This window comes from Pseudomonas sp. NPDC087612 (genome assembly GCF_044743505.1).
Classification (GTDB): domain Bacteria; phylum Pseudomonadota; class Gammaproteobacteria; order Pseudomonadales; family Pseudomonadaceae; genus Aquipseudomonas.
On sequence record NZ_JBIUWO010000001.1, the window covers coordinates 111,926 to 169,596 of the forward strand.

The 57,671-nt window shown below is 64.9% G+C and carries 43 protein-coding genes (2 of these 43 running past the window's edge); 10 read left to right on the forward strand and 33 right to left on the reverse strand.

What is annotated here, in order from left to right; translation table 11 throughout:
- On the forward strand, positions 1 to 1,031 hold the 3' portion of the coding sequence (gene ccoN, locus ACIOVF_RS00520) for a cytochrome-c oxidase, cbb3-type subunit I (protein WP_045198209.1). It extends 397 nt beyond the left edge of the window; the window shows 1,031 of its 1,428 coding nt (coding positions 398-1,428); the start codon falls outside the window, past its left edge; the stop codon is at positions 1,029 to 1,031.
- 11 nt (positions 1,032 to 1,042) lie between these two features.
- On the forward strand, positions 1,043 to 1,255 hold the full coding sequence (locus tag ACIOVF_RS00525; RefSeq protein WP_038994976.1) for a hypothetical protein: 213 nt from the start codon (positions 1,043 to 1,045) through the stop codon (positions 1,253 to 1,255).
- 12 nt (positions 1,256 to 1,267) lie between these two features.
- Here ACIOVF_RS00525 and cysC read toward each other — a convergent pair whose 3' ends face one another.
- The 11 genes from cysC to ACIOVF_RS00580 all read right to left on the reverse strand — a co-directional run bounded on the left by cysC (position 1,268) and on the right by ACIOVF_RS00580 (position 12,085).
- Entirely contained in the window at positions 1,268 to 1,879 is a 612-nt protein-coding gene (gene cysC, locus ACIOVF_RS00530) for an adenylyl-sulfate kinase (RefSeq protein ID WP_045198205.1), read from the reverse strand.
- Between the two features lie 67 nt (positions 1,880 to 1,946).
- Complete coding sequence (locus tag ACIOVF_RS00535; protein ID WP_045198203.1) at positions 1,947 to 2,744, reverse strand: SDR family oxidoreductase; 798 nt, start codon at positions 2,742 to 2,744, stop codon at positions 1,947 to 1,949.
- A gap of 5 nt (positions 2,745 to 2,749) precedes the next feature.
- Positions 2,750 to 4,108 carry a DUF1254 domain-containing protein gene (locus ACIOVF_RS00540; RefSeq protein ID WP_401286551.1) on the reverse strand — a complete coding sequence of 453 codons (1,359 nt, stop codon included), beginning with the start codon at positions 4,106 to 4,108 and terminating at the stop codon, positions 2,750 to 2,752.
- Positions 4,109 to 4,179: 71 nt separating this feature from the next.
- Entirely contained in the window at positions 4,180 to 5,343 is a 1,164-nt protein-coding gene (locus ACIOVF_RS00545; protein WP_052676523.1) for a sulfotransferase, read from the reverse strand.
- A gap of 38 nt (positions 5,344 to 5,381) precedes the next feature.
- Positions 5,382 to 6,593 (reverse strand): aminotransferase class I/II-fold pyridoxal phosphate-dependent enzyme, encoded by a 1,212-nt coding sequence (locus ACIOVF_RS00550; protein ID WP_052676522.1) that lies wholly within the window; start codon positions 6,591 to 6,593, stop codon positions 5,382 to 5,384.
- Positions 6,594 to 6,595: 2 nt separating this feature from the next.
- Positions 6,596 to 8,077: a coniferyl aldehyde dehydrogenase gene (locus ACIOVF_RS00555; RefSeq protein ID WP_082075446.1), complete on the reverse strand. Its 1,482-nt coding sequence runs from the start codon at positions 8,075 to 8,077 to the stop codon at positions 6,596 to 6,598.
- A gap of 19 nt (positions 8,078 to 8,096) precedes the next feature.
- On the reverse strand, positions 8,097 to 9,002 hold the full coding sequence (locus ACIOVF_RS00560) for a fatty acid desaturase (protein ID WP_401286554.1): 906 nt from the start codon (positions 9,000 to 9,002) through the stop codon (positions 8,097 to 8,099).
- Positions 8,999 to 9,247 (reverse strand): acyl carrier protein, encoded by a 249-nt coding sequence (locus tag ACIOVF_RS00565; protein WP_045198198.1) that lies wholly within the window; start codon positions 9,245 to 9,247, stop codon positions 8,999 to 9,001. The genes ACIOVF_RS00560 and ACIOVF_RS00565 overlap by 4 nt, the downstream gene beginning before the upstream one ends.
- A complete protein-coding gene (locus ACIOVF_RS00570; RefSeq protein ID WP_213604298.1) occupies positions 9,244 to 11,076 on the reverse strand; it encodes a fatty acyl-AMP ligase in 1,833 nt (610 codons plus the stop codon). Before ACIOVF_RS00570 ends, ACIOVF_RS00565 begins: the two co-directional genes overlap by 4 nt.
- A gap of 105 nt (positions 11,077 to 11,181) precedes the next feature.
- Positions 11,182 to 11,598 carry a hypothetical protein gene (locus tag ACIOVF_RS00575; protein ID WP_195884275.1) on the reverse strand — a complete coding sequence of 139 codons (417 nt, stop codon included), beginning with the start codon at positions 11,596 to 11,598 and terminating at the stop codon, positions 11,182 to 11,184.
- A gap of 67 nt (positions 11,599 to 11,665) precedes the next feature.
- Positions 11,666 to 12,085 carry an MAPEG family protein gene (locus tag ACIOVF_RS00580; protein WP_045198192.1) on the reverse strand — a complete coding sequence of 140 codons (420 nt, stop codon included), beginning with the start codon at positions 12,083 to 12,085 and terminating at the stop codon, positions 11,666 to 11,668.
- Between the two features lie 740 nt (positions 12,086 to 12,825).
- Here ACIOVF_RS00580 and ACIOVF_RS00585 point away from each other — a divergent pair.
- On the forward strand, positions 12,826 to 13,929 hold the full coding sequence (locus ACIOVF_RS00585; RefSeq protein ID WP_283817204.1) for an efflux RND transporter periplasmic adaptor subunit: 1,104 nt from the start codon (positions 12,826 to 12,828) through the stop codon (positions 13,927 to 13,929).
- A gap of 5 nt (positions 13,930 to 13,934) precedes the next feature.
- Positions 13,935 to 16,994 (forward strand): efflux RND transporter permease subunit, encoded by a 3,060-nt coding sequence (locus ACIOVF_RS00590; protein WP_093382103.1) that lies wholly within the window; start codon positions 13,935 to 13,937, stop codon positions 16,992 to 16,994.
- Here the strand turns inward: ACIOVF_RS00590 and ACIOVF_RS00595 are convergent.
- Positions 16,991 to 19,495: a UvrD-helicase domain-containing protein gene (locus ACIOVF_RS00595; RefSeq protein ID WP_401286558.1), complete on the reverse strand. Its 2,505-nt coding sequence runs from the start codon at positions 19,493 to 19,495 to the stop codon at positions 16,991 to 16,993. The two genes, ACIOVF_RS00590 and ACIOVF_RS00595, sit on opposite strands and share 4 nt — an antisense overlap.
- A gap of 189 nt (positions 19,496 to 19,684) precedes the next feature.
- Between ACIOVF_RS00595 and ACIOVF_RS00600 the strand changes: the two genes are divergently transcribed.
- Complete coding sequence (locus ACIOVF_RS00600; RefSeq protein WP_045198185.1) at positions 19,685 to 20,383, forward strand: pirin family protein; 699 nt, start codon at positions 19,685 to 19,687, stop codon at positions 20,381 to 20,383.
- A gap of 110 nt (positions 20,384 to 20,493) precedes the next feature.
- Here ACIOVF_RS00600 and pgm read toward each other — a convergent pair whose 3' ends face one another.
- The 9 genes from pgm to ACIOVF_RS00645 form a co-directional block, all read right to left on the reverse strand.
- A complete protein-coding gene (pgm, locus tag ACIOVF_RS00605) occupies positions 20,494 to 22,131 on the reverse strand; it encodes a phosphoglucomutase (alpha-D-glucose-1,6-bisphosphate-dependent) (RefSeq protein WP_401286561.1) in 1,638 nt (545 codons plus the stop codon).
- Positions 22,132 to 22,226: 95 nt separating this feature from the next.
- Complete coding sequence (locus ACIOVF_RS00610) at positions 22,227 to 24,488, reverse strand: ATP-dependent DNA helicase (RefSeq protein WP_401286564.1); 2,262 nt, start codon at positions 24,486 to 24,488, stop codon at positions 22,227 to 22,229.
- Positions 24,485 to 26,128, reverse strand: a complete 1,644-nt coding sequence (locus ACIOVF_RS00615) for a VRR-NUC domain-containing protein (RefSeq protein WP_401286567.1) — start codon at positions 26,126 to 26,128, stop codon at positions 24,485 to 24,487. The genes ACIOVF_RS00610 and ACIOVF_RS00615 overlap by 4 nt, the downstream gene beginning before the upstream one ends.
- 92 nt (positions 26,129 to 26,220) lie before the next feature.
- Positions 26,221 to 28,650: a TonB-dependent siderophore receptor gene (locus ACIOVF_RS00620; protein WP_401286570.1), complete on the reverse strand. Its 2,430-nt coding sequence runs from the start codon at positions 28,648 to 28,650 to the stop codon at positions 26,221 to 26,223.
- Between the two features lie 105 nt (positions 28,651 to 28,755).
- Positions 28,756 to 29,721, reverse strand: coding sequence for a FecR domain-containing protein (locus tag ACIOVF_RS00625; protein WP_401286573.1), 966 nt, complete (start codon positions 29,719 to 29,721; stop codon positions 28,756 to 28,758).
- On the reverse strand, positions 29,721 to 30,233 hold the full coding sequence (locus ACIOVF_RS00630) for a sigma-70 family RNA polymerase sigma factor (RefSeq protein ID WP_401286576.1): 513 nt from the start codon (positions 30,231 to 30,233) through the stop codon (positions 29,721 to 29,723). The genes ACIOVF_RS00625 and ACIOVF_RS00630 overlap by 1 nt, the downstream gene beginning before the upstream one ends.
- Positions 30,234 to 30,272: 39 nt before the next feature.
- A complete protein-coding gene (locus ACIOVF_RS00635; RefSeq protein ID WP_258593675.1) occupies positions 30,273 to 31,676 on the reverse strand; it encodes a PLP-dependent aminotransferase family protein in 1,404 nt (467 codons plus the stop codon).
- A complete protein-coding gene (locus tag ACIOVF_RS00640; protein WP_052676520.1) occupies positions 31,676 to 33,169 on the reverse strand; it encodes a hypothetical protein in 1,494 nt (497 codons plus the stop codon). Before ACIOVF_RS00640 ends, ACIOVF_RS00635 begins: the two co-directional genes overlap by 1 nt.
- A gap of 492 nt (positions 33,170 to 33,661) precedes the next feature.
- Entirely contained in the window at positions 33,662 to 34,687 is a 1,026-nt protein-coding gene (locus ACIOVF_RS00645) for a zinc-dependent alcohol dehydrogenase family protein (protein ID WP_093382068.1), read from the reverse strand.
- A 199-nt stretch (positions 34,688 to 34,886) separates the two neighbouring features.
- Between ACIOVF_RS00645 and ACIOVF_RS00650 the strand changes: the two genes are divergently transcribed.
- The 3 genes from ACIOVF_RS00650 (at position 34,887) to ACIOVF_RS00660 (ending at position 37,901) form a co-directional block, all read left to right on the forward strand.
- On the forward strand, positions 34,887 to 35,801 hold the full coding sequence (locus tag ACIOVF_RS00650; protein WP_093382064.1) for a LysR family transcriptional regulator: 915 nt from the start codon (positions 34,887 to 34,889) through the stop codon (positions 35,799 to 35,801).
- Between the two features lie 218 nt (positions 35,802 to 36,019).
- Positions 36,020 to 37,246 (forward strand): MFS transporter, encoded by a 1,227-nt coding sequence (locus ACIOVF_RS00655; RefSeq protein WP_093382059.1) that lies wholly within the window; start codon positions 36,020 to 36,022, stop codon positions 37,244 to 37,246.
- A 100-nt stretch (positions 37,247 to 37,346) separates the two neighbouring features.
- On the forward strand, positions 37,347 to 37,901 hold the full coding sequence (locus ACIOVF_RS00660; protein WP_401286582.1) for a YdeI/OmpD-associated family protein: 555 nt from the start codon (positions 37,347 to 37,349) through the stop codon (positions 37,899 to 37,901).
- Here ACIOVF_RS00660 and ACIOVF_RS00665 read toward each other — a convergent pair.
- Genes ACIOVF_RS00665 through ACIOVF_RS00675 form a run of 3 tightly spaced genes read right to left on the reverse strand, consistent with a single transcriptional unit; the run spans position 37,859 to position 41,974 of the window.
- The gene (locus ACIOVF_RS00665; protein WP_401286584.1) at positions 37,859 to 39,208 is read right to left on the reverse strand and encodes an MFS transporter; all 1,350 of its coding nucleotides are present in this window, start codon (positions 39,206 to 39,208) and stop codon (positions 37,859 to 37,861) included. The genes ACIOVF_RS00660 and ACIOVF_RS00665 overlap by 43 nt on opposite strands.
- 43 nt (positions 39,209 to 39,251) lie before the next feature.
- Complete coding sequence (locus ACIOVF_RS00670) at positions 39,252 to 40,793, reverse strand: class I adenylate-forming enzyme family protein (protein ID WP_401286587.1); 1,542 nt, start codon at positions 40,791 to 40,793, stop codon at positions 39,252 to 39,254.
- 2 nt (positions 40,794 to 40,795) lie between these two features.
- Positions 40,796 to 41,974 carry an acetyl-CoA acetyltransferase gene (locus ACIOVF_RS00675; RefSeq protein WP_195884287.1) on the reverse strand — a complete coding sequence of 393 codons (1,179 nt, stop codon included), beginning with the start codon at positions 41,972 to 41,974 and terminating at the stop codon, positions 40,796 to 40,798.
- Positions 41,975 to 42,117: 143 nt separating this feature from the next.
- On the opposite strand from ACIOVF_RS00675, the gene ACIOVF_RS00680 reads away from it, so the two are divergent.
- Positions 42,118 to 42,690, forward strand: a complete 573-nt coding sequence (locus ACIOVF_RS00680) for a LuxR C-terminal-related transcriptional regulator (RefSeq protein ID WP_401286590.1) — start codon at positions 42,118 to 42,120, stop codon at positions 42,688 to 42,690.
- A 6-nt stretch (positions 42,691 to 42,696) separates the two neighbouring features.
- Here ACIOVF_RS00680 and ACIOVF_RS00685 read toward each other — a convergent pair whose 3' ends face one another.
- On the reverse strand, positions 42,697 to 43,410 hold the full coding sequence (locus ACIOVF_RS00685) for a tellurite resistance TerB family protein (protein WP_258715107.1): 714 nt from the start codon (positions 43,408 to 43,410) through the stop codon (positions 42,697 to 42,699).
- A gap of 164 nt (positions 43,411 to 43,574) precedes the next feature.
- Here ACIOVF_RS00685 and ACIOVF_RS00690 point away from each other — a divergent pair, with 164 nt between their 5' ends.
- Positions 43,575 to 44,195 (forward strand): hypothetical protein, encoded by a 621-nt coding sequence (locus tag ACIOVF_RS00690; RefSeq protein WP_401286593.1) that lies wholly within the window; start codon positions 43,575 to 43,577, stop codon positions 44,193 to 44,195.
- Positions 44,196 to 44,591: 396 nt separating this feature from the next.
- On the opposite strand, the gene ACIOVF_RS00695 is transcribed toward ACIOVF_RS00690, so the two are convergent.
- From ACIOVF_RS00695 to ACIOVF_RS00730, 8 genes are all read right to left on the reverse strand, one after another.
- Entirely contained in the window at positions 44,592 to 45,809 is a 1,218-nt protein-coding gene (locus tag ACIOVF_RS00695) for a RhtX/FptX family siderophore transporter (protein ID WP_401286596.1), read from the reverse strand.
- A 12-nt stretch (positions 45,810 to 45,821) separates the two neighbouring features.
- Positions 45,822 to 47,324 carry a PepSY-associated TM helix domain-containing protein gene (locus ACIOVF_RS00700; protein ID WP_401286599.1) on the reverse strand — a complete coding sequence of 501 codons (1,503 nt, stop codon included), beginning with the start codon at positions 47,322 to 47,324 and terminating at the stop codon, positions 45,822 to 45,824.
- Positions 47,321 to 47,602: a hypothetical protein gene (locus ACIOVF_RS00705; protein ID WP_045198145.1), complete on the reverse strand. Its 282-nt coding sequence runs from the start codon at positions 47,600 to 47,602 to the stop codon at positions 47,321 to 47,323. Before ACIOVF_RS00705 ends, ACIOVF_RS00700 begins: the two co-directional genes overlap by 4 nt.
- Positions 47,602 to 49,695 carry a TonB-dependent siderophore receptor gene (locus tag ACIOVF_RS00710; RefSeq protein ID WP_401286602.1) on the reverse strand — a complete coding sequence of 698 codons (2,094 nt, stop codon included), beginning with the start codon at positions 49,693 to 49,695 and terminating at the stop codon, positions 47,602 to 47,604. The genes ACIOVF_RS00705 and ACIOVF_RS00710 overlap by 1 nt, the downstream gene beginning before the upstream one ends.
- 168 nt (positions 49,696 to 49,863) lie before the next feature.
- A complete protein-coding gene (locus ACIOVF_RS00715; RefSeq protein WP_401286605.1) occupies positions 49,864 to 51,561 on the reverse strand; it encodes an ABC transporter ATP-binding protein in 1,698 nt (565 codons plus the stop codon).
- Positions 51,558 to 53,297: an ABC transporter ATP-binding protein gene (locus ACIOVF_RS00720; protein WP_401286608.1), complete on the reverse strand. Its 1,740-nt coding sequence runs from the start codon at positions 53,295 to 53,297 to the stop codon at positions 51,558 to 51,560. The genes ACIOVF_RS00715 and ACIOVF_RS00720 overlap by 4 nt, the downstream gene beginning before the upstream one ends.
- The gene (locus tag ACIOVF_RS00725; RefSeq protein WP_045198137.1) at positions 53,294 to 54,331 is read right to left on the reverse strand and encodes a Gfo/Idh/MocA family oxidoreductase; all 1,038 of its coding nucleotides are present in this window, start codon (positions 54,329 to 54,331) and stop codon (positions 53,294 to 53,296) included. Before ACIOVF_RS00725 ends, ACIOVF_RS00720 begins: the two co-directional genes overlap by 4 nt.
- Positions 54,328 to 57,671: the 3' portion of an amino acid adenylation domain-containing protein gene (locus ACIOVF_RS00730; RefSeq protein WP_401286612.1), read on the reverse strand. The gene runs 2,062 nt beyond the window's last position; the window shows 3,344 of its 5,406 coding nt (coding positions 2,063-5,406); the start codon falls outside the window, past its right edge — the gene reads right to left on this strand; its stop codon occupies positions 54,328 to 54,330. The genes ACIOVF_RS00725 and ACIOVF_RS00730 overlap by 4 nt, the downstream gene beginning before the upstream one ends.

The window sequence follows — 57,671 nt, forward strand, 5'->3', positions numbered from 1 at the left end:
TGTGGATGGCCATCGTCTGGGTCGCCTACGGCATCGTCTTCTTCGCCACCCTGATGCGCCGCAAGGCCAAGCACATCTACGTCGGCAACTGGTTCTTCGGCGCCTTCATCGTGGTCATCGCCATGCTTCACGTGGTCAACCACCTGTCGATCCCGGTCAGCTGGTTCAAGTCGTACCCGGTGTACGCCGGGGCCACCGACGCCATGGTCCAGTGGTGGTACGGCCACAACGCCGTGGGCTTCTTCCTGACCACCGGCTTTCTCGGCATGATGTATTACTTCGTGCCCAAGCAGGTCGGCCGCCCGGTGTACAGCTATCGCCTGTCGATCGTGCATTTCTGGGCGCTGATCACCCTGTACATCTGGGCCGGCCCGCACCACTTGCACTACACCGCCCTGCCCGACTGGGCGCAATCGCTGGGCATGGCCATGTCGCTGATCCTCCTGGCACCCAGCTGGGGCGGCATGATCAACGGCATGATGACCCTCTCCGGCGCCTGGCATAAGCTGCGCAGCGACCCGATCCTGCGCTTTCTGGTGCTGTCGCTGGCGTTCTACGGCATGTCGACCTTCGAAGGCCCGATGATGGCGATCAAGACTGTCAACGCCCTCTCGCACTACACCGACTGGACCATCGGCCACGTACACGCCGGTGCCCTGGGCTGGGTGGCGATGATCACCTTCGGTTCGCTATACCACATGATCCCGAAAGTGTTCGGCCGCGAGCAGATGTACAGCGTCGGCCTGATCAACCTGCACTTCTGGCTGGCCACCATCGGCACTGTGCTGTACATCGCCTCGATGTGGGTCAACGGCATTGCCCAGGGCCTGATGTGGCGCGCCACCAACGACGACGGCACCCTCACCTACTCGTTCGTCGAGGCGCTGGTGGCCAGCCACCCGGGCTTTATCGTGCGCTTTGTCGGCGGCGTGTGCTTCTTGAGCGGCATGCTGCTGATGGCCTACAACACCTGGCGCACCGTGCGTGTGGCCGATGAAAAACTGGCGCTGAACAACGCCAGCCTGGCCTAGGAGGCCCGACCATGGATGACTGGCTGTATGCACTGTATTGCCTGAGCGGCGTACTGTTCTTCTACCTGGTCACCAGCGCCTGCCTGCAGCGTCACAGCGGCGAAGTGGACGATCAGGCCAGCCTGATACCCTTCGCCGATGACCCGGCGGTGGCCCGCCGGGTCGAGGCCGCCACCGGTAAGCCGGTGCCGGCAGTGGCGCCGGATGCGGCCCTGAAGGCCTGAGCCGCGCCGGGCTCAGAAGGCGCCCAGGTAGCCCTGCCCGCGCAGCACTGCCACCAGCTGCGCGACGCAGGCGTCGACATCCTGGCTTTCGGTGTCCAGCAGCAGCTCCGGCTGCTGCGGCGCCTCGTAAGGTGAGTCGATACCGGTGAAGTTCTTGATCTGCCCGGCCCGGGCCTTCTTGTACAAGCCCTTCACATCGCGCTGCTCGCAAGTGGCCACACTGGCCTTGACGTAGACCTCGACAAACTCGTCGCCCTTGACCAGCTCGCGCACCAGCTGGCGATCGGCGCAAAACGGCGAGATGAACGAGCACAGCACAATCACCCCGGCATCGACAAACAAGCGCGAGACCTCACCCACGCGGCGGATGTTCTCGATGCGGTCGGCTTCGCTGAAGCCCAGGTCCTTGTTCAGCCCGTGGCGGACGTTGTCGCCATCGAGCAAGTAGGTATGGAAGCCCTGGTCGATCAAAAACTGATCCAGTGCATTGGCGATGGTCGACTTGCCTGCCCCGCTCAACCCAGTGAGCCAGATAATGCACGGCTTTTGCCGCTTGAGCCTGGCCCGCGCCTGTTTCTCGACCGCTTGTGGATGCCAGACGATATTGGTTCCGACTTTTCCCATGTCCATCGACCTCATGCAATAACGGTTGAAGTTCCACTTCACGCTGTGTCATCGGCTGCCCGGCGGTTCAAACCGGCGGGAACGGCAGCACCCGGTCGATGACATAGGTAGACAGTTTTTGCGGTAACAACTTCTGCACCAGAATCAGCAGCTTGACGTCACTTGACAGGTTGATGCGAAACTGGCGCCTGAAGCAGCCCTTGAGAATCGCCGCGGCCGCCTGGCCTGCGGGCATCGGCTTGCCACGGCCCATCTTGGCCTTGATCCAGGCCGGCATATGCTCAAGCTCACCGGCGTACATCGGCGTGTCCAGGTCGCCCAGGCAGGCCAGGTGCACGTGCACCTGGCGCGGCAACAGCTCGCGGCGGATGGCATCGGCAAAGTTGTTCAGGCCGCCCTTGGAGGCGGCGTACAACGAATAACCGGCCGCGCCCACCAGGCCAAAGCCCGATGAGATGAACAGCACATGGGCGCCGCGGCGCAGCAAGGGGATGCCCAGGTAGGTGGACGACACCGCGCCGAGCAGGTTGATCTTCAGGTTGCGGTTGACCTCCTGCAGGCTCTTGTAATCGCCCAGCAGGTCGATGGTGGCAATCGCCGCGTTGACGATCAGAAAGTCGATTGCCTCAAAGCGCCGGCTGATCGTGGCAAAGGTGCTGCACATGGCCTGCTCGTCGGCAACATCACAGACGAAGGTGTGCACGTTGATCCGGCTGTTCAGCGCCTCAAGGCTGGCCTTGGCCGCCTGCAGCCGGCCCTCGTCGCGGGCCAGCAGCAGCACGTCATAGCCTTTTCTGGCCAGTTGCCCGGCCAGCTCCAGGCCCAGGCCGGATGAGCCGCCGGTAATCAATGCGATCTTGTTCATCGGCTTCACTGCCCCTGTATGCGGACGATCGGCGCCACTCGGTACTGGCCCGAAAGCAAGGCTGGCCCCGGGTTGTAGCAGCGCAGGTTGAGGTTGAAGTAGCCGCTGTGCGAAGGCAGCCAGTTCCCCGCGAACGGCGGCGCAACCGGCGCCTTGCCAATGAACACCGAGGTCGAGCCATCGGCATTGGCCTGCAACTGGTGATACAGCGAATTGACCGTGTACTTGTCCTGCGGGTTGTCGGTCAGGCGGCCCTGGTCGTCGTAGTAGCTGATCGACCAGAAGGCTTCAACCGGCGGCAACTGCCCGGCTTCAAAGCGGATTTCATACTGGTTGTCGCCATGCAGCAGGTTGCCTTCGCAATCCGTCCAGGCCATGAAGTACAGGCTTTCTTGCGCTACGTTGGCCCAGATGCCGTGCAACGACACCAGCGCACGCAGGATGTAGTCATGGCCGTAGTTGCCGATCGCCCCCGGCAACTTCCAGCCGTTGTTCAGCTCGCCGCGCTCGAACACCTTGCCTTGCAGGATCGCCGTGGCTTGCACCACCGCGCGCGCCAGGCCTTCGCGCACTGCAGGTGCCAGGCTCTGGTGGGCGAAGCCGTTTTCAACGCTGATACCGACGTCGGCCATCAGCCCGAGCAACATGCCTTCGCTGGCGCTGGGCGGGACAAACTTGAGCACCGCGCCCAGCTCTTCGAAGAACGCCAGCTCCGCCGGGCAACTGGAATCGCCCGCGCGCAGCGGCGCACAAGACCCCAGGGTAACCTGCGTCAGGTCAAAGCCCGGGTGGTCGGCGCCGTGCAGCGGTGTCAGGCGCAGGCCGTCCTGCAGGGCGTTAACCGCGCTCAGGTCTTCATGATCGCCCGCGGCAATGCGCCCGACCACATACAGAAAGTCGCTGTCGCTGTAGATCACCGTGGCCTGCGCCGGCACCCGATGCTGATCGCGACGGTTGGCAATCACCACGCTGGGCAGTTGTCGGCCATAGGTGCGGGTGCCGAGGTTGGCCAGGGTCTCCATGTACGGATCGAGCACCTGCAGGCCGTACCAGCGCTCCTGGAAATCTGGCGCCGTGAGTACCAGCGGGCCCTGGTGCAAATCCAGTACCGCGGTTGAATAGAGAAAATCGGTGGCCGAGTTGACGAACTTGCTCGACGCCCGGGTCGACAGGCTACGCATATGCTGGAAGGCGTTGATCGCCTGCCCCTGCGCTTGCGCGCCGTGGCCGACCACCTTGCCCAGGCGATATTTCCAGCACTCGACGATCGGCAGCCCCCAGACCACCAGTTGCACACCGACACTGAACGCCCAGTCCTGCTGACCCTGGGCAACCGTTTGGTGGATATCTTCAGCCATGCTCATGAACACACTTCCTGCGCTATAGAGGGGTGAGCCTGTGGCCCACGCGGACATTGACGGGTGAACCAGGGCACTCAGTAGTTCATGTCGCAGGACCAGTCGCGGCTGTTATCGACGACGATGTCGGGCGGCAGGCTGTATTTCATTTTTTCCAGGGCAAAGCCCCAGTTGGCCTCGATGGCCCGGGCCTGTTGCTCGCTGTAGGTGTATTTGTTCTTTTTGTAGCCGGCGATCGATGCCAGGTAGGCCTCGATGTCCTTGAGCACGGCAGGCTCGAGCGGCAGGTCGAGGGTCTGGTAGATACGCTTGACTTCGTTGAGCGGGTCTTCGTCAAAGTCCTCGTAACTCACCTCGACCAGGTTGCCCGGCGGCACCAGGTCGCGCGCATCCCAGTAGGCATTCATGATCTTCCCGTACAGGCTGTAGCAGAGCTCGGAAAAGTCCTCGTTGGTGAACTCCTGCAGGGCCATTTCCTCGGCTTCCTTGACGAAGTCATGCAGCGCCGACACATAAATGTTGTAGGGGTTGCGCGAGATGTGGATGAACTTGGCGTTGGGATAGAGCTTGAGCAGCATCGGAATCCGTGCGGTGTTGTAGGGGTTCTTCAGCACCAGGCGCTTGCCGTTGGCCAGGAACGAGGCCTTCTTGATCACCTGCTGGTAGACCTTTTCCCAGTTCGCCACCTCGTCGGGGCTGGTCTGGAACAGCACGTACTTGTCGAAACTTTCGCGGATGGTGCGCGGAAAGTGGTTGCAGTGGTGCGAGGTGGTCATCAGGCACGAGAGGCTGAATTCTTCCTCCTGAGGCAGGTCGACGCCGATCTTCATGTTGTCCATCATCCGCTGCGCCGGCAGCAGGCTGGCAACCATGCGTTTGAGCAGCTTGTGGCGGCTGAGGATCACCGCGCAGGTAGGGAAAATTGCCTGCAGGGTGGTCAGGTAGCCCAGGCGCTTGTCCTGGCTGATGACGTTGTGCAAATGGGTGGTGCCGCTGCGCCAGTGGCCGAGGATGAAGATCGGGTCTTCCTGCAGGCGGCTGCGCTCGATGGCCTTGTTGAACCGCAGGGTTTCCACCAGGCGCAGCGGCAAGGTCAGCGCCGTGCCGCACAGTGTCAGGGTGAAGGTCGCCAGCTTGTCGCGGCTGACGCCGCCATGCTTGATGACATTGCGGATCAGGTTGCTGGCACTGCCGCCGATGTACGGATGCACCGACAGCTTGCCTTGTTTCTTATCGCTCATGATGACTCCCTTGTTTTTATAGTTATGCGCAGACACGCTCAGCCTTCGCGCTGTTGCGCGCTGGCCTGCGGTGCATCGAGCAGGTCCATTTCCATCAGGGTTTGCAGGGTGGCGGCGACCGCCTTGTCCAGCTCCGCGGCGCTGAGCTGGGAGTGGATCGAATAGCGCACCACACCCATGCCCGCCGGGATTGCCGGCTGCAGGAACACCGAGGTCAACACCCCGCGCTGCTGCAACTTGCCGTAGAACACGCAGGCTTGCTGTTCGTCGTCGAAAAACAGCGAGACGATCTGGCACTGGCTGTCGCCCACCGCCACCCCGGCCTCCTGCAACTGGCGGCGAAACTCGCTGGCGTTGTCCAGGCAGCGCCGGGCGCGCTCGGGTTGGTGCATGATGATGTTCAGCGCAGCCAGGTGCCCCGCCGCCGAGACGCTGGAGGTGGCCGAGCTGAAAATCACCGAGCGACAGCCAGCACGCACCAGCTGCATGGCTTGGGCATTGCCGGCAATCAGCCCGCCGTGCCCGCCCAGCGCCTTGTTCAGGCTCACCGTGCGAAAGTGCACGCGTTCGGCCAGGCCCAGTTCCACCGCCAGCCCGCCGCCATTGCCGAACATGCCGAAGGAATGCGCCTCGTCGAGCACCAGCAGGCACTCGTGGGCTTCGCAGATTTCCAGGTAGCGGCGGATGTCGCCAATCGAACCGTCGGTGCTGTACACCGCATCGATGACGACGATGCCCGGGCCGTTCTTCTCCAGCCGGCGCAGCAGGTCGTCGGTGTCGTTGTGTTCGATGACGATCTTCTTGCCCAGCGACAACTTGATGCCGTCATACAGCGACGCATGGGCATGCCTGTCGATGTACACCGGCTTGAACAGCGGCGTGATCGCCTCGAGCAGGCCGACGTTGGCGGCCCAGCCGGAGGTGGTCAGAATCGCGTCGTCGGCGCGCATGCAGCGGGCCATCTGTGCGCGGAACGCTTCGCACTCATCGGCGCTGCCGCCAAAGATGCTCGACATGAACGACTCGTCGCGCAACTGGGCATTGGCCCCGGCGCGGGCGGCACTCACGGCCGGGTGATTGCCCAGGCGCAGGTAGTCGTTCTGGTGCAAGGCGATGTAGCCGCTCAGGTCGCTCGGCTGGCAGAACGGGAACGGATCGAGGCTGGCGACGAACTCGCAAGCCGGGCGCATGTGCTCGACGTACCAGTCAGGCACGCGCGCCGGGTTAGAAGTGTGCAGGGGTGCGTTCATGGTCAGGCCATCCCGATCATTTTCTTCAGGAACCAGCGTGAACTGCTGGTATAGGGCGCGCGCACCGCATCAAGGAAGTTGATGCGCGACTGGCGGAACACCGGCTTGAAATGGCTGAAGGCCTGGAACCCGCGTTCGCCGTGATAGGCACCGAAACCGCTGTTGCCGACGCCGCCGAACGGCAGCGATTCCTGGGTGTAGTGCAGCAGCGTGTCATTGATGGTCACGCCACCGGCCACTGTGCTTTTGAGCACGTAGTCCTCGACGTTATGGTCGTCGGTGAACACATACAGGGCCAGTGGCCGCGGGCGCTGGTTGATGTAGCCAACGGCGCTGGAAAGCTGCTCGTAAGGCACGACAATCAGCAGCGGGCCGAAGATCTCGTCCTGCATGATCCGCGCATCCTCGGGCGGGTCGATCAACAGCGTCGGCAACAACCTGCGGCTCTGCGCGCAAGACAGCTGCTGCGGGTACACCGGGTGCTGCTGCGCCCCACGGCCAATGGCATCGTCGCAGTAACCCTGCAGGCGCTCGAAGTGGCGGCTGTTGATGATGCTGGTGTAATCCGGGCTGTGCAGCGGGTCGGGGTACATGTGCCGGACCTGCGCGCTGAACGCCTCGACGAACTCGGCCTGGCGCGCCTTGGGCACCATCACGTAGTCCGGTGCGGTACAGGTTTGCCCGGCATTGAGCAGCTTGCCGGTCACGATCGACTTGACTGCGCGCCGCATGTCGAAGTGCTCGTCGATGATCACCGGCGACTTGCCGCCCAGCTCCAGGGTCAGCGGCGTGAGGTTGGCCGCCGCGGCCGCCATCACCTGCTTGCCGACCGAAGTGCTGCCGGTAAACAGCAGGTGGTTGAAGGCAAGTTCAGTAAACTGCCGGGCCAGTTGCTGGTCGCCTTCGACCACGCACACGTGCGACGGCTTGAACGCCTTGGCCAGCATCACCTGCAGCAGGCGGCCGACTGCCGGGGCCATTTCGCTGGGCTTGATCATTACCCGGTTGCCGGCGGCCAATGCGGCGATCAGCGGCTTGATCACCAGGCCAAAGGGGTAGTTCCACGGCGACATGACTCCCACTACCCCCAGCGGCTGCGGCATCACCCAGGCGCGGGCGGGCTTGAAATTGATGTCCACCGCGCAGCGCCGGCGTTTCATCCAGCGCTTCAGATGACGCTTGGCGTAGGTGCAGGCCTTGAGGCTGCCGACGATCTCGGCCATCAGCGTTTCTTCTTCGCAGCGGTGGCCGAAGTCCTTGTCCAGCGCCGCCTGGATCTGCGGGATGTGGCTGCGCACCAGTTGCTCGAGGTCGTCCAGCGCGCGCAGGCGCTCCTCAAGGCTGGGCATCGGCTGTTCGAGAAAGGCTGCCGTCTGTTGCTCGAAAATCGCCTGCAGCGCCGAAGCTGGCGCCTGTGGCTGATCACTCAAGGACACAGGGCGCACCTGGGCCGGGTCGGCAACACTGGAAATCGAATGGTTCATGTCCATCACCTGCCTTCAGTTACTCAGCCAGAGAAAGGGGTTGCTTGATCGGTGCCAGCCGGTGCCCGGGCACCAGTGCCGGCGCCTGGGCTTCATGGCGGGTCTTTCTCGACAGCCAGACTTTCTTGTAGCGATAGAACGGCGCGCCGGGGTAAAGGTGGTGCGACAGGTGATAGTTCTGGCCGACGAACAACGGGAAGAACAGCCAGTCCATGCCGACCCGGTTGTTGGTCGCCTGGTACTTGTTGTCGTGCGCCTTGGTGGCGTGGGGAAAGTGCGGCAGGTAGTCGAAGGTGATCGCCAGGAAGAATTGCGCGACCCGGGTCGGCAGCAGGTACAGCACCAGGAACGGTACGATCCAGCCCAACAGGCAGACTGTCACCACCACCGCCACGGCAAATAGCCAGGCCAGCCAGAACTCGACCTTCTCGGCGGTCGGCCGGGACTGATAAGAGCCGTTGCGAAAGTAGGTGGTGATATAGGCGCTGTCCATCATCAGCCAGCGCAGCGGCAGGGTCCAGGCGCGGCCGCCACCGCAGGAATAATCCGGGTCCAGGCGCGGATCATTGGTGTGATGGTGGTGGGCCATGTGCAGGAAGCGGTAAGTGCGCAGGAACGGTGTCGGGGTTACCAGCAGGAACCCCAGGCGGCCAATCACATCATTGAGAAAGCGGTTGGCGCAGATCAGCCCGTGGGACGCTTCGTGCAACACGGTGTAGGCCAGGTACGAACACAAGGTGTTGATGACGAATGCCCAGCCCATGGCCAGGCGGTCGCTGACCGCCAGCGCCGTGGACAGGATGAAGGCCAGCATGATCACCACGAACAGGATGATGGTCGGCCAGGCGAAGCGCGGGCGGGTCATCAGGCGGCGAAACTCGTCCTCGCAATCGACGCGCGCGCCGTGCTGCGGTACTGGGTTCATGGTTCAGCCCTCGTGAGCGTGGAAAGGTGGTTGCTGAGTTCGTCGATCGACGGGTAGTCGTAGACCAGGGCAGGATCGAGCTCGCGCTCAAGCCATTCACCGAGCTCACCGATCATGCCCACGGCATCGCGCGAGGCGACGCCGTACTCATCGAACGCCAGGGCGCTGTCGACCTGGGCCAGGTCAAGCTTGAGCAGGCTTGCCAGGTGTTCGCGCAGCCATTGGGCGATCTGTTGCTGGCTCATGACGTCACCTCCCTGGTGCCCTGGTGGTTGAGCTCGAACGGCGAGACCACCGCCTGCAACTGCCCGTCCAGGTACAGGCTGCGGCACTGCGCGCGCTGCAACTTGCCACTGGAGGTCAAGGGCAAGCGGCTGCTGACGAACAACAGCTCATCCAGGGCCACACCATGGGCACGCGCCACTGCCGCGCTGATCGCCTGGCTGGTCTGTGCGACCGAGAAGATCTGCGCCTGGCTCTTGTGCAGCGAGATCACCACCACCAGTTGCTCGCGCTCGTCGCGATCGACGGAAAACGCCGCGATGGAAAAGGCATTGGCGATGCTGATGCTCAGCTCGGCGAGGGTGCTTTCGATGGTCTGTTCAAGGTCGTGGGGGTAGTGATTTTTGCCATCGATGATGATCAGATCCTTGCGCCGGCCGGTGACGAACAGCTCGCCCTGGTGCATGAAGCCCAGGTCGCCGGTGCGCAGGAAGCGCCGCTGCGGCTCGCCTTCAAGGGTTGCCTGCAGCACCTCCTGGGACAGTTGCGGGCGGTTGCGATAGCCGCCACTGACGCTCGGGCTGCTGACCCAGATTTCACCGACCAGATCGTCCGCCAGCGCCACGCAGCGCTGCGGGTCGACCACGCGTACCTGGCAGCTTTGCGCCGGTACCCCGGAGCTGACGAAGTGAATGCTCTGTGGCCCGGCGTGCTGTGCGTCGACCAGCACCGCGCGGTCGAGGTTGAGCTGCGCTTTGTCCAGGGTCAGGGTCAGCGGCGTGACGCCTTGCGGCACGCCGGTGACGAACAGCGTGCTTTCGGCCATGCCATAGCAAGGGCAATACGCCTGCGCCCGGAAGCCACTGTCGGCAAAGGCTTCGGCAAAGCGCTCGAGGGTGCCCTTGCGCACCGGTTCGGCGCCGCTGTAGGCGACCGTCCAGCTGCTCAGGTCCAGCTGCTGTCGTTGCTCTGGCGTGGTGCGCTGCAGGCACAGGTCGTAGGCGAAGTTCGGTGCGCCGCTGGTGGTTGCGCGGTAACGGGAAATCGCCTCCAGCCAACGCAGCGGGTTGGCGACAAAAGCCAGCGGCGACATAAGGATGCAGCGCACGCCCAGGTAGAACGCCTGCAGCAGGCCGATCAGGCCCAGGTCGTGGAACACCGGCAGCCAGCTGACATACACGGTGTTGTGGTCGTGATTGAGCGACTCGGCAATCATCTGCTCGTTGCTCATCAGGTTGGCGTGAGTGACCACCACGCCCTTGGGAATGCCGGTGGAGCCCGAGGTGTACTGGATGAAGGCAACTGAGCCTGCATCGATGGCCGGCGCCTGCCATTGCCCGGCAAGCGCGGGGTCGGCCTGGTCGACATCGACCACCTGCACCAGGCCGGTGATGGCCTCATGCGCGAGCAGCGCCGCCAGCGACAGCCGGTCAGTGATCAGCAACTGCGCCCCGGCATCACTGATGACCCGGCACAAGCGTTCACTGCTTTCATTTTTTTTCTGCGGGTAGACCGGCACTGCGGCAATGCCGGCATACAGGCAGGCGAAAAACGCCAATACAAACTGCGGCCCGGGTTGCGTGGCGATGATCGCCGCCGGTGGTTGCCGCTCGGCGCCGGCCTTCAGGGCCAGTTGCTGTTGAAGTTCGACCGCCAGTGCCCTGGCGGCGTAATCCAACTCGGCGAAGGTATAGGTCTTGCCCTCTTCGCGGCCCTTGTCGAGCCACAACAAGTACTGTTTATCGGGTTGTACCCGGGCATGATGACGGGCGAGATCCACCAGCGTTGCAACTACCGATGCAGCGGCCGACGGTTTCACCAGCGAGGTGCTCCGCTCAACGTTCATATTCATGATTAACGGCTCTGGTTCGTTATTATTTTTATACAGCGCACAGCCCTAACTCGCGCGCGACCGACGTGTTATTGAAACAGTGTTATTAGCTGTGACGTAAGAGACTCAACTGCTCAATATCAAACGCTGCGCTTCATTGCGTTCAAGTTTTACGCAATAAAGAACAAAGTAGGGTGTCCCGACAATAATATTGAGCATGATGGTTTTGAGAATTTCCGGCGTACCGACCAATCGATGCGCAGCGGCATAGGTCAGCAGGGTCAAGCCATAGGGGACAAATGCAGCAATTGGAAAGCGCCAGGGTTTGGGCGTGACGCTAAAGGCAAACTCTACCAGGCCGGCAACCAGGTAGCCGCCAATAAAGCTGCCCAGCGCCTGTACCATGGCCGAGGCCATGGCGGTTTCCAGCCCGGCGTTTACATAATAGGCCCAGCCGCCGTAGAGGATCGCCGACAACACCCCGGTTATAAACATTCGCCTGCTTTTACTGCCACGCGCTGTTGTTGTTATTGTTGTGCTCATCTCGAACGGTCTCCGGTGATTGCCAGTAGTAGCCGCGGTCTATCATTAGAAACAAACAAACGTACTGTCAGAGGATCAGAAAGCCCAGGCGCACGCACATCGCCAGGAGCACCAACCAGCTCAGCATGAACAGCTTGGAGCGTGGCCCGACCTTGTTGTTGGTGACGTGCACCAGGCTCTGCAGCACCCGGCAGGCGACGTAGGCCCAGGCCAGGCCGATGAACACCCAGTCAACCTTGGCCAGGCTGATCAGGGCGACACACAGGAAGTAGAACGGTGGCGTTGACTCCAACAGGTTGTGAAAGCAGCGCTCGGTCTGGCGTACTGCCCGCGGCAGCTTCTCGCCGGTGTCATAGGTCTTGAAGTAAGCGGCACTCAGCGCTCCGGACTTCACGGCACTTTGCCGTCCACGAAACATCAGATACAGCACCACGACGGTCAGCAGGATCATTGCCAGCGCCGGATAAAACATCAGACCTTGATTCATTGCACACACCTTCTTATTGTTGGTTTTCTACAACTTTCCGATGCCCAGCCGCTCGCCCGCCACTACACCGGCGCGCAGGCTGAACAGTTGGCCCTGGGTTCAAGGCCAAATCGACGATAACAGACCGACTACTTTACGGTGGCGTAATACAGCGTAAGAAACATCCCAAACAGTTGTGACTATTCAGGCTACTTCGGCAGCATTGACAGCGATTGCCCGAGACCGTGTCTACTGCATGTAGCAGCAGCGGTTACGCCAGCAATCTGAGCAGGACCGAGACGACAAAAGCCGTGTGGTGATGGGTTTAACTGCAACCCGAATGACGTGGTCGACTCCGTTCGACATATTCGCGCTCCTCGCTTAACTGTTTCCAAAAGTTGCACGGTTCTTTTCGAGCGTCAAGCGAAAAAAAACACCGCTCATCGCTTTTGGATCCCTTCGCCGGGCACTTGCGCTGTTTACCTGTAAAGAAGTTGTCACACTGGCGTCGAGTAACAAGTCTAGACCGGGCATCACGCCGTAAAGAGGGATTGGCGATAACGGCTATTCAAATGAGTTGATATTTTTTAATAAATAACTATCGGTCTTACAGTGACCAAACGGTCACGCTATTTTCCCGTTGAAATTGCAGTTTCAGCGTTGCCCGGATTTACATTTCATTACTGGACGCTTGGGGGTAGCAGACCTAGGATCTTTTCGCTGCCCATAACAATTACAACGCCCAGGGAAGGTTTATCCGCATGCACAGCCCCGTGTTGTCTATGGTATTGCCTGTCAGCCTCATTGCCCTGCTCGCGGCCTGTGACGCCCCTGCCCCGCCTTCGCCCCCTCCCCTCGCGGTGCTGATTGTCCATCCGCAGGCGGCGACCGACCTGGCCGATGCCTACCCGGGGGAAGTGCGCGCACGCTTCGAGCCGGAGCTGGCCTTTCGCATCGATGGCAAGGTCAGCAAGCGCCTGGTCGAGGTTGGCCAGAAGGTTCGCGAGGGCCAGCCACTGGCGCAACTCGACCCGCAAGACCTGCATTTTCAGCTCGACGCCCGCCGCGCCCAGGTGGCCGCCGCCCAGGCCAACCTGCGCCTGGTGCAGGCCGAGCGTGATCGCTACCAGCGGCTGTTGCAGCGCAATATGGTCAGCCATTCGCAATTCGAGAATGTCGACAACGCCTACCGCGCAGGCGAAGCCCAGCTCAGGCAGGCCACCGCGCAATTCAACAGTGCCCGCAACCAGGCCGACTATGCCGTGCTGCGCGCCACTCAAAGCGGGGTGATTGCCCGGCGCATGCTCGAAGTCGGGCAGGTGGTCAGCGCCGGGCGCACGGTGTTCAGCCTGGCCGCCGACGGCGAGCGTGAAGTGCTGATCAACTTGCCGGAGCAAGCCTTCGAGCGTTTTCGCATTGGCCAGCCGGTATCGATCGAGCTGTGGTCGCAACCACAACGGCGCTTCAATGGCCAGATCCGCGAGATGTCACCGTCGGCCGACCCGCGCTCACGGACCTTTGCCGCCCGGGTGACCTTCACCGACAACGCAGTGCCGGTAGAGCTGGGGCAAAGCGCGCGAGTGTTCATCGCCCATGAAGCCAGCGCGACCCTGGCAGTGCCGCTGTCGGCGCTCAGCGCTGAAGCCAACCGGCCGTTTGTGTGGGTGGTCGACCCGCAGCAATCGACCCTGCGCCGTGCCTTCGTCAGCATCGGCAGCTTTGGCGAACAGCAGGTCGCGGTGCTGCAGGGGCTGGCGCCGGACGACTGGGTGGTCAGCGCCGGGGTTCAGGTGCTGCGCGAGGGGCAGAAGGTCCAGCCGGTCGATAACCAGAACCGTCAGGTTGCCTTGGCCGGCAAGGAGTAGCCCGGATGAATTTCAACCTGTCTGCCTGGGCGCTGCGCAATCGCCAGATCGTCCTCTATGTGATGTTGCTGATGGCCGTGACCGGCGCCCTGGCCTACACCAAGCTGGGCCAGAGCGAAGACCCGCCCTTCACCTTCAAGGCCATGGTCATCCGTACCCTGTGGCCAGGAGCGAGCGCCGAAGAGGTGGCGCGCCAGGTCACCGAGCGGATCGAGAAGAAGCTGATGGAAACCGGCGAGTATGAACGCATCACCTCGTTCTCGCGCCCGGGGGAATCGCAGGTGATCTTCACCGCCAGCCAGACCCTGAACTCGGCGAAACTGCCCGAGCTGTGGTACCAGGTCCGCAAGAAGGTCAGCGATATCCGCCACACCCTGCCCCAGGGCACGCTCGGGCCGTTCTTCAACGATGAATTCGGTACCACCTTCGGCAACATCTATGCCTTGACCGGCCAGGGCTACGACTATGCCGTGCTCAAAGACTACGCCGACCGCATCCAGTTGCAGCTGCAACGGGTCAAGGACGTCGGCAAGGTCGAGCTGCTGGGCCTGCAGGATGAAAAGATCTGGATCGAGCTGTTGAACACCAAGCTGGTCAACCTCGGCCTGAGCCTCGGCGCGGTGCGCCAGGCCCTTGAGGAACAGAACGCGGTGGCCGCCAGCGGTTTCGTCGAGACCCCGACCGACCGCGTGCAATTGCGGGTCAGCGGGCGCTTCGAGACCGTCGAGCAGATCCGTAACTTCCCCCTGCAGGTGGCCGGCAATACCTTTCGCCTGGGTGACGTTGCCGAGGTCAAGCGCGGCTTCAACGACCCGCCGGCGCCGCGCATGCGCTTCATGGGCGAACCGGCGATCGGTCTTGCCGTGTCGATGAAGGCCGGCGGCGACATCCTGGTCCTCGGCCAGGCTCTGCAAGGCGAGTTTGCCCGCCTGCAGCAGCACTTGCCGGCGGGCATGCAACTGCACAAGGTCTCTGACCAGCCGGCGGCGGTAAAGACCGGCGTCGGCGAGTTTGTCCGGGTGCTGAGCGAAGCCCTGGTGATCGTGCTGGTGGTCAGCTTCCTGTCGCTGGGGCTGCGCACCGGCCTGGTCGTGGCCCTGTCGATCCCGCTGGTGCTGGCCATGACCTTTACCGCCATGTACTACCTGGGCATCGGCCTGCACAAGATCTCCCTGGGGGCACTGGTGCTGGCGCTGGGATTGATGGTCGACGACGCGATCATTGCCGTGGAAATGATGGCGATCAAGATGGAGCAAGGCCTCGACCGATTGGCCGCGGCCAGTTACGCCTGGACCAGCACGGCCTTTCCGATGCTCACCGGCACCCTGATCACCGCCGCAGGTTTTCTGCCGATTGCCACCGCGCAGTCGGACACCGGCGAATACACCCGCTCGATCTTCCAGGTGGTGACCCTGGCACTGTTGATGTCGTGGATCGCCGCGGTGGTGTTCGTCCCCTACCTGGGCGCACGGCTGCTGCCACAGCGCAGCCACACCGGCGCGCAAGCTCAGGCGCACGGCGCCCAGGCCACTTACGACACGCCCTTCTACCGCCGGGTGCGGGCACTGGTGGCCTGGTGCGTGGACCATCGCAAAACCGTGATCGCCCTGACCCTGGGGTTGTTCGTCGCCTCGATCCTGCTGTTTCGCTTCGTCCCGCAGCAGTTCTTTCCGGCCTCGGGGCGCCTGGAGCTGATGGTAGATATCAAGCTGGCCGAGGGTGCATCGCTGACCGCGACCGAACAACAGGTCCATCGCCTGGAGCGCCTGCTGGCCGAGCATGACGGCATCGACAACTACGTGGCCTATGTCGGCACCGGTTCGCCGCGCTTCTATCTGCCCCTGGACCAGCAACTGGCGGCGGCAAGCTTTGCCCAGTTCGTGGTGCTGGCGAAAACCATCGAAGACCGCGAAGCGCTGCGCCAGTGGCTGGTCGCGACCCTCAATGAACAATTCCCGGCCCTGCGCACACGGGTCTCACGCCTGGAGAACGGGCCGCCGGTGGGCTACCCGGTGCAGTTTCGGGTATCGGGTGAACACATTCAGGAGGTCCGCGCCCTGGCCCGCGAGGTGGCCGACAAAATTCGCGAGAACCCCCATGTGCTCAACGTCCACCTCGACTGGGAAGAGCCAAGCAAGGTGGTGCGCTTGAACATCGACCAGGACCGCGCCCGGGCGCTGGGGGCCAGCACCGCCGACCTGTCGCGGTTCCTCCAGGGCTCGCTGACCGGCGCTGCGGTCAGCCAGTACCGCGAAGACAACGAACTGATCGAGATTCTTGTGCGCGGCAGCGAGCAGGAGCGCCAGCAACTGTCGCAACTGTCCAGCCTGTCGATGCCGACCGCCCAGGGCCATAGCGTCAGCCTGGCGCAGATCGCGATTCTTGAATACGGCTTTGAAGAGGGGGTGATCTGGCACCGCAACCGCCTGCCGACAGTGACCATTCGCGCCGATATCCAGGGCGACCAGCAACCGGTGAGCCTGGTCAAGCAGATCCAGCCGACCCTGGAGCCGATCCGCGCCAGCCTGCCTGACGGCTACCTGCTGGAAGTCGGCGGCACGGTAGAGAACTCGGCGCGCGGCCAGCAGTCGGTGAAGGCTGGCCTGCCGCTGTTCGTCGTGGTGGTGCTGACCCTGTTGATGGTCCAGTTGCGCAGTTTCTCGCGCTCGATCATGGTGTTTCTCACCGCCCCGCTGGGGCTGATCGGCGTCACCCTGTTTCTGCTGATGTTCCAGCAGCCGTTCGGCTTTGTCGCGCTGCTGGGCACCATCGCCCTGTCGGGCATGATCATGCGCAACTCGGTGATCCTGGTCGATCAGATCGAACAGGACATCAAGGCCGGCATGGACCGCTGGCAGGCGATCATCGAGGCCACGGTACGGCGCTTTCGGCCCATCGTGCTGACCGCCCTGGCGGCGGTGCTGGCGATGATTCCGCTGTCGCGCAGCATTTTCTTCGGGCCCATGGCGGTGGCCATCATGGGCGGCCTGATCGTCGCCACCGCCCTCACCCTGTTGTTCCTGCCGGCGCTGTACGCCGCCTGGTGCCGGGTCAAGCGGCCCTAGCCAGGCACGCGCTCGTCGGCAAAAAAGGCCTTGCGCCTATCCACCTGGCTGGAGGCGCGAGGCAGGTTGGCCGCCTCTGCCGTGGGCTTCTCGACATACCAGTAGCAGTGTTTCGCCGCGCGGGTAATGGCCACGTAGGCCAGGCGCAGGACTTCGTCCTTTTGCGCGTTGTCGAACGCCTGGGCATCGCCGCTGCGGCCCAGGCCCGCCTGACGATAGACCTGGTTCTTGTACGGCGAATGGGTCAGGTGCTGGCAGTCGCCGAGCATGAACACCGCGTCGGCCTGCAGGCCCTTGGCGCTGTGATAGGTCAGCTGGCGCAGGCGCCGTTGCGCCGCCGGCAAACCGCCTTCGTGGTTGACCAGTGCCTGCAGGTGCTCGGCAATCGCCGCCTTGTCGCTGCTCTTGCGGTACAGCAGCATGACCGATTCGCCGTTGCGGTAGTGCTCCAGCAGGGTTTCGGCCAGGCTCGCCTCGTCGCGCTCGAGCACCTTGACCGGCAGCGGCGTCTCGGCCGCCGGGCCGCAAGCCCTGGCCTTCTTGCCGCTGATGGCCGGCGCCGATTTGACGATATGCTCGGCCGCATCGATGATGTGCTGGTGGCTGCGGTAGTTGTCGGCGAGCATCACCCGCGTGCTGCTCGGCGCCGGGAACTCCTTGGCAAACTCCATGAAGTACTTGGGCGAACTGCCACGCCAGCCGTAGATCGACTGCCAGTCATCACCCACGCACAAGAGCGACGAATGCTGCGCCACCCGCCCGACCTGCATGGCCGGGCCACGGCGGCGGATCTCGCGCAGGCAGGCGCGCAGCCAGGACACGATCTGCGGCGAGACGTCCTGGAACTCGTCGATCATCAGGTGTGCCAACGGCCGCAACAGCGGGTCGGGCAACAGCTGCAGGTTCTGCGGATTGTTCTCGCCGAACAGGGCGAACATGCGGTTGTAGCTCATGATCGGCGGCGACTGGCCCAGCAGGTGCGCCTCCAGGGCTTTCCAGTACAGGCCCAGGGCTTCAAAGAACAGGGCGTCGGTGTCGCCGGCCGGGAAGCTCATGGCACCGACCGCCTTGTTGACCTCAAGCCCGAGGTTCTCGATAAAGCCGGCAGCGCCAACAAAGGCATCCAGCAGCGGCGCTGCGCCCAGCTCGCCCTTGACCTTGTAATCAAAGCCCGGCCCGGCCACGGCATCACCGGCCAGTGACGATGTCAGGCGCTTGGCCGCAGCGTAGTTTTCCAGCCAGATCACAGGCTTATCGCAGAAAGCTTGAAACAGGGTGCGCTTGATCACCCACTCCGCCCACACCGGCAGCTTGGCCCCGGGGCGCTTGTACTGCTGGTTTTCCTTGGGGTCGAAACCGAGCACCACGTAAGCGTCGAGCTCGGCGATATGGCCATGGAAATGAAAGCGGCTACCGTTGATTTCGACGGTTTCGCGGCTCGGCTCGATGCCCTTGATCGGCCAGGCACCGGCAGCAAACCACAGGTCTTCGAGGGTGTCGCACAGCTCTTCATCGCGGCTGGCCGACAGCTGGGTCACCGCCACACGCTTTTGCACATCGGGGTGGTCGCGGTCCAGCGCCTTGAGCTGCAGGGCCTCGCGGCGCAGGCCGGCGATCAGCTCGGCAAAGCGCGGGCTGCTGCCCAGCAGGTCGCGGTAACAGAGGTTGAGGTGCTGGCGTTGGGCATCGTTGATACGCAGGTCGAACGGATTGCTGTCAGCATTGGCTTCGCTGCCGCCGGGCATTTCGCTGCCCAGGGTCTCGAACGCGCGCACCTGGCTGAAACCCGACAGGCTGCGCACCAGCGGCAGGATACGCGAATGGAAGGTGCGCACCAGCTCGCGCGCCTGCACCTGGCTGAGTTCCAGTTGCCACAGGGCAAAGACCTGGACCAGGCGGTTGATGAAGTCCTTGCGCGATTCGCGGGTGAAGGTCACCACGGTCATGGCGTCCAGCTCGTAGCCCAGGTAATGGCGCAACAGCAGGATGCGCAGTACCAGCGAAGTCGACTTGCCGGCGCCGGCACCGGCGATCACGCAGGTCGACGGCGTGTCGCTGAAGATCATCTTCCACTGCGCCGCGCTCGGCTGGGCGTGGGCTGGCAGGCGCTGGGCGACGTCGGCCTTGAAGCGCTTCTTGAGCTCGGCAGTCAGCGCCAGGCGCCAGTCGTCGAACAGGGCGTCGTCGAGCCCGGGCACGCCATGGCCGTCGGGGCGGGTGTCACTGATCACCAAAACCTGGCGCCCGGCCTCGTAGCCATCAATCCGCCCTTCTTCGTAGCCTTCGCGCAAGCCATCGGCGTGACCGGTGCGCTGACCATTGGCATGGCCCTGGAACCAGGAGTCGCGGTGCTGCGCCTGCAAACGGCTCAGGCCTCGACCCAGCAGGCGCGCAGCGAGGCGCCGCAGCCAAGGCAACTGCGCCGGCGCAATCAACTCCAGGGGTAGCTTGGGACGCTCTTCAGACACACCGACTCCAACAGAATGAAAACCAGCGGCCATGTTCGCTCCATCGGGCAAAAATCACCAGCCGATTACTTGTAGATCAGTGAATTAGGCGATGAAGCGTACAAATTACCGCAGCTCTATATATCGACAAACATGATTATTATCAGTCGAAATTTACGCTTATTTTCGATCATTGATTGATGGATCATTTGTCCCATCCACTCACTTTCGAGGACAACCATCATGCTGCAACTGCGCCCGTTCAAGAGCCTTGGCCATGCCAACCATGGTTGGCTCGACGCCCATCACCACTTCTCGTTCGCCGAGTACCACGACCCGGCGCGCATGCACTGGGGTACCCTGCGGGTCTGGAACGACGACCTGATCGCCGCCGGCAGCGGCTTCCCGCCGCACCCGCACCGCGACATGGAAATCATCACTTATGTACGTGAAGGCGCCATCAGCCACCAGGACAACCTGGGCAACAAGGGCCGGACCGAAGCCGGTGACGTGCAGGTGATGAGTGCCGGCACCGGCATCACCCACAGCGAGTACAACCTGGAGCAGGTCGATGCGCGCATCTTCCAGATCTGGATCATCCCGCAGCGCGTCGGCCAGGCGCCGTCCTGGGGCACCCGGCCGTTCCCCAAAGGCGAGCGCGGCGAAGGCTTCGTGACCCTGGCCAGCGGCCGTGAAGGCGATGAGCAGGCGCTGCAGATTCGTGCCGATGCACGCCTGGTGGCGGCGACCTTGCGCGCCGGGGAAAGCGCCGAATACCGCTTCGAAGCCGGGCGTCGAGGCTACCTGGTGCCGGCCAAGGGCCTGGTTGAAGTCAACGGCGTGAGCGTCGAAGCCCGTGACGGGCTGGCGATCGAGGATGAGCAGGTGCTCAGGGTGATGGCGGTGCAGGACAGCGAGATTGTGCTGGTTGATGTCGCCTAGGGCCGCTATGCGGCCCATCGCTGGCAAGACCAGCCCCCACAGGTCAGGTGATATCTCTCAGATATTTGCAACACCTGTGGGAGCTGGCTTGCCAGCGATGCTTTTAGCGATCAGGCAATCGCCGCATCCACCAGTTCCTGGGCTTCGGCCACCAGGCGCTGCAGGTGCGCTTGATCGATGAAGCTTTCGGCGTAGATCTTGTAGATGTCCTCGGTACCCGACGGCCGCGCGGCGAACCAGCCGTTGGCAGTCATCACCTTGAGGCCGCCAATGGCCTGTTTGTTGCCCGGCGCATGGCTGAGGATCTGCTCGATCGGCTCACCGGCGAGCATGGTCGACTTGACCTGCTCCGGTGCCAGTTTGCTCAGCAGGGCCTTTTGCTGCGGGTTGGCCTTGGCCTCGACGCGGGTGGCAAACGGCTCGCCCAGCGTAGCGGTAAGCTCGGCATAGGCCTGGCTCGGGTCGCGGCCGGTGCGCGCGGTGATTTCCGCCGCCAGCAAGGCCGGGATCAGGCCGTCCTTGTCGGTGGTCCAGACGCTGCCGTCCTTGCGCAGGAACGAGGCGCCAGCGCTCTCCTCGCCGCCAAAGCCCAGGGAGCCATCGAACAGGCCGTCGGCAAAGAACTTGAAGCCCACCGGCACCTCGAACAGGCGACGGCCCAGGCGCGCGGTGACGCGGTCAATCAGGCCGCTGCTGACCACGGTCTTGCCCACGGCGGCGTCGCTGCGCCACTGGGGACGGTGCTGGAACAGGTAGTCGATGGCCACCGCCAGGTAGTTGTTCGGGGCGAGCAGGCCATTTTTGGTAACGATCCCGTGGCGGTCGTGGTCCGGGTCGCAGGCAAAGGCCACGTCGAAGCGCTCGCGCAGGCCGATCAGGCCTTGCATGGCGTACGGCGAGGATGGGTCCATGCGGATCTGCCCGTCCCAGTCGACCGACATGAAGCGGAAAGTCGGGTCGACCTCGGTGTTGACCACTTCCAGGTTGAGCTTGTAGTGCTCGGCAATCGCCGACCAGTAGCGCACCCCTGCCCCGCCCAGCGGGTCGACGCCCAGGCGCAGGTTGGCGCCGCGGATCACGTCGAAGTCGATGACGTTTTCCAGGTCGGCGACGTAGCTGGCGACATAGTCATGACGGTGGGTGGTGCTGGCCGCCAGCGCCTGCTCATGGGCCATGCGCTTGACGCCGTCGAGGCCCGCTGCCAGCAGGTCGTTGGCCTTGGCCTCGATCCACTTGGTGACATCGCTGTCGGCCGGGCCGCCGTTGGGCGGGTTGTACTTGAAGCCACCGCTTTGCGGCGGGTTGTGCGACGGGGTAATGACAATGCCGTCGGCAAGGCCGCTACTGCGCCCGCGGTTGTAGCAGATGATGGCGTGGGACACCGCCGGGGTCGGGGTGTACTCGTCGTCCTTGGACAACATCACCTCAACGCCGTTGGCCGCCAGTACCTGCAGGGCGCTGGCTGCGGCCGGGGTCGACAGCGCATGGGTGTCGGCGCCGATGAACAGCGGACCGTCGATGCCCTTGGTCTGGCGGTACAGGCAAATGGCCTGACTGATGGCCAGCACGTGGTTTTCGTTGAAGCTCAGGTCCAGGGAGCTGCCACGGTGCCCGGAGGTGCCGAAGGCCACGCGCTGGGTAGCGATGCTGGCATCGGGCTGGCCGGTGTAGTAGGCGGTCAACAGTTGCGGGATATCCACCAGCACGGAGGCCGGGGCCGGTTTGCCCGCCAAAGGACTGAGCTTCATGCAAAACCTCAAGAAAGGATGTTCAGGGTGATGAAAACGAACAGTTTACTGGCACTTTGACCAGCAAGCGACCGCGACTATCCCCGCGCCGGCGATTATTTCTGCTCAGGCGCCCACCAGGCCGGAAACATGCGCTGTACGCGGGCTTCGGCGAAGCGGTCATCGATCAGCAACAACGTGCCACGGTCGTCGTTGCCGCGAATCACCCGGCCCGCCGCCTGGATGACCTTCTGCACCCCGGGGTACAGGTAGGTGTAGTCGAAGCCTGCGCTGAACAGCCGGGCCATGCGCTGCTTGATCTGTTCGTTGACCGGGTTGACCTGGGGCAGCCCGAGGGTGGCGACAAAGGCGCCGATCAGGCGCGTGCCCGGCAGGTCGACGCCTTCGGCAAAGGCGCCGCCGAGCACGGCAAAGCCGACGCCCTGGCCCTGGGGAACAAAACGCTCAAGAAAACCCTGGCGCTGCTGCTCGTCCATGCCCGGCGCCTGGCTCCATTGGCTGATGGCCGGGTGGCGCGCGGCCAACAGGCTCGAGACCTGCTGCAGGTAGTCGAAACTGCTGAAGAACGCCAGGTAGTTGCCCGGCGCCTGGGCATACTGCTCGGCGATCAGTTCGACGATTGGCGCCAGCGACGCCTCGCGGTGCTGGTAACGGGTCGAGACGCTGCTGATCACCCGCACCTGCAGTTGCTCGGCGGCAAACGGTGAGGCGACCTCGAGCCAGGCGCAATCGGCCGGCATGCCGAGCAGGTCGGCGTAGTAATGGCGCGGGCTCAAGGTGGCGGAAAACAGCGTGGCACTGCGCGCTGCAGTCAGCCGCGGGCCAATCAGCGTCGCCGGCACCACGTTGCGCAGGCACAGGGTCGACAAGGCGCGCTTGCCCGGGCCCGGGCGCTTGCTGATATCGAACAGGAAGTGCTCGTCGAACAATTCACTGACGCGGCTGAACTGCAGCGCCTGAAAGAAGAACTGTAACACCGCAGGGTCAATACCAGTCGGCGTCTGGTTGAGTTGCTCCTGGATCAGCCCGATGCACTGTTGCAAGGCCTTGAGCAGGGCGTCGGGCAGGCCGTCGACCACCCGGTAAGGCGCCAGCTGCGCCTTGTGCAGGGCATTCCACTGGCGATTGAGGCGCTCCAGGGCGCTGCCCAGCCCGGCCGGCTTAAGCTTGCGCAGGGCCAGCAACTGGCCCTGGTCGAGGCTTGCGCTGTACATCTGCCGGGCCCGCTCGACCAGGTTGTGCGCCTCGTCCACCAGCAGTGCCAGACGCCACTGGTTGGCCTGGGCCAGGCCGAACAGCAAGGCGCTCTGGTCAAAGTAATAGTTGTAGTCGGCCACCAGCACATCGACCCAGCGGGCCATCTCCTGGCCCAGGTAATAGGGGCACACCTGATGGGCCAGGGCCACCTCACGCAGGGCGGCCTTGTCCAGCACCGCCACGGCCTGGGCGGCCTGGCGCGCCGCCGGCAGGCGGTCGTAGAAGCCCTTGGCCAACGGGCAGGCATCACCATGGCAAGCCGTGCCGGGGTACTCGCAGGACTTGTCGCGGGCCACCAGCTCCAGGCTGCGCAGGGCCGGCTGGGTGGCGCTGGCCATCACCTGGCGCAGCGCCTCCAGCCCCAGGGCGCGGCCAGGGGTCTTGGCGCTGAGGAAGAGGATTTTGTCCAGTTGCTGCGGGACCATGGCCTTGAGCAGCGGAAACAGCGTGCCCAAGGTCTTGCCGATGCCGGTGGTGGCCTGGGCCATCAGGCAGCGGCCGGTGCTGACCGCCTTGTAGACGGTTTCGGCCAGTTCACGCTGGCCATGGCGAAACTGCCCGTGGGGGAATGCCAGGGCCTGCAGGCCCTGATTGCGCAAGGCCTGGCGCTGCAGCTGCTGCTCGGCCCAGTGCAGGAAGATCGCACACTGGGCGTTGAAGAACTGTTCAAGCTCCTGGGCACTGCGCTGCTCTTCGACCAGGGTCTGTTCATCGTTGTCGACATTCAGGTACACCAGCGCCAGGCGCAATGCCGGCAACTGGCGCTGCTGGCACAACAACCAGCCGTAGACCCGGGCCTGGGCCCAGTGCAACTGGCGATGGTTGTCGGGCTGGCGCGCCAGGTCGCCGCGATAGGTCTTGATTTCTTCGAGGCGGTTGAGCCGCGGGTCGTAGCCGTCGGCGCGGCCGCGCACCTGCAAGGTCGCATACTGGCCTTCGAGGCTGACCTCGGCCTCGTAGCCCTCGCCGCGCCCGGCCACCACCCGCCGGTGGCCGCTGATGCCCTCCTGGGCCGTGGGCGACGGGGTGAAGCGCAGGTCGAGGTCGCCGACCTTGGCGGTAAACTCGCACAACGCCCGCACCGCCACGCTGTAGCTCATGGCGCCCAGTGCACGTGACAGACTTCTACCGGCAGGCCGTGCCCGGCGCAGAATTCGATCCAGCGCAGCTGGCTGTCCTGCAGGCGGTCACCCGGGCCCTTGACCTCGACCATGCGGTAGCGCTGCTGCTCGGGCCAGAACTGGATCAAATCAGGCATGCCCGAACGGTTGGCCTGGATGTCTTCGAGCAGGCGCTCGAAACAGCTTTTCAGGTGTGCCGGGGGCAGGCAGGCCAGGGCTTGCTCCAGCAGTTCTTCGCTGAGTACCTGCCAATAGACGAAGGGCGATTGCAGCCCCTGCTTGCTGACAAAATGACGGCGGATGGTCTGCCGGTAACTGCCGTCGTCCAGTTGCCCCAGGCAGCGGGCGAACAGCTCGCTGCGCCGGCTTTGGAACTCGGCGTCGTGCAGGTCCTGCGGAGCGCTCTGGAACGGGTGGAAGAACGCCCCCGGCAACGGCGCGAAGATCGCTTCCCAGCACAACAGGCCGAACAGACTGTTGAACAGGCTGTTCTCGACGTAATGCACCTGCCCGCCGCCCTGCCCCAGGTGCAGCTGCACGGCCTGCTCGACGCCCAGCGCCGCCAGTTCGGCCGGCAGTTGCAGCTCGACCAGGCTGACCTGGGGCTTGGCCCGCCGTGGCTGCGGCGGCCCGCCCAGCTTGCGCTGCAAACGCGGCAGCATCCGCGCCAGGGCCTGGAGCTCAAGGCTGTTGGCCGGTTGCTGGGCAATCTGTGAGGCCAGTTCGAACGCCTGCGCCCACTGCTCGCTACGCTCCAGTACCCGCACATGACGGATGCGCGCCTGCGGATGCTGGCTGCGCGGGTAGATGCGCAGGGCCAGCGGCCAGTCACCGAGGCGCTCACTGTGCTGGCCAAGCTGGTACAGCAGCCGCGAGCGACGGCGCAGCAGCCAGGGGTTGTCGCTGTCCAGGCACTCGATGTGCCCGACCACCTGTTCAAGCGCCACGCCCTGCTCCAGCAGCTCGGCGCACTGGTGCAAGGCCAGCGCCACATCGATGTCGCTGCGCTGGCGCAGGGCCCGCGAGTCGGCGCTGAAGGCCACCTGCTCGTAGCGCAGCAGGCCCAGGTCGGCCAGCACGAACTCCGACCAGTCCTGGTACAGGTTGCCGAAGAACAGCAGGCGCAGACGGTCGCACAAGGCCTGCAGGCGTAGTTCGATGATCGGCTCGGCAAAGCCCGGCAGCCATTGCTGCAACGGCTGCGGCGGCAGCTCAAGGGCCTGCAACTGGGCCAGCAGTTCGCCCTTGGCTGCCCGTGGCCGTTCGAGCCGGTCGGCAAAGCCCTGGGCCAACTCGTCCTTGCGCAGCAGCTGGAACAGCTGCTCAAGGCTCAGCACGCCGTCATCGACCACCCAGCCCAGGGCCAGCAATGGCGCCAAGGCAGCCTGGGTCGAGCCGATTTCGGCGTAGTCGAGCTTGCTCGGGCGAAACAGCTGACCCTTGCGCATCACCATGCGCACCAGCAAGGCCCGGGCCGCCTGCGGCTGCTGGCGAAACTGGCTGATGAAGGCCTGCTCCTGGTCGTCGAGCAGGTCGGCATAGCGCAGCTCGATCCAGTCGAGCACTTGCTGGAAGTTGTGCAGGTAGTAGAACGGGTCGTCGACGGAATGGGCGATCACGGCGCGGTACGGGCTGGCGGCTGGAGTACTGGTTATACATACAGACGCCGCCCTCTGGCAACCTGCGGGCGACCAACGCGCTGCCTAGCGCATCAGAAGTCCACCGTCGCCGACAGCTGCAAGGTTCGCGGATAGCCCGGCGAGATGGCGCCATAAGAGGCTACGCCCGACCAGTATTCGCGGTCGAAGACGTTCTGCAGCGTGGCCCGGAAGGTGGTCGGGCGCCCGTCGATGCGGGTGCTGTAGCGGGCGCCGGCATCAACGCGGGTCCAGGCGTCCAGTTCCTGGGTATTGGCCTGGTTGATGTACTGGCTGGCGGTGTAGATCGCTCCGCCGGTCAGGGTGAAGCCCTCGGCCCAGGGCGTGTCCCACTCGGCCCAGAGGTTGGCCTGGACATCCGGCACCCCCACCGGCTCCTTGCCACGGTTGGCGGCGGTGGCCGAGTCGGTCAGTTCGCCGTCGAGCAGCGTCACCCCGCCGAGCAAGCGGGTGCCAGGCGCAACTTCACCGAACATGCTTAGCTCGATCCCGCGGTTGCGCTGCTCTGCCTGCACCGCGAAGACATTGCCGCTTGCCAGTTCGCCACTGGGTTTCTCGATCTGGAACAGCGCCAGGGTGGTCATGAAAGTGCCGTGCTCGTACTTGACCCCCAGTTCATGCTGCTTTGACTCGTAGGGCGCAAAGGCCTCACCGGCGTTGGCCGCCGTGGCCGGGGCGATATCGCCCTTGCTCAGGCCTTCGACGTAGTTGTAGTAGAACGAGACGTCGTCCCAGGGCTTGACCACCAGGCCGACCACCGGCGTGGTGGCGCTGTCCTTGTAGCGTGAGCTCACTACCCCGGTGGCGCTGTAGTTGCGCGACTCGATTTCCTGGCGACGCACACCCAGGGTCAGTTGCAGGCGGTCTTCGAGCACCGACAAGGTGTCGGTCAACGCCACACCGGAGAGTTCCGACTCGGAGATGCGCAGCACCTTCGGCGCACTGATGTGCTGCTTGGGCACATCGATCGGGTGGTAGATGTTGGAGAGGATTTCGCTGCCGTTGTTGATGCCCCGGGACAATTCGTCCTGATAACGGGTCGCCATCAGCGTGGCCGTATGGGTGACCGGGCCGGTGTCGAACAGCGCGCGCATGCCCACGTCCGCCGTCGAACGGTCGACGTTGAACTTGTAGTAGCCGGGAATGTTGCTGGTGTCGCCCGCCTCGTTGAGGATTCGCGGTACCTGGTCGGACATCCGCTTGACGTCCGCCTTGCCGCCGCCTGCGTGGGCAAACACCGTGACGGAGTCGTTCAGGTCATACTCGCCGCCGAGCAGTGCCGATTGCTCGCGGGTATTGGACCAGCCCCAGTCCTGCGGCAGGTTGCTGCGCCCGTTCGGCGCCGACGGTACGTCGATGCCCGGAGCCACGGTTAAGGGTCGCGAGGAGGCGTCCCATTTTTCTTTCTGGCTGATGAAGTCAAGGTTCAGGCGCAAGCGCTCGCCCTGGTAATCCAGGGCAATGGCGCCGATATCCAGGGCGCGTTGCTGATCGTCAATGGCCGTATCGCCCTGGGCGACACTGCCGTTGAAACGCACGCCCCACGCTTTCTCGCTACCGAAGCGGCGGCTGATGTCCAGGTGCCCGCCTACCTGGGTGTCGGAACTGTAGCTGGCGGTAAAACGGGTCAGGTCTTCGGCCAGCGGGCGCTTGGGCACGATGTTGATCACCCCGCCGACACCGCTGTTGGGGGAAATGCCGTACATCAGCGCCCCGGGCCCCTTGAGTACCTCGACCCGTTCGGCGTATTCGGTGAACACCCGGTAGTTGGGCGCCACGCCATACACGCCGTCGAAGGCCAGCTCACCCAGGTTGCCTTCGCCCACAGCAAAGCCGCGAATGAAGAACGAGTCGACGATCCCGCCGGTCTGCCCGGTCGAGCGCACCGACGGGTCGCGTTCCAGGGCATCGGCGACAGTGACCGTCTGCAGGTCGGCCAGGGTCTTGGCGGTGTAGCTGGTGACGCTGAACGGCGTGTCCATCACGTCCTTGTTGCCGAGCATGCCCACGCGCCCGCCACGGGCCACCTGGCCACCGGCATAGGCCTCGGGCAGGCCGCCGGCACGGGTACTGGTGGCCTCGATGGTGGTGGCGTCCAGGGTCAGGCCGTCGGCGCCGGCAGGCAGCCTGGCGAGGGTGAAACTGCCGTCTGCGCGCTCAAGCAATTGCAGGCCGCTGCCGGCCAACAGCCGCGCCGCGCCGTCGTGCGCTGTGTAGCTGCCGCGCAGGCCCTGGCTGTGCTGCCCTTCGGTCAGTGCCGGTTCGAACGACAAGGCCATACCAGAGGCCATGGCAAAGCTCGACAGCACGCGCCCCAGCGGCCCTGGCGCAATGTCGTAGGCCTGGGCGGCGACGGCATCCAGTGGCTGCGCGGCGGCAAGCCACGAGGCGCCACTGCCTGCGACCAGGGTAAGACCGAGCATGGCGCTACGCACGGCCAGGGCCAGGGGACGTTGAGCGCGAGGGCGACTTGCAACAGACATGACTGAGGGATCCTTTGGACTGGATAAATGAGGTGTGCACTCCCCTTGCCAGTCGAAACGCAAAAAAGTATCAGCGCCAGCCAGGTTTATTTTCCTGCGCCTGACTTAGGCCGGCGTGAGCAACAGCCAATAGCCGTTCAGGTGCGCCTTGACCGCCAGCGGGTAAGTCGCTGCCAGCATGTTCAAGCTGCGCTGGCTGTCGTTGAGCGGGAACGCGCCCGATACGCGCAGGTCGGCGATCTGCGGGTCGCAGCGGATGAAACCGCGCCGATAACGGCCAAGCTCAGCGGCAAAATCTTCCAGGCGCATGCGGTCGGCAAGCAGCATGCCCTGGGTCCAGGCGCTGATGCTGGCGTCGACCGCCTGTGGTGCACGGCTGCTGCGGGCATCGAAGTCGGTCTTTTCTCCGGCGCGGACAACCTGCACCGCGCCAGGGCGTGCATTGGCCGGTTCGATGCGGACGGCCCCTTCGAGCACCGCCAGGTAAGTCCGCCCGCCCTGCTCGCGCACGCAAAACCGCGTGCCCAGCGCTTGCATGCGGCCTTCGCGGGTGCCAACCCGCAACGGCCGTGGCGGCTGCTGGCGGTCGGTGGCGGTGTGCACGAGGATTTCGCCACGCCGCAACTGGATGAAGCGCTGCTGCGCGTCATAGCGCACATCGATGGCCGAGTCGGTGTTGAGGAACACCCGGGTGCCGTCGGCCAGGGTCAACTCGCGGCACTCGCCCAGCGCAGAGCGGTAGTCGGCCATCCACGCTTGCTCGTCGCTGACCTTCCAGCCGGCCCAGGCGGCTGGCACTGCCGCGAGCAGCAACGCCAGGCGGGCGATGGCGGCGCGCCGGCGCGGGTCTGCCGGGCGATCGAGCGCCGACATGGCCAGCGCCGGCGGCAAGCCGCCGAGTTTGCCCAGCAACAATTCGGCGCGCTGCCAGGCGCGCTCACGTTCGACGCTGCTGGTGCGCCAGGCCGCCCACGCCGCCTGCTCAGCCTCAGAGGCCTCGCCTTCGCTCAGGCACATCAGCCATTGCGCCGCTTCATCGAGCGCTTGCGGGTCAATCGCGGTTGACGTCATCACTCCACCAGCGTCAGGCACTGCAAGAAGGCCTGTTTCATGTAGCGTTTGACGCTGATCAGCGAAGCGCCGAGCTGTTCGGCAATCTCGGCGTACTTCATGCCGTTCAGTTGCGACAGCAAAAAGGTGCGCCGGACCACCGCTGGCAGGGCATCGAGCATGGCATCGATTTCGTGCAGGGTCTCGAGCACCAGCAGGCGCTGCTCAGGGGACGGCGCCTCGGGCACCGGCAGTTGCGCCAGCGCCGTCAGGTAGGCGCGCTCCAGCGATTTGCGCTGGCACCAGTTGGCGAGAATGCCGCCGGCGACGCAGTTCAGGTACGCCCGCGGGTTGTCGAACACCGCCACCTTCGAAGCGAGGATGCGGGTGAAGGTATCCTGCGCCAGGTCTGCCGCATCCAGCGCATTGCCCAGGCGCTTGCGCAGCCTGGCGTACAGCCAGCCGTGATGGCCACTGTACAGCGCCTCGACAGTACGCAGGTGGGAGTCGGCAGAAGGCAGCACATCGCTCATGGGGTGGCGGTTTTTTGTAATTGATAACGATTTTCAATACTAATTTAAACCGTTGCTGCGCCGCAACTCGTCACTGAGCACACTCAAGCCGTAGGGCAAGTCCCCTTGCGGCCCGGCGGGCCAGCCCAGGCGCAGGTGCTGGCGAAAATCGCCCTGCAGGCTGAACAGCTCGCCCGGGGCAATCACCAGGCCCTGCTGCAGCAGGCGATGGAACAACGGCCGGGTCTCTACCGGGGCGCATACCCGGGCCCAGATGCAGCCACCGCCGGCGGGCATCTGGAACTCCAGCTGCGAGCCCAGGTACAGCTGCATCTGCCGGTACAGGAGGCCCAGGCGCTCGTGCAGACGCGCCCGCAGTTGCTCCAGGTGCACATCGACACGGCCCTTGCTGTACAGCCTGGCCACGGCTTGCTGGCGCAACGGCGGCAGGCGAAACCCGCGCAGCAGGAACTGGCGCAGCAAGGGCCCGTGCCACTGGCGCGACAGCAGGAAGGCGTAAGGCGCTTCGGCGCCAACGCTGCGCTCCAGCGACGAGAACACCAGCAGGCGCTGCGGGTCGACCAGTTCGCGCAGGTCAGCGCCAGAGCCTGGGCTGAGGCACAGTTCGCTGTCCAGGTCGTTTTCCAGCAGCCACACGCCGTGCTGGTTGAGCAACCTGGCCACGGCCTGGCGCGCGGCCTCGGGCATGATGCTGCCATGGGGCAGGCTCAGGCGCGAGGCCAGCATCGCCAGGCGCACCGGCTCCTCGCGCAGCAGCCGGGCAAAGCGCTCGAGATCAAGGCCGCCGTCGGCCTGCAAGGGCACTTCGAGCACCCGTATCCGCGCCGCCTGAAACACCCGCAGCAAACGCCAGGAACAGGGCGTGGTCACCACCACGGCGCTGTTGTGCAGCTCAAGGGCGGCCAGGGTGGTCTCCAGCAACGAGCGCAGGTCCAGCGCCAGGTAGACATCCTCGGCGCTCCAGTACAACTGCGCCGAGCGGGTATAGCGCGCCGCCAGGGCGGTGCGCAGTTCCAGCTCGCCACAGGGCTGGGGGGCGCCGCCCAGGCGCGGGTACTGGCGCAGCAACTGGCGCTCGATGCCCAGCAAGGTTGCCTCCAGTGACTGCGGCGCCTGCTCCTGGCCGCCGCTGAGCACCAGCATGCGCGCCGAGTTGGCGTGCTGCTGCAAATCCTGGAGCAGATCGCCAGCGCTGGGCCGTGCCGGCTCAAGGGCCGGCCCCCTGGCGTAGTAGCCCGACTTGGGCACCGGCTGCACCCGCCCTTCGTGCTCAAGCAGCGAATAGGCGTACTGGACCGTCGAAATCGACACGTTCAGGCGCTGGGCCAGGTCGCGCAACGACGGCATCCGGCTGTAGCTGCCCGGCGCCATCTGCTCGATCAGCTCAACCAGGTAGCGATACACCGCCCGGTAGGCGAACTCGCTACTGTGCGGGGCTTTCATCAGTACCGGCCTGGCTGCTCTGCCTTGAGCCAGGCCCAGGACGGCGGCTGCACCCGCAGGTGGCGCAGGTCGGCGCCGCGGCCCTGGATTCGCGCCAGCAACGAACGCGGCCGGGCCCAGCTTTCCGGTTCACGCAGATAGAGCATCTGCAGCAGTGGCAGGTCCAGGCCACTGATGTCGACCATCCACTGCACCACCGGCTCCGGCGCCGGCAATCGTTGCAGGGCCTTGTGCAGGTAAGGCAAGGCCACCAGCATGCCGGGGTGACAGCGGCGCAAAAACACCTCAAGGCGCAGGCCCCGGGAAACAAACGGCGCAAACAACTGGCAGACCAGCTGCGCTTCGCTCAAGCCGTAGGCCTGCAAGGCGAAGTCGCTGGCCTGGCTACGGCGTTGCTGTAACTGCTCGGCGTGCTGCCAGCGGCCCAGCAGGCGCACCTGCAACGTGCGCGGCAGGCCCTTGCGTTGCATGCGCTGGCGCGCCTGGCGCAAGTAGGCATCGACGCCTTCGCGGTAGTCGCTGTCTTCGATGAACTGCCCGTGCAGCCCGCTCAGGTGCGCCAGCAACAGCGGGTTGGCGGTGCCCGCCTGCGCGCAGGCAAAGTACTGCTCGTCGAAGCGACAGCCCAGAAAGCGGTTCAGGCGCTCGTCATACGGCAGGTCGGGGTCATGCACCAGGTCATCGATGATGATGAAGCGCATCGCCGGCGCACAGTAATCGCCGTTGGGCCCGGTAGCCATGGGCCGGGCCTGGCCGTACAGCTGCTGCAGGTAACGCTGGCGCAACTCGCTCATGCCCTCGCACAGCGACGTGGCACAACTGTGAATCGGCCGGATGCACAGCAGGTCTTCCTCGCGCAGGGCGCGGCGGCTCCAGGCCAGCAGGCGCCTGCGCTCGGGCAGCGGCTGGGCGGTGATGATGGCATCGACACCGCCGCGCCAGCCGATGGCCTGGCGGCACAGCTCGGCAAGGCGCAGGGTGCCATGGCTACCGAAACCGGCCCGTGGCCCGCCAGCGAGCAAATGCCCGAACAACAGCAGTTCGTGACGCTCGGCCAGTTGCTGGCTCTGGGAAATAGCGTGGCGGCGGTCGAATGGCAGCAACTGCTGGTCATCGAGCATCAACAGCTCGACCCGCGGATCATCGTGCAGAAACAGCGCCGAGAAGCCCTGCTCGATATTGTTCAAGGCCGTAGTACTCATGCCGGCCTGGCGCACCACGGCGATACGCAGCTCGAAGGTGCCCGGCGAGCGCGCGGCAATGCTCAGTTGCGCCGCGCGCAGGCAGGCCAGGGCATGGCTGGCATTCTGGCTGCCATCATGGGCGAACATCAGCCTGAAGCCGTTGATGCGCTCGGCGCCGCCCGCCGCGACAATCAAGCGTTGAATCAATAACTGCAAAGAGGCCCGCTGGGCCTGGGACAAATGCTCCAGCAAGCGCGCCAATACTTGCTGGTAGATATACTGCATGGCTTGATCGTGAATGCTGCTCATAACGCCTACCCGATTTCAATAAACGGCCACCTGAAAGAAAAAGATTCCATCGAAGAACTTTCAATCAGCAAAGAAGGATAAGTAAGTTTATCCTCAGAAACTTCCTACAACTTCCTACGGAAATAACTTCAGAAGCTCTTGCTCACCATCGTTCTTCCCTCCCCCAGTCCGGCAGCACAGCGCCTTTAACCCCTGGCTTACGACCCATCATGCCTCGCTCCGTGAGACGACTATTGAAGAACTATTATCGGGCGTTGCCCCGCGAATAAAAGATACAGATCACGGTAAAAAAACCATTCAGATTCATCTTCGACAATACCGATAATCAGACAGGCTGCCTGTGCTTTTTCCTATTGCACAAACATAGCGCAAGCAGGCAAGCGTCAGCAGGCAAAGTTACCTCGGAAATATCCTAAACAACCCTGGGAAATACCCACAAAAAAGCCCGAGTCAATGCTCGGGCTTTTGCCGTGATGGACAGTCGTGCTGCGTTTACTCCGCCTGCGACAAGTCCAGCACCAACCGGCCACCGCACGGGCATTCGTCCATGTAGCGGTGCGCCTCGACCACCTTCTCGAACGGGTAGGTCTTGATGATCAGCGGCGTCAGCAGCTTGTCGGCGGTGAACTGGTTGATATCGCGCAGGGCGCGCTGCAGCGCCACCTGGTCCTGGCTGATGCCCAGCTCCGGCTTGCCGGTGAAGTTGCCGATGCAATGCACGAAGAACTGGATGTTCTTCTGGAACGCCGCACAGGCAGGGAACGGCGTCTGGTTGCCGCCTTGCAGGCCATACAGCACCAGGCTGCCACGCGGTGCCAGGGCATCACCGAGCAAGGCCATCTGCGGCCCGCCAAGGCCGTCGAGGACCATATCGACACCGCGGTTGTCGGTGTACTTGTTGATCTGCATGAGCAGGTCCTGCTCTTCGGTGACGATCACCTTGTCGGCGCCGAGCTTGATCAGGTAGTCGCGCTGCTCGGCCTCTTTGGTCGCGGCAAACACCTTAAGGCCCAGGGCCTTGCCCAGTTGCACGAAGGCTGGGCCTGCGCAGTGGCTGGCGTCGGTAATCAGCGCGGTTTGCCCGGCCTTGGCCCGCGCCAGGTCGACGAAGGCAAAGTAGGCGATCAGCAGTGGCGTGTAGTGCACGCTGGCCTCGACCGGCGAGAGAATCTCGGGATAACGGGTCAGGGCATTGCGCGGCATGACGATGACTTCGCCGTACACCGGATGCTCGTTGGCACTGCTGGCCGGAAAGCTGGCAACCTTGTCGCCGACCGCCAGGTCATCGACACCTTCGCCCACGGCTGTAACCACACCCGCCATCTCGTGTCCGATACCGGCAGGCAGGCGCGCCTGGGACGGCGCCAGGTTCTGCCGCCAGAGCACGTCGTACCAGCTGATGCCGATCGCTTCAACGCGAATCTGCACCTCGCCAGCCGCCGGTTGCGCCGGGGCCTGCTCTTCGATCTTGAGCACCTCGGCCGGGCCGAACTTGTGGAAACGGATCATGCGGGACATCGCAAACCTCGCCAATTGAACCTCTAATGCCCTGAACTCTATCCGGGCTTTGACGGTTAGACCATCAGTGGCCATTAATAGTCAACATGCTTGTCATTGATTGATGGTAATGCAGCGTCCATCAAATTATGCGGTGCAGGGTAGCAGCCTTTACCCGTAAGATTCACCCCTGCCCCATCCGCCTTGTGAAGCCGAGCCGATGAACCGTAACGACTTGCGCCGCGTCGACCTGAACCTGCTGATCGTCTTCGAGACCCTGATGCACGAGCGTAGCGTGACCCGCGCGGCGGAAAAACTCTTCCTCGGCCAGCCGGCCATCAGCGCCGCCCTGTCGCGCCTGCGCAACCTGTTCGACGACCCGTTGTTCGTGCGCACCGGGCGCAGCATGGAACCCTCGGCGCGGGCGGTGGAGATCTTCGCCCTGCTGTCGCCGGCGCTGGACTCGATCTCCACCGCAGTCAGCCGCGCAGCGGATTTTGACCCGGCGACCAGCACTGCGGTGTTTCGCATCGGCCTGTCGGACGATGCCGAATTCGCCCTGCTGCCGCAACTGCTCAAGCGCGTACGCGCCGAAGCCCCGGGCATCGTCCTGGTGGTGCGCCGGGTCAACTACCTGCTGATGCCGGCATTGCTGGCCTCGGGGGAAATCTCGGTCGGCGTGAGCTGGACCAACGACCTGCCGGCCAACGCCAAGCGCAAAGTGCTGCGGCGCAGCAAGCCCAAGGTCCTGCGTGCCGACAGCATGCCCGGCAGCCTCAGCCTCGACGACTTCTGCGCCCGCCCCCACGCCCTGGTGTCGTTTGCCGGCGACTTGGGCGGGTTCATGGACGAGACCCTGGAAAAGGTCGGGCGCAAGCGCCACGTGGTCCTTGCCGTACCGCAATTCAACGGCCTGGGCAGCCTGCTGACCGGCACCGACATCATCGCCACCGTCCCCGACTACACCGCCGAAGTGCTGACCGCCGCCGGCGGCCTGCGCGCCGAAGACCCGCCGCTGGAGGTGCAGACCTTCGAGCTGCACATGGCCTGGCGCGGGTCGCAGGATAATGATCCGGGGGAACGGTGGTTGAGGTCGCGGATTCAAATGTTTTTTGGCGATCCGGACAGCCTCTGAAAGCACTTCAGAACCTGCGCCAGCTGTTCAACGCACTCGCAACCCGAGTGAGTACAAGGCCAAGCCTTGCCTGAACGACGCCCTCATCAATCACACTGATGATTACTATCGAGTACCCCAGCTGTCTGCTTGCCACAACCACCCCCTATAATCGCCTGCAGATTTCCCCCGCTCCCCTCGCCTGCCCCAGGCGATATCCCCCCTTGGAACCCCGCACCATGCCAAGCGCAAGCCAAGGCCGTCACGGCCTTCCCGAACATAATCAACAGAGCGTCAAGCAGCAGTGGCTGGCGATTCTCTCGGTCGCCGTGGGTGCCTTCGCCCTGGTAACCAGTGAGTTTCTGCCGGTGGGCGTGCTCAACGATGTCGCCAGCGACCTGGGCATCAGTGCCGGCCAGGCCGGGCTGATGGTTACCCTGCCCGGCATAATGGCCGCCCTCGCCGCGCCCTTGCTGTCGGTGGGCATTGGCGCGCTGGACCGGCGTTATCTGCTGATCGGCCTGACGCTGATCATGATCATCGCCAACGCTGTGGTGGCCTACGCCAGCGACTTCAGTCTGCTGCTGTTCGGCCGCGTTCTGCTGGGCGTCAGTATCGGCGGTTTCTGGGCGACGGCCATTGCCCTCAGCGGCCGCCTGGCGCCCAAGGGCGTGGGCGTGGCCCAGGCCACTTCGATCATCATGGTCGGTGTGACCCTGGCCACCGTGCTGGGCGTGCCCGTCGGCACCTGGCTGAGTGGCTTGATGGGCTGGCGCATGACCTTCCTGGTCACTGCGCTGGTGGGCGTGCCGGTGCTGCTGGCGCAGGTCTTCCTGCTGCCGCGGCTCAATCCCGACAAGGCCATTCGCATCAGTGACCTGCCGGCCCTGTTCATCAATCCACAGGCCCGGGTTGGCTTGATTGCGGTATTGCTGATTGGCCTGGCGCACTTTGCCGCCTACACCTATGTCGCTCCGTTCTTCAAACAGAGTGCCGGCTTCGATGGGCCGACCATTGGCTCACTGTTGCTGCTGTATGGCGTGGCCGGGGTGGCGGGCAATATCTTTGCCGGTTTCGCCGCCAACCGCAGCGTGCGTCACACCCTGATGCTGGTCGCCCTGATGATCGCCATCAGCACCGCGCTGTTCCCCTACTTCGCCACCGGCATGACCGGCGCAGCGCTGCTGATCGCGCTCTGGGGCTTCGCCTTCGGCGCCTTCCCGGCCTGCGCCAGCATCTGGATGTTTGTGGTCGCACCCAAGGATGTCGAACGCGGCATGCCCCTGTTTGTCGCCATGTTCCAGGTGATCATCGCATTGGGCTCGTTCTTCGGCGGGCAGATCGTCGACCAGCTGGGCAGCTCGGTGCTGCTGAGCCTGGCCACGGCCCTGGTGGGCTGCGGTTTCGTCACGGTGCTGGTGTTGGGGCGTAACGTCAGCAATCGCCTGGCAGCCCAACCCGCCTAGCCGCTGGACAGACCCGTGGCCAATAGCTAGACCTTCTGTACTGAATCTATTCTCACTGTCGCGTTTGCACGCGACAGTGAGTAGATAGGAAGGCGTGGCAATGACAACAATCGCTGCTAAATCCCGCTTCGAAGCAAAGCTTCTGCGCCCGGCAAAGCCTGGCGACGATGCCTCGTGGGCGTTCGTCATCCTGCCAAGAGAGGCAAGCGAACAGCTTCCCCGGCGCGGCCGGACCAGCGTTGACGGCACACTCAACGGGCAGCCTTTCCAGGCAACGCTTGAGCCCGATGGCCAACTGAGCCATTGGCTGCAGGTAAACAGCGCCTTGCTCGAAGCCGCAGGCGCGGCCGTGGGGGATGTCGTTACACTGGAGCTGACCCCGGTGAAGAAGGAGCCCGAGCCCAACATCCCGGCCGACTTTCAGCAGGCCCTGGCCAGCGCTGGCGAGGCGCGTGAAGTCTGGAACAGTACGACAACCCTCGCACGCGTCGACTGGATCCACTGGATCACGTCAGCCAAGCAACTCAAGACCCGGGCAAAACGCATAAGCGATGCCTGCGATATGCTTGCATCCGGCAAGAAGCAGGTGTGCTGTTTCGATTCATCCGGCTACTACAGCAAGGCGTTGCGTGCGCCCGAGGCAGAAAACTCCTGAGCTGCCCCCTCCTTGCCAACCGCATGGCCAGCCGCGACAAAATCTTCCTTGCGCAACACCACCAACGCCAGCAGCGACGCCACCCCGGTGCCCACATAGAAATACCAGGGCGCAGTGATGTCGCCAGTCAGCTTAATCAGCCAGGTAGAAATCAGCGGCGCACTGCCGCCGAACACCGCCACCGGAATGTTGTAGGCCACGGCGATGCCGGTGGAGCGGATGCGGGTTGGCAGCAACTCGCTCATCAAGGCGTAGGTCGAGGACGCGTACAAACCGAACAAAATCGCCACGGCCATCAGCGGCCAGAACAGGGTCGCAGGCGTGGCGCCCGGCGCGGTCTTGAAGAACCAGTACATGGCCAGGGTTGCCAGGGTGCCGATCACCAGCAAGAACGGCTTGCGCCCGTAACGGTCGGTGAAGGCGCCGCCCAGGGGCATCACCAGCGCCGCCGAGAGGCTGGCGACGAAGACGTAGAGCAAGGTGGTACCGCTGTCGAACTTGAGGGTGTTGGACATGTAGGTCGAGGCGAAGGTCAGCACCAGGTAGAAGATCGAGCTGTGCAGGGTGATGATGAAGAACACCAGGGCGATCGCCCGCTTCCACTGCCAGACCTCGCGCAGTGGCGCCTTGGAGGTCTGCCCGGCCTCGACCAGGGCGAGGAACTCCGGGCTGTCTTCAAGCTTGAGGCGGATGTACATCGAGATGAAGCCCAGTGGGCCGGCCACCAGGAACGGAATACGCCAGCCCCACTCCTGCATCAGCTCGGCGCCCAGGGCCCAGGTCATGCCATTAGCCACGGCGCCGCCCAGCAGCAGGCCGAGCACTGCGGTAACCATCAGCCAGCAGGTGGCAAAGCCGCGGCGGCCGGGGCCGGCGTATTCGGATATGAAGCTGGTGATGGTGCCGATCTCGCCACCGGCCGAGAAGCCCTGCACGCAGCGGATCAACACGAGGATTATCGGCGCGGCAATGCCAATGCTGGCGTAGGTTGGCAACAGGCCGAGCAGGAAGGTCGAGCCGGCCATCATCACCAGCACGGTGATCAGGGTTTTGCGCCGGCCGATCTTGTCGGCCAGGGGGCCGAAGAACAGCCCGCCCAGGGGCCGGATGAAGAAGCTCAGGGCAAAGGCGGCAAAACTTGCCAGCAGGCTGCTGGTGGGGTCGTCAGAAACAAAAAACGCCTTGCCGATGTACACGGCGAGAAAGCCGTAGACGCCATAGTCGTACCACTCGATCAAGTGGCCGGAGGTGGCGCCGATAAAGGCCCGGCGCCGCTGGCGCTGGGGGTTGGAAGCTGGCACACCCATAGTGGGGACTCCTGTCGTAGTGCTATCCATGAAATACCGCGCGTCAGAGGTTGATCAGAGGCTGCGAAGGCTCCTGTAACCACTGGCGCAAGCGGGTCTTGAGAATCTTGCCATAGCTGTTCTTCGGCAGCTCGGGGCAAAAGACGAACTTTTTCGGTTTTTTGAACGAGGCCATGCGCGCCAGAAACCACTGGTTGAGGGCCTGCGCATCGAGGCTATCGGGTGAACGCAAGGCCACGAAGGCTACCACCGATTCGCCCCATTCGGCATCGGCCTCGCCGACCACGCACACCTCGAACACTTCGGGGTGCTGCATCAGCACTTCCTCGACTTCGCGTGGGTAGATGTTGCTGCCGCCGGAGATGATCACATCCTTGCAGCGATCGGTGAGGGTCAGGTAGCCCTGCTGGTTGAAAAAGCCAATGTCGCCGGTCAGCAGCCAGCCGTTTACCAGGGCCTCTTGGGTGGCTTGCGGGTTGTCCCAGTAGCCCAGCATCACTACTGGCCCGCGCACCACGATCTGCCCCGGCTCGCCCGCGGCCACCGGCTGGCCTTGGGCATCCACCACGCGCACCTCGACGCAGGCGTGGGCACGCCCCACCGAGGCGGCGATCTGCGCCCAGTCGGCGTGCCCGCGATCGGCGATGGCCTGGCGCGACAGCGCGCTGATGGTCATCGGGCATTCGCCCTGGCCGTAGATCTGCACCAGCCGCGGGCCAAAGGTGTCCAGGGCCTGGGCAAGATCGGCCAGGTACATTGGCCCGCCACCGTAGACGATGGTCTTGATGCCTTCGCCGGCATACCCCTGCAGGCGCGCCTGGTCGACCATGCGCTTGACCATGGTCGGCGCGGCAAACAGGCTGACCTGGCCCAGTTGCTGCGCAAGCTCAAACAGCTCCGCCGCCTGGAAGCCGCGCGAGGCCGGCACCACATGGCGGGCGCCACAGCGCACATGAATGAAGTTGTACAGGCCGGCGCCATGGGACATCGGCGCGGCGTACACCACCGCGTCACCAGCGGCCACCGCATCGACGTCCAGTGGATAGCACAGGGACATGGCGATCAAATTGCCATGGGACAGCATCACACCCTTGGAGCGCCCGGTGGTGCCGGAGGTGTAGAACAGCCAGGCCAGGTCGCTGTCCTGGCGCGGGTACGGCTCGGGCAGTTGCTCATCCGCCAAGGGGCCTTGCGGGCTCGGCGTGTGCGCCGCCAGTTCTTGGCAGCCGCTCGGCAACGCGCTGCTGGCGAACACCTGGCCGTCATCTGTGTAGACCAGCCGGGCGCCGGCATTGGCGGCGATCCAGGCGGCTTCCAGGGCGTGCAGCTTGCTGTTGATCGGCACCGCCACCGCGCCGCTCCACCAGATGGCGTACAGCAGTTCGAGATAGCGGCAGCTGTTCTTCATCAACAGCGCCACCCGCTCGCCGGGCGCAATTCCGTACTGCTCGCGCAGTTGCACGGCGCGGGCCCGGGCCTGGGCGGCGAACGCCTGGTAGTCGGCAACCTGGCGCTGCCCCTCGAACAACGCCGGGCGCTGCGGCCAGCGCTGGGCCGCATCGCGCAGCCAATGGGCGATGTTCATCCTCAGGCCTTGACCGCTTGCAGGACACTGGCGTAGTTGGCCACGGCCATGCCGCCCATGTTGAACAGCAAGCCGAACTCGGCACCGGGCACGCCCAGGCCGATGGGTTCGCCGGTCAGCTGGGCAAAGCCCAGGGCATGCATCGACACGCCGGTGGCCCCCACAGGATGGCCCTTGGCCTTGAGCCCACCGGACAGATTGACCGGCAGGCGCCCGCCCTGACGCACGATACCGTCGTCGAGGGCGCGATGGCCTTCACCGCGGGGGACCAGGCCCATGGCTTCGTAGATCAGCAACTCGGCGATGGTGAAGCAGTCGTGGACCTCGGCAAAGTTCAGGTCGCCAAGGGTCACCCCGGCTTCGCGCAAGGCACCCTGAATCGCCCGCTGCGGTCCCTCGAAGGCCAGCACATCGCGGCGCGACAGCGGCAGGAAGTCGTTGACCTGGACCATGGCGCGAATCGCCACCTGGCGGCGCATCGAGCGCGCACGCTGCGGCGAGGCGAGGATGATCGCCGCCGCGCCGTCACTGATCAGCGAGCAGTCGGTCAGGCGCAGGGGCGGTGCGATCAGCGGGTTGCCCGAGGAAACATTGTTGCAGTGTTCGAAATCCATCAGCCGGTGCATCTGCGCCAACGGGTTGGCCATGGCATTGGCGTGGTTCTTTACCGCAATCGCGGCCATCGAGGCCATCGGGCTGTGGTAGCGCTCGGCATACTGCTGGGCCACCTGGCCAAACAGCTGGGCGAAGCTCAGGCCGGCCTCCTGCATGGCGTTCTGGTAGCCGGCACCGGCCAGGGCGCGGGTGACTTCGACGGTGCTGTTGCCGGTCATTTTCTCGGCGCCGACCACCAGCACCAGGTCGGCGGCGCCGCTGCGAATCGCGTTGATTCCGGCCTGGATCGCCGCCGAGCCCGAGGCGCAGGCGTTCTCGCAGCGGGTGGCGGGCTTGAAGCGCAGTTGCGGGTCGGCTTGAAGCATCAGCGAGGCAGGAAAGCCGTCGGCCACCAGGCCTGAGTTGAAGTGCCCGAGAAACAGCGCGTCGATCTCGCCGGCGTCGATCTCGGCGTCTGCCAGGGCTTCGCGGGTGACCTTGACGATCAGGTCTTCGAGGTTGAGGCCATCCAGGCGACCAAAAGGGCTGTGGGCAGCCGCGACGATGGATACGGAATCGTGTGTCATGGTGATTTTCTTCTGTCCTTGAAGCGCGTATTCCATACAATGATTCAGCGCCCGAATCCCACGCTAGTTGGGGCAACTACTTACGCCAGTAAGTAGTGCCCGCCAACCCGGTGCACACCGACAAACCCGAGGCAGGACGCCCGATGACCGAAGACGCCCCGCACTTCCAGGACCTTGAGCGCCTGGCCTTCCAGGTTTCCCCCGCGCCGCAGATGATCACCGGCCATCGGCGCATGCTCGACTGCAACCAGGCCTTTGAGCGCCTGTTCGGCTACGAGCGCGCGCATTTGCAAGGCAACCTGACCCTGTTGCTGTACCCCTCCCACGCCGACTACCAGAGCATCGGCGAACGCAGCGAGCACTGGCTGCGCAACGGCCCCGGCGCCTTCTACTCCGACGAGCGCTTCATGCAGCATCGTAATGGCGAGGTGTTCTGGGCCCGGGCCCACGGCTTTTCGCTGACGGTCGAGGACCCGTTCAAACTGATGGTCTGGCATTTCGAGCGCCTGGACCGCCAGCCGGCGCCGACCATCCAGCTGACCCCGCGCGAACGCGAGATCTCGCTGCATATCGTCAACGGCCTGACCTGCAAGGAAGTGGCGCGCAAGCTGGGGATCTCCCACCGCACCGTGGAAGTCCACCGCGCCCGGCTGATGAAGAAGCTTCAGGCCAAGAACAGCGCAGAGCTGGTGTCGAAGATCATCTTCATCAGTTGAGCGGCGTCAGGCGTTTCCCTTGGCCTGCTGTTCCAGGTGCACCTGCAAGGCCGGATCGATCTGCAGCGCGCCGGCCAGTTCGTCAAGGTAGGCCCGCTCTGCGTCCTGCTGGTCATCCACCAGCATTACGCTGGCCAGGTACATTTCCGCTGCCATGCCTGGGTCCTGGGCCGACTGCGCCACCTCGCCAGCATCCAGTGGCTTGCTGACTTCCTCATCCAGCCATTGCTGCAGTTGCGGGTCGTTGGTGTGACGTTTGATTTCAGCGCAAATCAACGCTTGTTCTTGCTCATCGATACGACCGTCAGCCTTGGCTGCCGCAATCAGCGCGCGCAAGATTGCATGACTGTGGCCCTCGGCCTCGGCGCCGGACAATTGATCGACCGTACGCAGCGCCTGTTGCGGGGCCGCCGCCTGGCTGCGCTGCCAGCTTTGATAGGCCTGGAACGCCATCATGCCCAACGACGCCAGGGCGGCGTAATTGGTGCCTCCGGCGGAGCGCCCCTGGCTAGCGCCACCCGCGCTGCCCCCCAACAGCCCGCCCAGTAGACCACCCAGGCCAGCACCGCCCGCCGATGCACTGCCGCCGCCAAGCAGCCCGCCCAGCAAGCCGCCCAGACCGCCCAGGCCGTCTTGCACGGACCTGCCGCTGCTCCCTTGTTGCGCTTGCGAACCCTGCCCGGCGCGAAGCAGCTGTTCGAGTAGATCGCTGGTGTTCATAGCACCGCCCTCGGTCGGTAGTTGCTGTTTAGACAAGCAACGATAGCCCCCGCAAGGCGATCTGCCATGACCGTCTGGCCGACGGCAAAGCCGGGGCTTACCGAGCATGCAGGTTTATGTGAGCATATCCACCCCGCCCTGCCCCGCGCCCCACGAGAGGCTGTATGACGATTTTCCACAAAACCGCCCTGACGCTGACCCTGGCCGTTGTCGGCCTGTTGGCGCTACCGAATCTGCATGCCGCGAGCAAAGCCGGCAGCCAGGCGAAAGCTGAAGTAAAGGTCGCGGTGCTCGGCGGCAAGTTCAGCTTCACCCTGCCGGCAGGCTTCATCGCTAGCCCCTTGAGCGCCGACGAACAGAGCAGCGAAGGCGCCGGCGCCGTGGGCACCCTGTATGCCAATGCGCAGGAAAAGCGCGTGGTCATGGTGGTCGAAAAACCGCTCCCCGAAGCGTCGCGCCCAGGTGACAACGACGACGCCTTCCTCGACGGCGCCGTCAGCGGTTTCGTCGAACGCCAGAGTGCCGGGCTGCCGGACTTTCGACAAACCGGCGAAGCACGCCTGAACCGCAACGGCCTTGGCGTGCGACAAATCGACAGCACGGCGACCCTGGGCGGCGGCAAAACCTTGAACAGCACCTTTATCGCAGGCTCCGGCGAGCGCATGGCGGTCATCCAGGTCATTTCCCGCAGCGACCAAGCCAGCAGTCATGCGGCGCTGGTCAAGCGAATCGCGGGGCAATCCTCGGTGCCGGCTAAGCAATCTGGCAACAAACAGGGTAAATAGCGTGCAGCGCTCTAAGGCGTGCAAGGCTTTGGCGGTGTGCGGAATCAAGGCCGGTCGGAGAATCGAAGCAAGTTTCGAAGGCACCTGCGGTTGAAGCCACAGCTGTTTGCTGGCTCTCGCGAAAGGCCGTTTTCGACCCATGGCAGGCAGCGATCTAAAGCTCTGTTGTCAGTACCGACCTCATCGCCGGCAAGCCGGCTCCCACAGGAATATCGCCAGCCTTCAGGCATGCGTTGTACCTGTGGGAGCCGCGCTTGCCGCCGATGCATGACGGTCAAGTGGGAGCGGGCTTGCCCCGCGATCCGGGCCATGGGCATTGTCTATCACGCGGCCATGACCCTATCGCGGGGCAAGCCCGCTCCCACCGTCTAATCGCCGTTCGAGCGGACGATTCCCCTACTGCGCAATAACCCGATACCGCGCCAGATTCAGCGCCACCAGCAACGCCACCACCGCCATCAGCGCCCCGGTGAGGAACCCGCCGCTGTAACCGACCTGCGCGGTCAGCCCCAGCAACAGCGAGGACGACAGCATTTCGCCGAGGTCGCGGGTGCTTTGCACGGCGGTCATGTCGGTGCCGGCCTGGTCGCTTTGCCCGGAAAACGCCATCGAGGCGGTCATGATTGCCACCGAGGTCGCGCCGGTGGCAAACGAGCCCAGCCCCACCGCCAGCCAGATCAACTCGACCCGGGGCGCCACTAGCCCGCTTGCCTGCAGCAGCCAGACCAGCGCCGCCACCCCGGCCATGGCCACCGCCAGCATGAACGCCGGCCACAAGCCCAGCACACGGATCAGCCAGGCACCGCCGCCGCAACCGAGCACGATGGTCACCACGCCGCCGCTCATGCCCAGTTGGCCGATGGCCTGCAACGACCAGCCAGCATCGTTGAGGAACAGTTTCGACAGGCCAAAGCCAGACACCGCGGTCATCGCCGAGAGCAATGCCAGCACCACCAGCGACAGCGCCCCGGGCCGTTTGATAAAGCGCAACAGGCTGGCGTGGGCGACGTCGGGTTGTTTCTCTTTAGCCGGTGCCACGTGCAGCCAGGCTACGCAGCACAGGCTCGCCAACGGCACCAGGGCCAACAGGCCGAAGGCCGTGGTTTGCCCGAAATGGCCACTGAGCAGCAGCGCCCCGGCGCCGCCGACGAAGAAGCCGAACATGGTGCCGCCGACCTGGATGGCGTTGATCCGCGCGAGCATGTTGTCGCTGAAATACTCGGCGGCCATGCCGTCGGTGGCGATGTCCTGGGTGGCGCTGGCGAACGAAGCGAGGATCAGCAGGCCCACGGCCCAGCCGGCGGTATCGACACTCAGGCCGATGCTCGCCAGGGTCACCAGGCACAGCAGCACAAGGATCTGCATCGGTATGATCCAGCTGCGCCGCCGTCCCAGGCGCGGGCTCCAGTGGTTGTCGACCTGCGACGCCCAGATGAATTTCACCACCCACGGCAGGCCCACCAATGGCAGGAAGGCCAGGGCATCGAGGGCCGCGCCGTCGTGGCGCAGCAGGGTTGGCAAGGCGTCCATGGCGATGCCGAAGCAAATGCCCTGGGACAGGTACAACAGGGCAAAGGTCAGCACCATGCGCCAGTGTTTCAACAGATCCAGCATGCGAGTCTCCAATCAGATAGCGTTGGCGTCGGCAGCCCGTGCCGTGCGCGAAAAAACAGTCAGGCGGCGCACCGCCCACAGGGCACTGGCACCGGCGAGCAACAGCACCAGGTCGATCGGCCATAGGCCCAGGTTGGCGTGCACCAGGCTGCCAGCCAGGTGCAAGGCACCAGCACTCAGGAAGGCCAGGCCGGCCACGCTCAACAGCAGGCGTAGCGGTTGGCGCTGCGGCGGCATCAGCGCGGCCAGCAGCAGGCTGGCGATCCAGCAGCCCCAGAACCACGCCGTCAGTGAACTGCGCGGCAACAGCCCGAGGTTGGCCAGCGCCCCGGCGCACAGCAGCACGGCGCTGGCCGCCAGCAACCCGCCGCCGCCACCGACCACCAGGCGCAGCAGCACTTGCCAGCCTGCCCCGCCCTTCAGCCGCCGGCGCTCCAGCCACAGGTACAGGCCGCTGAGCACCAGCACTGCGGCGCCCAGGGCCATGCTGAAATGCACGACGCGCAACAGCGGCCCGGCGTGGGGTAGCCAGCGATAATCGGCAAAGTGCAGCGGCTGCACCGCGATAAACGCCTGCAGCCAGAAGCCTCGGCCACTGGCACTGCTGGTGGCCAGCGGCTTACCGTCATCGCCGCGGTAGGCATGGCGCTCGAACACTGCGGTGCTGGGCAGGCCGGACTCGATGCCGGCCACTTCCAGCCAGGCTCCGGGCTCGCCCCAGTGATGCAGGGTGACGCTCTGGGCGGTGAAGCCCGGGTGCGCCGCCGCGTCGTTGCTCAGCAGTTGATCGAGATCGAACGGCTGGGCCGGCGCCGCCTGCGGATCGACCTGCGGTGGTGCGCCCAGCAGCTGCATGAACGCCTGTTGCGGGGCCCCGGGAAACGCCTGCCCGGCCAGGGTCAGGGTACCCAGGGCGCCAAGGCCGGAGATCGCCCCGGTAACCCCGAACAACAGCAGCCACGGCCCGGCCCAGCGGCCGATCAGGCTGTGCAGGTCGTGGGCCAGCAGCCGCGGGCCACGGTCACGGCGCAAGCGCGTAAGGTCCTGCAAGCGGCCGCTGTGCAGCGCGCTGCCGGCCCAGATCATCAGCAACAGCACCACCCCCAGCAGGCTGATCAGCACCCGCCCGGGGAAGCCGGCAAACAGGCTTTTGTGCAGGTTGAAGAGGATATCGGCGGCGTTCTCCGTTTCCAGCTCCCGGCCAGTGGCCGGGTCCAGGGCCAGATTGCACGGCTTGGCAGGCGCGCACAGCTCGACCACCGCGCGCTCGCCGTCGGGCAGACGAATCTGCAACGCCTCGGGCGCCAGGCCGTGGCGGCTGGCCACCGGCAGCCATTGCGCCAAGGGCAACAGCGGCCCTGGCGCCAAGGCTGCCGGGCCGCGAAACCAGCTGCGCAGGTCCTCATGGGCCATGCTCCAGGCGCCGCTGAGCAGAATCACCAACAGCAGCACGCCGAACACCCCGCCGGCACCGGCATGCACGCGCTGCACCAGCGCCCGCGGTGCGCCCATCATGACCCGGCTCCTGCCCATGCCAGGCAAGGGCTGAACAGCAGCAACCAGGCGCTGGAGCGGTAGACCACGCGCTTGCAGTCCGGCGCCAGCAGCGCCCACAACAGCACCGTGACGAGAAACCCCAGGCCGATAAAGATCGCCGCATAGAGCCGCTCAAGCCCGTCGCCCAAGGGGTAGTGGCGGGCCAGCAGCACCGCCAGTTGCAGGCTGCTGAGCACGCTGCCAGCTAGCGCCAGGCTGATGCGCAGCGGCCATGGCCCAAGGCCTGGGGCTGCCATCAGAACGTGCCTCGCAAGGTCATGTTGAGGCTGCGCGGTTCCCCGTAGCGGTTGTTCCAGCTGGGGTTGGAAAGGCTCTGGTAATACTTGCGGTCGGCCAGGTTGTTGCCGTTGAGCGAGGCCGTCCAGTGCTCGTCAATGCGATAGGCAACCCGTGCATTGAGCAACGCATAGCCGCCCTGCTGCATCGATACGGCGCCCGACTGCGCAGAGAAATCACTCTGCGCCTGCACCCCGGCACCGACGCTCCAGCGCCGCTCCTGCCAAGGCAGCTCGTACTGGCTCCACAACCGCAGCATGTGCCGCGGGGTGAACTCGGCATAGCGCTCGCCGGAGTTGCTGCGGGTGTCCTTGAGGTATTCGGTGGTGGTGTAGGTGTAGCCGGCGAACAGGCTCCAGTCCGGGGTGATATAGCCGGTGCTTTCCAGCTCGAAGCCCTGGCTACGCACCTTGCCGCCGCTGATGTAGTAGGTGTTGGGGCCGGCGCCGGGGTGTTCCGGGTCGACCTGCGGATTGTTCTCCAGGTCGATGCGGAACGCCGCCAGCGACACGTTCAGGCGGCCCTCCAGCAACTCGCCCTTGACCCCGGTCTCGTAGGTCTTACCTTCCACCGGCTTGAGCAGGTCGCCGCTCCAGGTCTGCCCGGTTTGCGGCTGGAACACCTCGGCGTAACTGGCGTACCACGACCAGTCCTGGGCGAAGTCCCAGATCAGCCCGCCGTACGGGGTGATCTCACGCCCGGGCTTGAAGTGATCGCTCGGTGCATCCTGGTCCCACCAGCTGGCCCGGGCACCGACCACCAGGGTCAGCGGATCGAGCAGCTTGAAGCGGGTCAGCGCGTAGACACCCTTGGAGGTGGTGGTGGTCGAACCCGGCGATGTGTAGGCGCCGATACCCGGCTTGGGCACGCTGTGCGGGTCCCAGCGATAGACGTTGACCGGCACGTTCAACGGCGTGGTGAAGTCCGCCGTGCGCTGCTCGGTTTCACCCTGGCTGTAGTTGCTGCCCAGCAGCAGTTCATGGCTGCGGCCGAACAGCGAGAACGGCCCGTTGACCGAGGCATCGACGCTCTTCTGGGTGCTTTCGAACTTGTACGCCGCGCCCATCAGACGGCCGCCGTCACCGGTGACGGGGTCAATCGCACCGTAGGCGCCGGCATAACGCAGGCTCGAGTCAGCGTCCTGGTATTCGGCGGCGACCTTGGCTTTCCAGCCGTAGTCCAGTTGCTGCTCGAGCGAGCCGAACACCCGCCGCGTGGTCCACTTGAAGCGGTCCCAGTCGACATCCAGGTAAGTGGAGCGCGGCAGGTTCAGGCTCGAGCCGTCCTTGGCCATCGGCACACCAGCCATGTTGGTCACCGAGTCGATGGTCTGGTACTGCGCGCCCAGGGTCAGCAGGGTATCCGGGCTCAGGTCGAACTCGCTGATGCCGTACAGCAGCTGAGTGTCTTGCTTGCCGATGTCGTAGAAATAGTCGCGGTCCTCGTAGGCGGCGACCATGCGCCCGCGCACATTGCCAGACTCGGTCAACGGCCCGCCGACATCGACCTCGCCGCGGTAACGGTCCCAACTGCCACCGCTCAAGGTGGTGCTGGCGGCAAACTCTTTTTGCGGGCGTTTGCGCACCAGGTTGACCGTCGCCGCCGGGTTGCCACTGCCGTGCAGCAAGCCATTGGAGCCCCGCAGGATCTCGACCCGTTCGTACACCGCCATGTCCTGCGGTGAGCTGGCGGTGTCGCCGAGCAAGGCCGGCACGCCGTCGAGCTCGAACGAGTTGACCTTGAAGCCACGTACGTAATAAGCGGTGGTCAGCAGCTGGAACGGCTGCACGGTGACGCCAGTGGCTTGCTGCATCACCTCGTCGAGGCTGAACAGGTTCTGCTGCTCGATGCGCTCGTGGTCGATCACGCTCACCGACTGCGGCGTCTCGCGCAGCTTGAGCGGCATCTTGCCGATGGTGGTGACACCGGGTGCGGTCACGCTGCTGGCGCTGTCCTTGCCGGTGATCTCGATGTTGCCCAGTTGCAGCGTGCCGTTGCCGTTCTCTGCAGCAATCGCCAGCGCCAGCGGATTCAGGCCCAGTACCAGGACCATAGCCAAGTGCGCCCGGCTGCGTTGCCCACTCCGTCCTGCCTTTTTGACTCCCTGATGTAACATTGCCCCGCCCCAATTTCGATAATAATTCTCATTAGTATCCTTCAAACGAGTGGGCGAACTTTTCGATTTAGGGACTTTTTCAATTGATGCCCGGCACCGGTGCATTCAATCGACGACACCGTGCTGCTCGACGAACTGCGCATACCACGGGTGGGTGGCCAGCAGTTGCTCATGACTGCCGCTGCCGCTCAGGCGCCCGGCCTCCAGCACCAGGATCTGATCGGCGTCGCGCACCAGCGCCGGGTTGTGCGACACCAACACCAGCGTGCGCCGGCCGCGCAATGCCCGCAGGCTGCGATTGACCCGCGCCTCGCTGCGCGCATCGAGGCTGGCAGTGGGCTCGTCGAGCAATAGGATCGGCGCCGGCGACAGCAGCGCCCGCGCCAGCCCTACGCGCTGGCGCTGGCCACCGGAGAGCAAGGCACCGCCCGGGCCGACCTCGCTGTGCCAGCCCTCGGCCAGGCTGGCGATCACCTCATCCAGCGCCGCTGCTTCAGCGGCCTGCTGCAATTGCCCAGGCGTTGCCTGTGGCCGCGCCATGCTGACATTCCACAGCAGGCTGCCGGCGAACAGGCCGCTGTCCTGGAACACCTGGGTCAAGTGCGCGGCAAGGGTTTGCTCGCTCAACTGGCGGATGTCCACCTGGCCCAGACGCACTTCGCCGGCCTGGGCATCCATGCCCCGCCCCAGCAACGCCAGCAGCGTACTTTTACCGGCGCCCGACGGCCCGACAATGGCCGTGAAGGTACCAGACGCGCAGTACAGGTCGAGGTCCTTGAGCAGGTGCTCGCCATGTTCGCCGTAGCTGCTCAGGCCCTGGCCCTGCAGGCTGGCGTCCAGGGGTTGCAAGCCGGGTTGCGGGCTGTGCAGGATCGGTTGCGCCAATACCCCCAGCACCTGTGCCAAGGCCTGCCAGGCCATGCGCAGGGCCTGGTCAAATTGCGCCAGTTGTGACAGCGGCTCGACAAAGCGCACCAGCAATACCAGCACCGCCACCAGCAGCGCCCCGGGCAAATGCCCGGCGGCGACCGCCAGCACGCCGCCGACCAGCAGCGCCGAAAACACCAGTTGCACTGCGCTGGCAAAGCCCAGGCTGGCGGGCAATGCCTGGCGGTTGAGCGAACGGGTCGCCTGATGTTGCTGCTGCAGGGCCTCGCGCAGGGCCACCTGGCCCTGGCTGGCAACGGCGCTGCTACGCATCAGCGCCTGTTGTTCGGCGAAAGTTTGCAGCAGTTGCCCGGCATGCCGATCAACCGCCTGGCGCTGTTGCTCAAGGTCCAGGCTGCGCCGCCCGGCCCAGCGCAGCAGGCCGAACAACGGCAGGTAGGCCACGGCCAGCGCCAGCGCCACGGATGGCGCCAGGGCGAACAACCCAAGGACCACCACCGTTGGCGTCACCAACGCGGTAATCAACGGCGCCAACAGGTGCGCCGGGATACTCATGCTGCTGAACACCGGCCCGCGCACCAGGTCGTCGAGATGGCGCTGGCGGCCCCGCGCCAGCCGGGGCAAATGCTCCAGCAAGCGCGACACCAGCCCCGCTGCCAGCCCTGCCCCGGCGAGGTAACCACGCCGCTGGGCGATATAGCTGACCAGGGCCTGCAGCAGCGTCAGGCCCAGCAGCAGCCCCACCGGCTGCAGCACATCGGCGCCTGCGCGGTCGAACCAGGCCAGCACCAGCGGCACCAGTGCCAGCCCCGCCAGACCATCAAGCACCGCAGCTAGCACCATCCATATCAGCGCCGCGCGCAGGGCTAGCCAGGTGCGCTGCGGCAACTGGCGCAAGGACGAAAAAACACTCATGACACAGGCTCCATTTGCTCGGCATCGGACATTTGTTCACGCCACAACTGACGGTAAAGGCCGTCCATGGCCAGCAACTGCTGATGACTGCCACGCTGAACAATCCGGCCCTGGTTCAACACCAGGATCTGCTCGGCATGGCAGATGCTCTGCAAGCGGTGGGCAACGATCAACCGCGTACGCCCGGCCGCCCCCTCGTGCAGGGCCATGCGCAAGGCCCGCTCGGTGTGCGGATCGGTGGCCGAGGTCGGCTCGTCGAGGAGCATGATCGGCGCACTCGAAAGCAGCGCCCGGGCAATGGCCAGGCGTTGCAGCTCGCCGCCCGACAACTGCACATCGTCACCGGCTATGCTCGCGTAGCCCTTGGCCAGCGCCATGATCCGGCTGTCGAGGCAGGCCGCCCGTGCAGCCTCGCGAATCTGCTCGAGGCTGGCGTCGGGCTGGTACAGGGCGATGTTCTGCGCCAGCGACAGGCGCAGCACTCCGGCGTGCTGGAACACCAGCGCCAGATGCCGTTGCAGTTGCGCGCTGGCGATCTGCCGAACATCCACCCCGCCGACCAGCACCTGGCCGCTGTCGACGTCCATGAACCGCGCAATCAAACCGGCCAGGGTACTTTTGCCCGCCCCCGACGGCCCCACAAGGGCCGTGGTGGTGCCTGGCTCCAGGCGCAGGTTGATCGCTGACAATACCGACACCTCGCCATGGGCGAAGGACACCTCGCGCATTTCCACGCTGGCGTCCCTGGGCGCTTGCGGCGCGTCGGGCTCGGCCAGCGGTGGCGTGCTCAACACTGCCTGCAAGCGCTGCGCACTGACCCGTGCGCTATTGAGGGCATCGAGGCCGTGCCCCATGGCCAGCACTGGCGCGGCCATGGCCCGGACCAGCAACACAAAGGCGCACAACTGCGCCGCGCCGACCTCGCTGAGCCCCGGCAGCAACGCGCCAAGCACCACCCAGGCCAGCAGCCAGGGCGCACTGAGCAGCACCTGGACCAACGCCGCCAGTTGACCGGCGCGGCTCACCCAGTGGCTGAAACGCTGATCAAAACGCTGCACTGCCTGTTGCAGGCTGCGCTGCACGCCGGCCCCCGGGAACTGGCGGACCAGGCGCAGATTGGCGGCGAACTGGCTGTAGTCGCTGAACAACTGCTGCACCGCCGCATTGCGCTGCTCGACATCTTCGCGGTAGTGCGCCGAGCCCAGCCGCCAGTACCCCAGCCCCCCCAGTGCCAATGGCAGCAGGCACCACAGCGCCAGGGCGCTGTCGCTCCACAGCAGGTAGCCGAAGGTGGCCAGGGGGATCAGCAGCAGGTTGACCAGATCGGTCGGCGCATGGCCGACCAACTGGTGCAATGCACGTACGTCCTGCTCGGCATAGCGGGTCACGCCCTCGGGCCCGAGCCGGGCGAACCAGCCCAGCGGCAAGCGTTGCAGATGCTCGGCCAGGCGCACGCGCAAACGCTCGCACAGGTCGGCATCAACACCGTGGGTGAGGTGCAGGGCCAGGGTCTGGCCACACAGCCACAGGACCGAGCCGAGCACCGCCAGCAGCACCCAGTTCATCACCCCGGGCGCCAGCGGCGGCGCCTGTTGCAGGCTGTCGGCCAGGTGCGCCAGGGCAATCAGCGGCAACAGCGAGCTGACCCCGGATATGGCCTGCACCACCACCGCCAGGCACAAACGCACCCGGAACGGGCGCAGCAGTGCCTGCAGTTCAGGCCCCAACAGGTTCATTGGCACCCCTCCAGCGCCTGCGCCAGGGTGGCTGCCGGCAAGGCCTGTGCGGGCGTTTGCGGAAAACCGATGGCGGCTGTCACCTGCTGCCACAGCGCGACCACTTCCAGGCTGCGCTGTTGCCGGCGCACCAGCCCTGCACCGTCGAGCAACGGCTCCAAGGCCCTGGCCGCAGCCAGTGGCCAGAGCTGCCGATAGACCTGGCCCCAGTCCGTGGCGGCGTCCATCAGCACTTCGGCACACGGCAAGGCGCCGCCGCTCAGCACAAACAAACCGTCCTCGTCCTCGCGCGGCGCGCGCACCGCTGGCATCCACAGCAGCGGCCCGTGCGGTGAGGCCAGCAGCAAGGTGCCGCTGTCGGTGGCCAGGCTGATGCGCTGGAGCATCTGCATGCGCCCGTCATCGGCCGCCGCCAGTTCATTGAGCACCCGTAACGACACCGGCACCTCGGCCATCACCAGGCTGACATCGCGCCACGGCGACAGCGCCGGTGCCAGGTTGTCCAGCGACCACGGCCCCACCGACTCCAACAACGCCGCCAGGATGTCGAGGGTGGCGTAGCTGACCTGCACCGCACAACTGGCCTCGATATGGCGGATGCCCTGCTGACGATGCAACTGCCGGCCCAGCTCGATGAAGCGCGCCACCCACGGCAACTGCGGGTAAAAACTGTTGAGCAGGCAACGGCGCTGCAAGCGTGCCGCGCAGCGCAACAGCTCGTGCAGCTCCTGAGGCAACAGCGGGTGTTCGATCAACACATCGATACCGCGCGCCATCAACGCTTGCGCCAGGGCCGGGCCCTGCTCGCCGCGCGCCGCGCCGCCCACCGCCACGCAGGCCAGGCGGGTGTCGTCGGGCAGCTGTTCGAGGGCCGCGAAACACGGTACACGAAGATGCCGGGCCAGGGCCTGTGAACGGCGACTGCCCTGGCCCAGCACGCCGACCAGTTGCAGGTGCTCGGCAGCGGCGACACCGGCGGCGTAGAACTGGCCGAATCGGGAACCCACTACCAGGGTTTTGACGGGAGTGTTCATGGGCGCTGTTCCTCCAGCAAGTAACGACTGAGCCCGGCGTTCAGGCAATCGAAGTGATTGCCGCGCAGGGTCTGGACACTGAGCGGCGCCAGCGACGCGGCCTGCCACCAGGCCTGCAGGCTGGCCTGGTGATTGGCGATCAAGGGGTTGCCGACACTGGGCACGAACAGGCGCACGGCACCGATGTACGGCGCACTGTCGCTGTAGTGGCTGGCCCGTACCGAATGGGCGAACACCCGGTATAGCTGTTCGTCGGCGATGCCGCTGGCGGCGCTCAGCACCCGGGCCTTGAGCTGGGCAACGTCGAAGGCCGGCAAGGCCGCGCTCAAGCTGCCCGCCGGCAGGTGTTGCACGGAGGCCTGCAGCAGCGGCGCCAGGGCCGCCTGCAACTGCTCGGCCGACGGCAAGCCGAGTGCCTGCGGGTCCAGGCCGAGGGTGGCGGCAAAGCTGTAGAGGATCAGCAGCTCGTCATCCAGCCGGTACGGGATGCGGTAGCTGGAGACAATGTCCACCCGGCGCACCTCGGCGCCCAGTTGCAGCAGCGCCTTGGCCAGTTCCAGGGTCACCAGCCCGCCGGAGCAGTAGCCCAGCAGGTCGAAGCTGCGCCGGCCGCTGTCCCACAGGGCCTGGGCATAACGCTTGCCGAGGGTGGCGTTGACATGCTCCGGCGCCAGGCGCAGGTAGGCTTCGCTGTCGTGCACCGCCAGCCCCAGCAACGGGCCGCTGCCGGCAAGCTCGGCAATCAGCCGGCGATACGGCAACAGTGTGCCGAGGCCTTCATGCACCAGCACCCGGGCAATGCCCTCGCCTGCGGCCAGCTCACTCAAGGCGTCGCCGCCTACGCGCCCGGCCAGCGGCGCGCGGGTGGCTTGCAAAACAGGCGTTGCCGGCTGTTCAGCGGCCGGCGCCTCAGCCCCTGACTCACTACGCAAGCGCTGGGCCAGGCCGGCCGGAGTCGGCTGGCTCAGGGCCCAGCGCAACAGGCGATCGAAGGGGTGTACACGGGCCAGCGCTTCCTGCTCGCGCAGGCCGGCGATCAACTGGGCGATCAGCAGCGAGTCGCCACCGGCGGCGAAGAAGTCCTGATCGGCCGACAGCTCGTTGCAGTCGAGCACCCGCTGCCAGTGCCCGATCAGGCGCTGGACCAACTCATCGCTGACCTCGCTGCGCACCTGGCGCACCGGCTCCAGCTGGCGCTGCTGGGCCTGATGGCTCAGGGCGCGGCGGTCGATCTTGCCGTTGGCGGTCACCGGCAGCGCGTCCAGCACCCGCACCTGGGCCGGCACCATGTAGCGCGGCACACGCTCGGCGATAAACGCCAGCAGGTCGTTGCTGGCGAGCACGGGGCGGTCGGTTTTCATCCGTGCCACCAGCAGGTCATAGCCCAGCAACGACAATACGCTGTCCGCTGACCCCAGGGCCTGGGCATGGTCGCCGGCCTGAGCGTTGAGCCAGTCCAGCCACTGCTGGCGGTGCACGAACAATTGCCCGGTGCTCGCCCGCAGGTCTTGCGGCGTTTCCATCATCAGGCTCTGGCTGATGCTGATTTCCCGGTGCTCGCGGGTCAGCTCCTGGATCACCAGCCAGGCATCGGCCTGCAACAGCTGACGCAGCCCGGCCAGCAAGCGCGGGGTGTCGAGGGCATTGTTCAAGGCCCCGGAACTGAGCAGCAGGTCCACCGAGCCTGGCTGCAGGCCTTGCTCGCAGGCGGGTTTGTTCATGTCGAAGTGCATGAAGCGCACCCACGGGTACTCGGCAAAGCGCTCCCGGGCAGCATTGAGGAAGTAGCTGGAGACATCCGAGAACAGGTAGTCAATCTGCACCCCGGCTGCCGCCAAAGGCGCCAGCGCGGCAATGACCGAGGCACTGGCGGCAGCGGTGCCGGCGCCGACTTCAAGAATGCGCCAGTTGCGCTGGCCTTCACGGGCAACAATCGCCCTGACCGCCTCGGCCATGGCCTGGTGCAGCACCTGGGCATGCAGGCCACGGCTGTACATGGCCTCGGCAATATGCGCCGAGCCCTCGGGGAACATCAGGCTGGCCGGGCTCAGCCGCCCATCCAGTTGCTCGGCCAGGCGCATGGCGCTGCCACGCAGGTAGTCGACCAGTTCCACCGGCCACAACGGCGCCGGGGCCAATTGGGCGAAATGCGCCCAGGCCTGGGCCTGATCGAACGCGCCGGGGTCTACCAGGCAGCGCCAGCCTGCACCCGCACGTTGCAGATAGCCGCTGTCGGTCAACAGCATCAGCCAATGCTGCAGCAGCCGCTGCTGACCGGTTTCAAGCTTGAGCGCCTGGCACAGCGGGGCAAAAGCCACCTCCTCGCCCGCTGCGAGCAAGCCGCTGCTGGCCAGCCAGTGCAGCAGCGAAGCATCGGCCGCCCGGTCCAGCGCCGCCAGGGCGGCCTGAATTTCTTCACGCGGGCCGAAATCGGCCTGTTCCAGGGTGTCACGCGCCTTGGCCATAACCTCGGCCAATTCCTCGCCAAGCCGTTGTGGATCGTTAGCCGAAGTTTGTGCAGTGACAAAGCTGCACAGCGAACGCTCGTGACGCTCGCCCACCAGTACCGTGGTGCTGGCGGCGATCTGTGGATGAGCGAGCCAGGCAGCGTCGATCTCCGCAAGCTCGATGCGATGGCCGCGGATTTTCACCTGATCGTCCTGGCGCCCGAGGAACTCGATCAGGCCGTCCTCGTCCAGGTAGCGGCCGAGGTCGCCGGTGCGGTACAAGCGCCGGCCGCTGGCATGGGTGATGAAGCGCTCGGCGGTACGTTGCGGGTCTTCGGCGTAGCCCAATGCCAGGCCCAGGCCGCCGATATGAATCTCGCCGCGCACCCCCGGCGGGCATTGCCTGCCAAGGCTGTCGAGCACTTCCAGGGTCTGGCCGTTGAGGGCGAGGCCGTAGGGGATGCTCGGCAAGGCCGTGTCGGCGGGGCGAATCGGGTGCTCCACCGACCAGATCGCCGCCTCGGTCGCACCGCCGAGGCTGAACAGCTGGCTGTCGGGCCAGCGCTGCCACCAGCGGGTTGGCAAGGTGGTGGGAATCCAGTCGCCAGACCACATCACGCAACGCGGCCCGGGAATGGCTGCCGGTTCGCTTTCCAGGTAATCGATCAGCATCTGCCCCTGGGCCGGCACCGAGTTCCACAGGGTCACACCGTGCTCGGCCATCAGTTGCGCCCAGTGCGAAGGATCGGCGCCACGCTCGGGGTCTGGCAGTACCACCTGCGCACCCACCGCGGTGGCACCGAAGAAGTCGTACACCGACAGGTCGAAACTCAGCTCCGCCAGCCCCAGCACCCGGTCCCGGGCATTGACGCCGTAGCGCTGGTTGATGTCGT

Bases quoted from the DNA above. Each gene is read 5' to 3' on its own strand.
- ACIOVF_RS00525 (WP_038994976.1), top strand. From the start codon at position 1,043: ATGGATGACTGGCTGTATGCACTGTATTGCCTGAGCGGCGTACTGTTC.
- cysC (WP_045198205.1), bottom strand. From the start codon at position 1,879: ATGGGAAAAGTCGGAACCAATATCGTCTGGCATCCACAAGCGGTCGAG.
- ACIOVF_RS00535 (WP_045198203.1), bottom strand. From the start codon at position 2,744: ATGAACAAGATCGCATTGATTACCGGCGGCTCATCCGGCCTGGGCCTG.
- ACIOVF_RS00540 (WP_401286551.1), bottom strand. From the start codon at position 4,108: ATGAGCATGGCTGAAGATATCCACCAAACGGTTGCCCAGGGTCAGCAG.
- ACIOVF_RS00545 (WP_052676523.1), bottom strand. From the start codon at position 5,343: ATGAGCGATAAGAAACAAGGCAAGCTGTCGGTGCATCCGTACATCGGC.
- ACIOVF_RS00550 (WP_052676522.1), bottom strand. From the start codon at position 6,593: ATGAACGCACCCCTGCACACTTCTAACCCGGCGCGCGTGCCTGACTGG.
- ACIOVF_RS00555 (WP_082075446.1), bottom strand. From the start codon at position 8,077: ATGAACCATTCGATTTCCAGTGTTGCCGACCCGGCCCAGGTGCGCCCT.
- ACIOVF_RS00560 (WP_401286554.1), bottom strand. From the start codon at position 9,002: ATGAACCCAGTACCGCAGCACGGCGCGCGCGTCGATTGCGAGGACGAG.
- ACIOVF_RS00565 (WP_045198198.1), bottom strand. From the start codon at position 9,247: ATGAGCCAGCAACAGATCGCCCAATGGCTGCGCGAACACCTGGCAAGC.
- ACIOVF_RS00570 (WP_213604298.1), bottom strand. From the start codon at position 11,076: ATGAATATGAACGTTGAGCGGAGCACCTCGCTGGTGAAACCGTCGGCC.
- ACIOVF_RS00575 (WP_195884275.1), bottom strand. From the start codon at position 11,598: ATGAGCACAACAATAACAACAACAGCGCGTGGCAGTAAAAGCAGGCGA.
- ACIOVF_RS00580 (WP_045198192.1), bottom strand. From the start codon at position 12,085: ATGAATCAAGGTCTGATGTTTTATCCGGCGCTGGCAATGATCCTGCTG.
- ACIOVF_RS00585 (WP_283817204.1), top strand. From the start codon at position 12,826: ATGCACAGCCCCGTGTTGTCTATGGTATTGCCTGTCAGCCTCATTGCC.
- ACIOVF_RS00590 (WP_093382103.1), top strand. From the start codon at position 13,935: ATGAATTTCAACCTGTCTGCCTGGGCGCTGCGCAATCGCCAGATCGTC.
- ACIOVF_RS00595 (WP_401286558.1), bottom strand. From the start codon at position 19,495: ATGGCCGCTGGTTTTCATTCTGTTGGAGTCGGTGTGTCTGAAGAGCGT.
- ACIOVF_RS00600 (WP_045198185.1), top strand. From the start codon at position 19,685: ATGCTGCAACTGCGCCCGTTCAAGAGCCTTGGCCATGCCAACCATGGT.
- pgm (WP_401286561.1), bottom strand. From the start codon at position 22,131: ATGAAGCTCAGTCCTTTGGCGGGCAAACCGGCCCCGGCCTCCGTGCTG.
- ACIOVF_RS00610 (WP_401286564.1), bottom strand. From the start codon at position 24,488: ATGAGCTACAGCGTGGCGGTGCGGGCGTTGTGCGAGTTTACCGCCAAG.
- ACIOVF_RS00620 (WP_401286570.1), bottom strand. From the start codon at position 28,650: ATGTCTGTTGCAAGTCGCCCTCGCGCTCAACGTCCCCTGGCCCTGGCC.
- ACIOVF_RS00625 (WP_401286573.1), bottom strand. From the start codon at position 29,721: ATGACGTCAACCGCGATTGACCCGCAAGCGCTCGATGAAGCGGCGCAA.
- ACIOVF_RS00630 (WP_401286576.1), bottom strand. From the start codon at position 30,233: ATGAGCGATGTGCTGCCTTCTGCCGACTCCCACCTGCGTACTGTCGAG.
- ACIOVF_RS00635 (WP_258593675.1), bottom strand. From the start codon at position 31,676: ATGAAAGCCCCGCACAGTAGCGAGTTCGCCTACCGGGCGGTGTATCGC.
- ACIOVF_RS00640 (WP_052676520.1), bottom strand. From the start codon at position 33,169: ATGAGCAGCATTCACGATCAAGCCATGCAGTATATCTACCAGCAAGTA.
- ACIOVF_RS00645 (WP_093382068.1), bottom strand. From the start codon at position 34,687: ATGTCCCGCATGATCCGTTTCCACAAGTTCGGCCCGGCCGAGGTGCTC.
- ACIOVF_RS00650 (WP_093382064.1), top strand. From the start codon at position 34,887: ATGAACCGTAACGACTTGCGCCGCGTCGACCTGAACCTGCTGATCGTC.
- ACIOVF_RS00655 (WP_093382059.1), top strand. From the start codon at position 36,020: ATGCCAAGCGCAAGCCAAGGCCGTCACGGCCTTCCCGAACATAATCAA.
- ACIOVF_RS00660 (WP_401286582.1), top strand. From the start codon at position 37,347: ATGACAACAATCGCTGCTAAATCCCGCTTCGAAGCAAAGCTTCTGCGC.
- ACIOVF_RS00665 (WP_401286584.1), bottom strand. From the start codon at position 39,208: ATGGGTGTGCCAGCTTCCAACCCCCAGCGCCAGCGGCGCCGGGCCTTT.
- ACIOVF_RS00670 (WP_401286587.1), bottom strand. From the start codon at position 40,793: ATGAACATCGCCCATTGGCTGCGCGATGCGGCCCAGCGCTGGCCGCAG.
- ACIOVF_RS00675 (WP_195884287.1), bottom strand. From the start codon at position 41,974: ATGACACACGATTCCGTATCCATCGTCGCGGCTGCCCACAGCCCTTTT.
- ACIOVF_RS00680 (WP_401286590.1), top strand. From the start codon at position 42,118: ATGACCGAAGACGCCCCGCACTTCCAGGACCTTGAGCGCCTGGCCTTC.
- ACIOVF_RS00685 (WP_258715107.1), bottom strand. From the start codon at position 43,410: ATGAACACCAGCGATCTACTCGAACAGCTGCTTCGCGCCGGGCAGGGT.
- ACIOVF_RS00690 (WP_401286593.1), top strand. From the start codon at position 43,575: ATGACGATTTTCCACAAAACCGCCCTGACGCTGACCCTGGCCGTTGTC.
- ACIOVF_RS00695 (WP_401286596.1), bottom strand. From the start codon at position 45,809: ATGCTGGATCTGTTGAAACACTGGCGCATGGTGCTGACCTTTGCCCTG.
- ACIOVF_RS00700 (WP_401286599.1), bottom strand. From the start codon at position 47,324: ATGATGGGCGCACCGCGGGCGCTGGTGCAGCGCGTGCATGCCGGTGCC.
- ACIOVF_RS00705 (WP_045198145.1), bottom strand. From the start codon at position 47,602: ATGGCAGCCCCAGGCCTTGGGCCATGGCCGCTGCGCATCAGCCTGGCG.
- ACIOVF_RS00710 (WP_401286602.1), bottom strand. From the start codon at position 49,695: ATGGTCCTGGTACTGGGCCTGAATCCGCTGGCGCTGGCGATTGCTGCA.
- ACIOVF_RS00715 (WP_401286605.1), bottom strand. From the start codon at position 51,561: ATGAGTGTTTTTTCGTCCTTGCGCCAGTTGCCGCAGCGCACCTGGCTA.
- ACIOVF_RS00720 (WP_401286608.1), bottom strand. From the start codon at position 53,297: ATGAACCTGTTGGGGCCTGAACTGCAGGCACTGCTGCGCCCGTTCCGG.
- ACIOVF_RS00725 (WP_045198137.1), bottom strand. From the start codon at position 54,331: ATGAACACTCCCGTCAAAACCCTGGTAGTGGGTTCCCGATTCGGCCAG.